This window comes from Serratia sp. EWG9 (assembly GCF_019913725.1).
GTDB classification, from domain to species: Bacteria; Pseudomonadota; Gammaproteobacteria; order Enterobacterales; family Enterobacteriaceae; genus Serratia; species Serratia ureilytica.
Genome location: NZ_JADNRO010000009.1, coordinates 114,227 through 171,897 on the forward strand (window position 1 = coordinate 114,227; position 57,671 = coordinate 171,897).

The 57,671-nt window shown below is 61.3% G+C and carries 47 protein-coding genes and 2 pseudogenes (2 of these 49 running past the window's edge); 29 read left to right on the forward strand and 20 right to left on the reverse strand.

Annotated features, from left to right (window positions below; translation table 11 throughout):
- The 3 genes in view from ITX55_RS18935 to iolD are tightly spaced (at most 41 nt apart) and all read right to left on the reverse strand, a layout consistent with a single transcriptional unit that may run on beyond the window.
- On the reverse strand, window positions 1-647 hold the 5' portion of the coding sequence (locus tag ITX55_RS18935) for a sugar phosphate isomerase/epimerase family protein (protein WP_033651761.1). The gene continues 238 nt to the left of window position 1, outside the view; 647 of the gene's 885 nt are visible here — the first part of the coding sequence; the start codon lies at window positions 645-647; its stop codon lies beyond the left edge, outside the window.
- A 31-nt stretch (window positions 648-678) separates the two neighbouring features.
- Window positions 679-1,701, reverse strand: a complete 1,023-nt coding sequence (locus tag ITX55_RS18940) for a Gfo/Idh/MocA family protein (RefSeq protein ID WP_042785519.1) — start codon at window positions 1,699-1,701, stop codon at window positions 679-681.
- Between the two features lie 41 nt (window positions 1,702-1,742).
- Window positions 1,743-3,683, reverse strand: coding sequence for a 3D-(3,5/4)-trihydroxycyclohexane-1,2-dione acylhydrolase (decyclizing) (gene iolD / locus ITX55_RS18945; RefSeq protein ID WP_033651763.1), 1,941 nt, complete (start codon window positions 3,681-3,683; stop codon window positions 1,743-1,745).
- 546 nt (window positions 3,684-4,229) lie between these two features.
- Here iolD and iolC point away from each other — a divergent pair.
- Both iolC and ITX55_RS18955 read left to right on the forward strand, forming a co-directional pair.
- A complete protein-coding gene (iolC, locus tag ITX55_RS18950; protein WP_108682156.1) occupies window positions 4,230-6,161 on the forward strand; it encodes a 5-dehydro-2-deoxygluconokinase in 1,932 nt (643 codons plus the stop codon).
- A gap of 203 nt (window positions 6,162-6,364) precedes the next feature.
- Window positions 6,365-7,201 (forward strand): MurR/RpiR family transcriptional regulator, encoded by an 837-nt coding sequence (locus ITX55_RS18955; protein ID WP_004930856.1) that lies wholly within the window; start codon window positions 6,365-6,367, stop codon window positions 7,199-7,201.
- 38 nt (window positions 7,202-7,239) lie between these two features.
- Here the strand turns inward: ITX55_RS18955 and iolB are convergent, their stop codons facing one another.
- Window positions 7,240-8,061: a 5-deoxy-glucuronate isomerase gene (iolB, locus tag ITX55_RS18960; protein ID WP_060660156.1), complete on the reverse strand. Its 822-nt coding sequence runs from the start codon at window positions 8,059-8,061 to the stop codon at window positions 7,240-7,242.
- A 77-nt stretch (window positions 8,062-8,138) separates the two neighbouring features.
- Complete coding sequence (locus tag ITX55_RS18965) at window positions 8,139-9,644, reverse strand: CoA-acylating methylmalonate-semialdehyde dehydrogenase (RefSeq protein ID WP_046687940.1); 1,506 nt, start codon at window positions 9,642-9,644, stop codon at window positions 8,139-8,141.
- A 556-nt stretch (window positions 9,645-10,200) separates the two neighbouring features.
- On the opposite strand from ITX55_RS18965, the gene ITX55_RS18970 reads away from it, so the two are divergent.
- Window positions 10,201-11,643: a sugar porter family MFS transporter gene (locus ITX55_RS18970; protein ID WP_108682158.1), complete on the forward strand. Its 1,443-nt coding sequence runs from the start codon at window positions 10,201-10,203 to the stop codon at window positions 11,641-11,643.
- A gap of 31 nt (window positions 11,644-11,674) precedes the next feature.
- The gene (locus tag ITX55_RS18975; RefSeq protein ID WP_108682160.1) at window positions 11,675-12,511 is read left to right on the forward strand and encodes a TIM barrel protein; all 837 of its coding nucleotides are present in this window, start codon (window positions 11,675-11,677) and stop codon (window positions 12,509-12,511) included.
- 36 nt (window positions 12,512-12,547) lie between these two features.
- Here ITX55_RS18975 and fetB read toward each other — a convergent pair whose 3' ends face one another.
- The 5 genes from fetB to ITX55_RS19000 all read right to left on the reverse strand — a co-directional run bounded on the left by fetB (window position 12,548) and on the right by ITX55_RS19000 (window position 16,052).
- Complete coding sequence (gene fetB, locus ITX55_RS18980; protein ID WP_033645324.1) at window positions 12,548-13,321, reverse strand: iron export ABC transporter permease subunit FetB; 774 nt, start codon at window positions 13,319-13,321, stop codon at window positions 12,548-12,550.
- The gene (gene fetA, locus ITX55_RS18985; protein WP_033645325.1) at window positions 13,308-13,985 is read right to left on the reverse strand and encodes an iron ABC transporter ATP-binding protein FetA; all 678 of its coding nucleotides are present in this window, start codon (window positions 13,983-13,985) and stop codon (window positions 13,308-13,310) included. Before fetA ends, fetB begins: the two co-directional genes overlap by 14 nt.
- A gap of 189 nt (window positions 13,986-14,174) precedes the next feature.
- Window positions 14,175-14,462, reverse strand: a complete 288-nt coding sequence (locus ITX55_RS18990) for a FaeA/PapI family transcriptional regulator (RefSeq protein ID WP_033645326.1) — start codon at window positions 14,460-14,462, stop codon at window positions 14,175-14,177.
- Window positions 14,463-14,499: 37 nt separating this feature from the next.
- The gene (locus ITX55_RS18995) at window positions 14,500-15,609 is read right to left on the reverse strand and encodes an FKBP-type peptidyl-prolyl cis-trans isomerase N-terminal domain-containing protein (RefSeq protein WP_223524390.1); all 1,110 of its coding nucleotides are present in this window, start codon (window positions 15,607-15,609) and stop codon (window positions 14,500-14,502) included.
- Between the two features lie 29 nt (window positions 15,610-15,638).
- On the reverse strand, window positions 15,639-16,052 hold the full coding sequence (locus tag ITX55_RS19000) for a hypothetical protein (RefSeq protein WP_033651770.1): 414 nt from the start codon (window positions 16,050-16,052) through the stop codon (window positions 15,639-15,641).
- A gap of 757 nt (window positions 16,053-16,809) precedes the next feature.
- Between ITX55_RS19000 and ITX55_RS19005 the strand changes: the two genes are divergently transcribed.
- From ITX55_RS19005 to ITX55_RS19040, 8 genes are all read left to right on the forward strand, one after another.
- Window positions 16,810-17,340 carry a fimbrial protein gene (locus ITX55_RS19005; RefSeq protein WP_019455211.1) on the forward strand — a complete coding sequence of 177 codons (531 nt, stop codon included), beginning with the start codon at window positions 16,810-16,812 and terminating at the stop codon, window positions 17,338-17,340.
- Window positions 17,341-17,431: 91 nt separating this feature from the next.
- A complete protein-coding gene (locus tag ITX55_RS19010; RefSeq protein WP_033645330.1) occupies window positions 17,432-17,983 on the forward strand; it encodes a fimbrial protein in 552 nt (183 codons plus the stop codon).
- A gap of 71 nt (window positions 17,984-18,054) precedes the next feature.
- Window positions 18,055-20,556 (forward strand): fimbria/pilus outer membrane usher protein, encoded by a 2,502-nt coding sequence (locus ITX55_RS19015; protein ID WP_033645331.1) that lies wholly within the window; start codon window positions 18,055-18,057, stop codon window positions 20,554-20,556.
- Between the two features lie 24 nt (window positions 20,557-20,580).
- Window positions 20,581-21,327 (forward strand): molecular chaperone, encoded by a 747-nt coding sequence (locus ITX55_RS19020; protein ID WP_033645332.1) that lies wholly within the window; start codon window positions 20,581-20,583, stop codon window positions 21,325-21,327.
- Window positions 21,328-21,338: 11 nt separating this feature from the next.
- A complete protein-coding gene (locus tag ITX55_RS19025; protein WP_033645333.1) occupies window positions 21,339-21,950 on the forward strand; it encodes a fimbrial protein in 612 nt (203 codons plus the stop codon).
- A gap of 14 nt (window positions 21,951-21,964) precedes the next feature.
- The gene (locus tag ITX55_RS19030; protein WP_033651772.1) at window positions 21,965-22,969 is read left to right on the forward strand and encodes a fimbrial protein; all 1,005 of its coding nucleotides are present in this window, start codon (window positions 21,965-21,967) and stop codon (window positions 22,967-22,969) included.
- A gap of 18 nt (window positions 22,970-22,987) precedes the next feature.
- Complete coding sequence (locus tag ITX55_RS19035; RefSeq protein ID WP_046687944.1) at window positions 22,988-23,527, forward strand: fimbrial protein; 540 nt, start codon at window positions 22,988-22,990, stop codon at window positions 23,525-23,527.
- 109 nt (window positions 23,528-23,636) lie between these two features.
- Window positions 23,637-24,260: a LuxR C-terminal-related transcriptional regulator gene (locus tag ITX55_RS19040; RefSeq protein WP_033645336.1), complete on the forward strand. Its 624-nt coding sequence runs from the start codon at window positions 23,637-23,639 to the stop codon at window positions 24,258-24,260.
- Window positions 24,261-24,273: 13 nt separating this feature from the next.
- On the opposite strand, the gene ITX55_RS19045 is transcribed toward ITX55_RS19040, so the two are convergent.
- The 5 genes from ITX55_RS19045 to ITX55_RS19065 all read right to left on the reverse strand — a co-directional run bounded on the left by ITX55_RS19045 (window position 24,274) and on the right by ITX55_RS19065 (window position 29,868).
- A complete protein-coding gene (locus tag ITX55_RS19045) occupies window positions 24,274-25,359 on the reverse strand; it encodes a fimbrial protein (RefSeq protein WP_050440144.1) in 1,086 nt (361 codons plus the stop codon).
- A gap of 74 nt (window positions 25,360-25,433) precedes the next feature.
- The gene (locus ITX55_RS19050; RefSeq protein ID WP_223085285.1) at window positions 25,434-28,010 is read right to left on the reverse strand and encodes a fimbria/pilus outer membrane usher protein; all 2,577 of its coding nucleotides are present in this window, start codon (window positions 28,008-28,010) and stop codon (window positions 25,434-25,436) included.
- A 61-nt stretch (window positions 28,011-28,071) separates the two neighbouring features.
- Entirely contained in the window at window positions 28,072-28,776 is a 705-nt protein-coding gene (locus ITX55_RS19055; RefSeq protein ID WP_072626797.1) for a fimbria/pilus periplasmic chaperone, read from the reverse strand.
- A 60-nt stretch (window positions 28,777-28,836) separates the two neighbouring features.
- Window positions 28,837-29,370, reverse strand: a complete 534-nt coding sequence (locus ITX55_RS19060; protein WP_033651775.1) for a fimbrial protein — start codon at window positions 29,368-29,370, stop codon at window positions 28,837-28,839.
- Window positions 29,371-29,481: 111 nt separating this feature from the next.
- Complete coding sequence (locus ITX55_RS19065) at window positions 29,482-29,868, reverse strand: helix-turn-helix domain-containing protein (protein WP_049866713.1); 387 nt, start codon at window positions 29,866-29,868, stop codon at window positions 29,482-29,484.
- A gap of 1,052 nt (window positions 29,869-30,920) precedes the next feature.
- On the opposite strand from ITX55_RS19065, the pseudogene ITX55_RS19070 reads away from it, so the two are divergent.
- Window positions 30,921-32,412 (forward strand): annotated as a pseudogene (locus ITX55_RS19070) (PLP-dependent aminotransferase family protein).
- Here the strand turns inward: ITX55_RS19070 and ITX55_RS19075 are convergent.
- Window positions 32,409-33,323, reverse strand: a complete 915-nt coding sequence (locus ITX55_RS19075) for a DMT family transporter (protein ID WP_042785811.1) — start codon at window positions 33,321-33,323, stop codon at window positions 32,409-32,411. The pseudogene ITX55_RS19070 and the gene ITX55_RS19075 sit on opposite strands and share 4 nt — an antisense overlap.
- Before the next feature lie 298 nt (window positions 33,324-33,621).
- Here ITX55_RS19075 and ITX55_RS19080 point away from each other — a divergent pair.
- The 5 genes and pseudogenes from ITX55_RS19080 to ITX55_RS19100 all read left to right on the forward strand — a co-directional run bounded on the left by ITX55_RS19080 (window position 33,622) and on the right by ITX55_RS19100 (window position 40,748).
- A pseudogene (locus tag ITX55_RS19080) lies at window positions 33,622-34,859 on the forward strand (SrfA family protein).
- Entirely contained in the window at window positions 34,859-37,804 is a 2,946-nt protein-coding gene (locus tag ITX55_RS19085) for a virulence factor SrfB (RefSeq protein ID WP_197756228.1), read from the forward strand. The pseudogene ITX55_RS19080 and the gene ITX55_RS19085 overlap by 1 nt, the downstream one beginning before the upstream one ends.
- Complete coding sequence (locus tag ITX55_RS19090; RefSeq protein WP_108682173.1) at window positions 37,801-39,981, forward strand: virulence factor SrfC family protein; 2,181 nt, start codon at window positions 37,801-37,803, stop codon at window positions 39,979-39,981. Before ITX55_RS19085 ends, ITX55_RS19090 begins: the two co-directional genes overlap by 4 nt.
- Window positions 39,982-40,074: 93 nt before the next feature.
- Window positions 40,075-40,485, forward strand: a complete 411-nt coding sequence (locus ITX55_RS19095; RefSeq protein WP_072626795.1) for a VOC family protein — start codon at window positions 40,075-40,077, stop codon at window positions 40,483-40,485.
- 8 nt (window positions 40,486-40,493) lie between these two features.
- Window positions 40,494-40,748 carry a hypothetical protein gene (locus tag ITX55_RS19100; RefSeq protein ID WP_108682175.1) on the forward strand — a complete coding sequence of 85 codons (255 nt, stop codon included), beginning with the start codon at window positions 40,494-40,496 and terminating at the stop codon, window positions 40,746-40,748.
- Window positions 40,749-40,765: 17 nt separating this feature from the next.
- Here the strand turns inward: ITX55_RS19100 and ITX55_RS19105 are convergent, their stop codons facing one another.
- A complete protein-coding gene (locus ITX55_RS19105; RefSeq protein WP_223085287.1) occupies window positions 40,766-41,965 on the reverse strand; it encodes an NAD(P)/FAD-dependent oxidoreductase in 1,200 nt (399 codons plus the stop codon).
- A 300-nt stretch (window positions 41,966-42,265) separates the two neighbouring features.
- On the opposite strand from ITX55_RS19105, the gene pitA reads away from it, so the two are divergent.
- Complete coding sequence (gene pitA, locus ITX55_RS19110) at window positions 42,266-43,768, forward strand: inorganic phosphate transporter PitA (protein ID WP_033645348.1); 1,503 nt, start codon at window positions 42,266-42,268, stop codon at window positions 43,766-43,768.
- A 73-nt stretch (window positions 43,769-43,841) separates the two neighbouring features.
- Here the strand turns inward: pitA and uspB are convergent, their stop codons facing one another.
- Window positions 43,842-44,177 (reverse strand): universal stress protein UspB, encoded by a 336-nt coding sequence (gene uspB, locus ITX55_RS19115; protein WP_004930978.1) that lies wholly within the window; start codon window positions 44,175-44,177, stop codon window positions 43,842-43,844.
- A 434-nt stretch (window positions 44,178-44,611) separates the two neighbouring features.
- Here uspB and ITX55_RS19120 point away from each other — a divergent pair, with 434 nt between their 5' ends.
- The 10 genes from ITX55_RS19120 (at window position 44,612) to ITX55_RS19165 (ending at window position 55,752) form a co-directional block, all read left to right on the forward strand.
- A complete protein-coding gene (locus ITX55_RS19120) occupies window positions 44,612-45,385 on the forward strand; it encodes an SDR family oxidoreductase (RefSeq protein WP_033645349.1) in 774 nt (257 codons plus the stop codon).
- A 104-nt stretch (window positions 45,386-45,489) separates the two neighbouring features.
- On the forward strand, window positions 45,490-46,398 hold the full coding sequence (locus ITX55_RS19125) for a LysR family transcriptional regulator (RefSeq protein WP_042785536.1): 909 nt from the start codon (window positions 45,490-45,492) through the stop codon (window positions 46,396-46,398).
- Between the two features lie 267 nt (window positions 46,399-46,665).
- Window positions 46,666-47,103, forward strand: a complete 438-nt coding sequence (gene uspA / locus ITX55_RS19130) for a universal stress protein UspA (RefSeq protein WP_004930988.1) — start codon at window positions 46,666-46,668, stop codon at window positions 47,101-47,103.
- 200 nt (window positions 47,104-47,303) lie between these two features.
- Window positions 47,304-48,647, forward strand: a complete 1,344-nt coding sequence (gene gdhA, locus ITX55_RS19135) for an NADP-specific glutamate dehydrogenase (RefSeq protein WP_021505207.1) — start codon at window positions 47,304-47,306, stop codon at window positions 48,645-48,647.
- A gap of 329 nt (window positions 48,648-48,976) precedes the next feature.
- The gene (locus tag ITX55_RS19140) at window positions 48,977-49,963 is read left to right on the forward strand and encodes an autoinducer 2 ABC transporter substrate-binding protein (RefSeq protein ID WP_033636379.1); all 987 of its coding nucleotides are present in this window, start codon (window positions 48,977-48,979) and stop codon (window positions 49,961-49,963) included.
- A gap of 105 nt (window positions 49,964-50,068) precedes the next feature.
- A complete protein-coding gene (locus tag ITX55_RS19145) occupies window positions 50,069-51,568 on the forward strand; it encodes a sugar ABC transporter ATP-binding protein (protein ID WP_123062032.1) in 1,500 nt (499 codons plus the stop codon).
- Window positions 51,561-52,550, forward strand: coding sequence for an ABC transporter permease (locus tag ITX55_RS19150; protein WP_015379367.1), 990 nt, complete (start codon window positions 51,561-51,563; stop codon window positions 52,548-52,550). Before ITX55_RS19145 ends, ITX55_RS19150 begins: the two co-directional genes overlap by 8 nt.
- 1 nt (window position 52,551) lies before the next feature.
- Window positions 52,552-53,505 (forward strand): ABC transporter permease, encoded by a 954-nt coding sequence (locus tag ITX55_RS19155; protein WP_016930441.1) that lies wholly within the window; start codon window positions 52,552-52,554, stop codon window positions 53,503-53,505.
- Window positions 53,506-53,515: 10 nt separating this feature from the next.
- Window positions 53,516-55,153 (forward strand): FGGY-family carbohydrate kinase, encoded by a 1,638-nt coding sequence (locus tag ITX55_RS19160; RefSeq protein ID WP_004931001.1) that lies wholly within the window; start codon window positions 53,516-53,518, stop codon window positions 55,151-55,153.
- The gene (locus ITX55_RS19165) at window positions 55,153-55,752 is read left to right on the forward strand and encodes an SIS domain-containing protein (protein ID WP_069100177.1); all 600 of its coding nucleotides are present in this window, start codon (window positions 55,153-55,155) and stop codon (window positions 55,750-55,752) included. Before ITX55_RS19160 ends, ITX55_RS19165 begins: the two co-directional genes overlap by 1 nt.
- Window positions 55,753-55,780: 28 nt before the next feature.
- Here ITX55_RS19165 and rsmJ read toward each other — a convergent pair whose 3' ends face one another.
- Window positions 55,781-56,527, reverse strand: a complete 747-nt coding sequence (rsmJ, locus tag ITX55_RS19170) for a 16S rRNA (guanine(1516)-N(2))-methyltransferase RsmJ (protein WP_033645355.1) — start codon at window positions 56,525-56,527, stop codon at window positions 55,781-55,783.
- 8 nt (window positions 56,528-56,535) lie between these two features.
- Window positions 56,536-57,671, reverse strand: the 3' portion of a protein-coding gene (prlC, locus tag ITX55_RS19175) for an oligopeptidase A (protein WP_033645356.1). It continues 907 nt past the right edge of the window; the window shows 1,136 of its 2,043 coding nt (coding positions 908-2,043); its start codon lies off the right edge, out of view; the stop codon is at window positions 56,536-56,538.

Sequence of the window (57,671 nt, forward strand, 5' to 3'; positions counted from 1 at the left end):
TAGCGGCAGTGCTTGGTGTGGTTCATGGTGTCGGCGATCAGCACGTGGGAAAGATCGTCCCCGGCGTACTTCAGCATGCCGGCCACGTCGCCCTGACCCTTGTCGTAGTAGAAGGTGTGCGGCACGCTGTAGAGGTATTTGACGTGGTCGCTGCGCAGCGATTTCACCAGATCGGCGGTTTCGTTGCTCAGCTCACAGAAGTCCCACGGATGCGACTGGATCTCCATACGGATGCCCTCACGCTCGACGATCGGCAGCAGCTCCTCCATCGAGCGATACCACAGCTCCTCACAGATCTCCGGCTCGTTGGGGTTGCCGGCCAACTCGGTGTTGATCACCTGCACGCCCATCTCCACCGCGATTTCGATCATCCGTCGCCAGTTTTTGACCGCCGCCTGGCGGCGATCTTCCCCTGGCCCGGACCAGCGATACACCACGATAAATGAGGATATTTCCACGCCGGTCGCTTTCAGGGCGTTTTTATACTCCGCCATGATTTCGCGGCTGGCCTTCGGATGCTTGTAAAACGGGTTGATCTGCGGGTGCGGCGACTGCTCGATGTACTTATAGCCCCAGTCCGCCACCTGCTGAACCATTTTGGTCACGCCCAAATCCCGGATAACGTCGACATCAAAAGCGATCTTCATGGTCACTCCTCTGCAATCGTGGGTACGGGGTTCAAGCCGATGGCTTGTTGTAAAACGCCGGGCGCGCCGGCAGGGTCACCGGTACGATCTCGCCGCTGAGCTGGGCCGCAACGCAGGCGTCGGCGGTCACGGCGGCGGCGTAGCCGTCCCAGGCAGAAGGCCCGGTCAGTTGGCCCGCGGCCACGTCGTTGATGAACCCCTGCAGCTCGACGTCATAGGCGTCGATAAAGCGATCCTTCCAGTCGGTCAGGATTTCGGTCGACAGGCGGGCGCCGCTGCGCAGCTGCACCGAGGACGGCTCCGGCAGTTTGGCGATGCCGGTTTCCCCCACCACTTCACACTGAATGTCGTAGCCGTACTGGCAGTTGACGAAAATCTCGACGTCGATGCGGGTGCCTTTGGCGGTTTCGAACAGCACAATCTGCGGATCTTTCAGATGCGGGAACGCCTTCGGGCTCTTGCGCGGGAACACCACCTGCACCGACACATAGTCGTCGTCGAGCAGCCAGCGCAGCACGTCGATTTCGTGGATCAGGGTGTCGGTGATCGCCATATCGGTGGTGTAAGCCTCGCCGACCGTCGGGTTGCGGTGCGCGCAGTGCAACATCAGCGGTTCGCCGATCTGGCCGCTGGTCAGCACCTGTTTCAGCGCGCGATAGCCCTGGTCATAGGGGCGCATAAAGCCGACCTGCACCAGCCGCTTGCCGTGCTTCGCTTCGGCATCGACGATGTTTTTGCAGCCCTGCGCGGTCACCGCCAGCGGTTTCTCGCAGAACACCGGTTTGCCGGCGGCGATGGCCGCCAGCACGAATTCTTCGTGGCTCGGCCCCCAGGAGGTGACCAGCACCGCCTGCACGTCGGCGGCCTTGATCAGATCGTGGCCGCTGTCATACACCCGCGCATCCAGCTGCAGATCGTTCACCGCCTTGGCGGCGTTGTCGCGATTGATGTCGTTCACCGCCACGACGCGGGCGCCCTGCAAAACTTTGCTGCAGCGACGGATATGATCGCGGCCGATGGCGCCGGTGCCGATAACCCCAATGTTCAAAGTCATTTTCGCTACCCTCTGGAAAGTGTGTTGTGTTCGAAAACGAATCAGTAATCGCGCGCCTTATCGATGTTTTCCTGCAGCTTGCGCGCCACTGCGACGATTTTCTCGCTGTCGGCCACCTGAGCGCCGCCCACGCGCCACCAGCTGAGGTACTTGTGCACCATGGTCTTCGGCAGCACTTTGATGTCGAGCAGCGTGGACACGGTTTGCCTGCGGGCGTCGGCCAGCGCGTCGAGCAGCTGCTGCTCGGTGGTGACGCGATAGGTTTTGCAGCCGTAAGCCGCCGCCAGCATGGCGAAATCGACCGGCACCAGTTTGCCGTCGAGCTTGCCGCCCTCTGGATTACGGAAGCGGAATTCGGTGGTGTAACTGTCCATGCCGTGTTCCATCTGCAGGTTGTTGATGCAGCCGTTGGTCATGTTGTCAAACAGCACCACGTTGATCTTGCAGCCTTCCTGAATCGAAGTGACCAGCTCGGAATGGAGCATCATGAAGGCGCCGTCGCCCACCATCGCGTACACCTCGCGCTGCGGCTCGGCCAGCTTGACCCCCAATGCGGCGTTCACCTCGTACCCCATGCAGGAGTAGCCGTATTCCACGTGGTAACCGTGCTCGCCATGGTTGTGCCACACCCGCTGCAGGTCGCCCGGCAGGCTGCCGGCGGCGGCCACGATCACGCTGTCCGGCGGCAGCTCGCGGTTCAGCACCCCCAGCACCCGGCTTTGCGTCATCGCCGAGTCGGTCTGCGCGATAAATTCGGCGAACACCCGTTCGCGATCGAGGTGATCGTCTATTTCCGGCACAAAGCCTGCGCCGCTGTATTCCACCGCGTAAACCCGCTCGGTCTCTTCACGCTGGGCGCCGCGCGCAGCGGCGATGGCGTCGCCCCAGCCGGCGCGATAATCAGCCTGCGCCAGCAGCGCGCTCAGTTCGCTCAGGCCCTCGCGGGCGTCCGCCAGCACCTGCACGCCGTCGAGCTTGCCGGCGTCAAAGGCGCTGACGTTGATATTGAGGAAGCTGACGTCCGGATGTTGAAACAGCCATTTGGACGAGGTGGTGAAATCGGTGTAACGGGTGCCGACGCCAATCACCAGATCGGCCTGTCGAGCCAGCGTGTTGGCCGCCAGGCAGCCGGTTTCGCCGATGCCGCCGAGGTTGAATTCATGATCGCTCGGCACCGCGCCTTTGCCGGCCTGGGTTTCGGCGAACGGAATGCCGAAGCGCTCGGCGAATTCGCGCAGCGCCCGCCCGGCCTGCGAGTACTTCACGCCGCCGCCGCACACCAGCAGCGGTTTGCGTTTGGCCGTCAGCAGCGCCAAGGCGTCCGCCAACATGCCATCGGTCGCCGGGCGGCGATCGAGCCGGTGCACGCGTTTTTGGAAGAAATAGTCGGGGTAGTCGTAGGCTTCCCCCTGCACGTCCTGCGGCAGACACAGCGTCACCGCGCCGGTTTCCGCCGGATCGGTCAGCACGCGCATCGCGTTGATGCAGGCGCTCATCAGCTGCTCCGGCCGCACGATGCGGTCCCAGTACTTGCTCACCGCGCGGAACGCGTCGTTGGTGCTGATGCTGAGATCGTAAGACTGTTCGATTTGCTGCAGCACCGGGTCCGGCTGGCGGGAAGCGTAAACGTCGCCCGGCAGCAGCAATAAAGGGATGCGGTTGGCGGTGGCGGTAGCCGCGGCGGTGATCATATTGGCGGCACCGGGGCCGACCGAGGAGGTGCAGGCGTAAATCTGCCGGCGCAATTTCTGCTTGGCGAAGCCGATCGCCGCGTGGGCCATCCCCTGTTCGTTACGGCCCTGGTGCACCCGCAGATCGCCACTATCCTGTTCCAGCGCTTGCCCCAACCCCAGTACGTTGCCGTGGCCGAAAATCGCGAAAATGCCCGCGACGAATTTGGTTTCCACCCCGTCGGCCAGCAGATACTGGTTATCGAGAAATCTGACGAGCGCCTGCGCCATGGTTAGCCTGATCTTGCCCATTTACTCACCCTTTAGATTGAGGGCCGCCCCGGAAAGGGCTCGCTCCGAGCCGACAATCCCGTGTTTGTGTTACGCGGCGGCAGCTATTATCTTGAGCAGGCGATGCCCGCTGCTCACGAAGTCGACAACCTGAAACGTGAAGCGATTATAAACAAATATATTTTTCATAAAATCACATTACAGAAGAAACATTTCATTTTGCGATAAAGATCGCATATTAGATGAAAAGCCCGTTTCATCTCGTGGTTTGGCCTTTACCGGCTTAGCGCCGCGCACCGGCCGGGGAACCCCATCAGCACTCAGGGCGACCGTCTTTCATCCTGCCCCGGCGCCTCTTTGCCGCACGCCCTCCGCCACCCTCTCATGGCGACTTAATCCGCTTTTTCCGCTCCTCCGTCGATGTTTTAAACGCATCACATTTTTGGGGTGTAAATTTCATTCCATATTGAAATTGAAATTTTCATTCCCCATACTGTTCCCATGCTTCCTGCAAGGCGCCACGCTCGGGCCGCCGCCGGAGTTTTGCTTAAACAGAAGGAAACGGGTATGGCTACACAAGAAAAACAGCTTGATGTCATTTGTCTCGGGCGCATCGCCGTCGATTTCTATGCTCAGCAGATCGGCGCGCGTCTGGAAGACGCCGGCACATTCGCCAAATACCTCGGCGGCTCTTCCGGCAACGTGGCCTACGGCACCGCCATTCAGGGGTTGAAATCCGGCATGCTGGCCCGCGTCGGCGATGAACACATGGGCCGCTTTCTGCGTGAAGAGCTGCAGCGCGTCGGGGCCGATACCCGCTGTCTGATCACCGACAAACACCGGTTAACTGGCCTGGTGATCCTCGGCATCAAGGATCAGGAAACCTTCCCGCTGATCTTCTACCGCGAAAACTGCGCGGACATGGCGCTGACGCCGGACGACATCGACGAAACCTACATCGCCAGCGCGCGCGCGCTGGCCATCACCGGCACGCACCTGTCGCACCCGAACACCCGCGCCGCCGTGTTGAAGGCGCTGGAATACGCGCGCCGCCACGGTTTGCGCACCGCGCTCGACATCGATTATCGCCCGGTGCTGTGGGGGCTGACGTCGCTGGGCGACGGCGAAACCCGCTTTGTGGAATCGGCACAGGTGACCCGCGAGCTGCAGGAAGTGCTGCACCAATTCGATCTGATCGTCGGCACCGAAGAGGAATTTCATATCGCCGGCGGCAGCACCGATACGCTGACGGCGCTGAAAAACGTGCGCCGGACGACCGCGGCCACGCTGGTGTGCAAGCGCGGCGCGCAGGGCTGCTCGGTGTTCGAAGATGACATCGCCGACGACTGGGCGCAGGTGAAGCTGCACGCCGGCGTGCGGGTGGAGGTGCTGAACGTGCTGGGGGCCGGCGACGCCTTTATGTCCGGTCTGCTGCGCGGCTATCTGAACGATGAGGGTTGGGATCAGTCCTGCCGCTACGCCAACGCCTGCGGCGCATTGGTGGTCTCGCGCCACGGCTGCGCGCCGGCCATGCCGACCAAACGGGAGCTGGACAACTACCTGCAGCGTGAACAACAGGTCACGCGCCCGGACCGCGACGCGCGCCTGAACCACCTGCACCGGGTCACCACCCGCAAGCAACAGTGGCCGGAACTGTGCGTGTTCGCCTTCGATCACCGCAAGCAGCTGGCGGACATGGCGCGCGAAGCCGGCGTCGGCGAGGAACGCATCCCGCGTCTGAAGACCCTGCTGCTCACTGCGGCGCGACAGGCCGCCGCGCAGGCCGGCCTCAACGGCAACAGCGGCATTCTGGCCGACACCACCTACGGGCAGGCGGCGCTGAACGAGATCACCGGCCAGGGATGGTGGATCGGCCGGCCGGTGGAGCTGCCCAGCTCGCGCCCGCTGCGCCTGGAGCACGGCAATATCGGTTCGCAATTGATCGACTGGCCGCAGGAGCACGTGGTGAAGTGCCTGGTGTTTTATCACCCGCACGACGCGGCGGAACTGCGCCGCGAACAGGATGCGCTGATCGCCGACGTCTACCGCGGCTGCTGCAAATCCGGTCACGAACTGCTGCTGGAGGTGATCCTGCCGGACAGCAACGCCGACAAGGACGAGCGCTATTACCTGGAGATGATTGAACACTTCTACCAGTTGGGCATTCAGCCGGACTGGTGGAAACTGCCGCCGCTGAGCGCGGAAAACTGGCAGCGGGTCGGCGCGCTGATCGACGCCTGCGATCCCGACTGCCGCGGCGTGCTGATCCTGGGGCTCGACTCCCCGGAGGCGGTGCTGAAGGCGGGCTTTGCCGCCGCCGCAGATGCGCGCTGGGTGAAAGGTTTCGCCGTCGGCCGCACCATTTTCGGCCAACCTTCGCGCCGCTGGCTACAGGGGGAAATCGACGACGCGGCCCTGATCGAGCAGGTGAAACAAAAATACCTGACGCTGATCGGTTTCTGGCGCCAGTACCGTCCGCAGGCGGGCGGCGCGCACTGACAGCAACAGCAGGTTCACGTCCCCTTAAGGCCATTTCGCCGCTTTAAGGGGATTTTTTTGCCCATTTTCTGTGAAGTCGCGCAATGTGCGATCGAATAAATCGCTTTTTGAGGAAATGAAATTTCCGCTCCGTCTGTTAAAATACCCTGTCAATATTTCAGGCGTCAGGCCAATGCGCCTTCACCCCACTGCGAGCCGAATGGATGAACAACCCAACTCAACTTTCGCTGTTACAGGACGAGATCCGCCACCGTTATGAAACGCTGAGCAAGCGTTTGAAGCAGGTGGCGCGCTACATTTTGGATAACAGTAACAGCATCGCTTTCGATACCGTTGCCTCCATCGCCGCACAGGCCAGCGTGCCGCCCTCCACGCTGATCCGTTTCGCCAACGCCTTCGGCTTCAGCGGCTTCAACGAAATGAAGCAGGTGTTCCGTCAGCATCTGATGGAAGAGACGGTGAACTATACCGAGCGCGCGCGTCTGTTCCGCCAAACCTCCACCGACGACAACGTCGCGCCGGAGAAACCGGCGGAGATTCTCAACGTATTCACCATGGTCAACGCGCAGGCGCTGCAGCAACTGGCGATGCAAATCGCCCCCGAGCAGCTGGATCGCGCCGTTGAGCTGCTCAACAACGCCGAAAACATCTACGTGATCGGCCTGCGCCGCTCGTTCAGCGTCGCTTCCTACCTCACCTATGCGCTGCGCCATCTGGAGCGCCGCGCGTTTCTGATCGACGGCCTGGGCGGAATGTTCACCGAACAGCTGAGCATGGTGAAACCGAAGGACGTAGTGATCGCCATCAGCTATTCGCCGTACGCCCGCGAGGCGGTGGAACTGGTGGAATTGGGCGCCAAGCGCGGCGCGCAGCAGATCGCCATCACCGACAGCCAGGTCAGCCCGCTGGCCGCCTTCAGCGACGTCTGTTTCGTGGTGCGCGAAGCGCAGGTGGACGGGTTCCGCTCGCAGGTGGCTTCGATGTGCCTGGCGCAGACGCTGGCGGTCTCGCTGGCGCTGAATAACGCCCGGGACGAGTAAAGCTGACAAAAAAGCCCGGCAAGCCGGGCCTCAAGCGCCTATTGCGCGGCGGGGTAGCCGTCGCCGTTAATCCAGGCGTGGTCTTTTTCCCAGGTGAACTTCCACTGCCGCACCGGCCCGGCCATCACGTTGAGGTAATAGTTGTCGTAACCCGCCAGGGTCGCCACCGGGTGATAACCGCGCGGCACTTTCACCACGTCGCGATTGTAGACCGGCATGCACTCGTCGAGCGTGCGGTCGTCGGTATAGACGCGCTGCATGCAGAACCCTTGCTCCGGCTGAATGCGGTGATAGTACGTCTCTTCCAGATAGGTTTCGTCCGGCGAGTCTTCTTGATCGTGCTTGTGGCTCGGATAGGAGCTGGTGTTGCCCTCGTCGGTGTAAACCTCCACCACCAGCAGACTGTCGGCCGGCTCGCTGTCCGGCAGAATGTTGTGCACCAGCCGCTGGTTGCGCCCCTTGCCGCGCCGCTCCACGCCGATATCCGCCGGCGTGATCAGCCGTGAAGGCAGGTGGCCGCCGCCGGGCGCGCTGCACACCGCCAGCTCCACATCGGTTTCTGCCCGCACGTCGATGCGATCGTGGTGCGGCACATACACCGCGTAAGGCGGCGTACGTTCGAACGGACTCATGCGTTTGCCGATATGCGGGTATTCGGCGCGCCGCGTGGCGACGGAGGCGATACCGGCCACCAGCACCAGACACAGTTCCTTGTCGCCGCATTCCAGCTGCAGCGACTGCCCGGCAGCCAGGCGGTAAACGTCAAAGCCGACATAGCGCCAACCGGCATTTTCCGGCGTCACGTGCTGGATACGCCCCTCGGCGTTCGGCGTCTGACATTTGGCAAGCAGTGAAGACATTTCGATTCTCCTGTTAACTCGCAGTGCAAAGGCCGTTGCTCCGAAGGAGCAACGGCCTGGCCTGAGTGTGAAAGCGCTTAGCCCAGCGTCGGCATGCTGAATTCGGACACCGTCTGCTGCCCGGCCGGCCAGCGCGCGGTGGCGGTCTTCATGCGCGTGTAGAAGCGCACGCCGTCGGTGCCGTGCACGTTCAACGCGCCGAACACCGAGCGCTTCCAGCCGCCGAAGCTGTGGAACGCCATCGGCACCGGCACCGGCACGTTGACGCCGACCATTCCGGCCTGCACGTCTTGCACGAACTGGCGCGCATAGTGGCCGCTGCCGGTGAAGATGGCGCTGCCGTTGCCGAATTCATGGCCGTTCACCGTGTCGATGGCGGTGCGGTAGTCCGGCACCCGTACGATGCCCAGCACCGGCCCAAAAATCTCTTCGCGGTAGATGCGCATGTTCGGCGTCACATGGTCGAACAGCGTGCCGCCGACGTAGTAGCCTTCAGGATAGCCCGGCACCTGATAGTTGCGGCCGTCGGCCACCAGGGTGGCGCCTTCTTCCACGCCCAAATCGATGTAGCCCAGCACCTTTTTCTGGTGAGCGGACGACACCAGCGGCCCCATTTCATTCTCTTCGCCGCCCTGCTGCAAGCCCGGCCCGACGCGCAGCTGCGCGATCAGCGGCTTCAGTTTGGCGATCAGTTTATCGGCAGTGTCGTCACCAACCACCACGGCGATCGGCAACGCCATGCAGCGCTCGCCGGCAGAGCCGAACGCGCCGCCCATCAGCGCGTTGACCGTGGCGTCCAGATCGGCGTCCGGCATGACGATCGCCTGGTTCTTCGCCGCGCCGAAGGCCTGCACCCGCTTGCCGTGCGCGCTGGCGGTGGTATAGATATGTTCCGCCACGGTGGAGGAGCCGACGAAGCTCACCGCCTGAATGCGCGGATCGGTACACAGCTGCGCCGCATCTTCATTGGCGCAGTGCACCACGTTGAACACGCCGTCCGGCAAACCGGCTTCCTTCAACAGTTCCGCCAGGCGCACCGAGGCCGAAGGCACCAGCGCCGGCGGCTTGAGGACGAAGGTGTTGCCGCAGGCCAGCGCGATGGGGAACATCCACATCGGCACCATCGCCGGGAAGTTGAACGGAGTAATGCCCGCCACCACGCCCAGCGGCTGCATCAGCGAGAAGCTGTCGACGCCGCTGCCGACGTCCGGCGAGTACTCGCCTTTGATCAGATGCGGGATGCCGCAGGCGAATTCGACCACTTCCATGCCGCGCGTCAGTTCGCCCAGCGCATCCGAATACACTTTGCCGTGCTCGCTGACGATAAGCTCGGCCAGCTCGTCGCGGTGCTGTTCCAGCAGCGCCTTGAAATTGAACATGATGCGCGCGCGGCGCAGCGGCGTAGTGCGCGACCAGTCGGCGAACGCCCGGTGGGCCACGTCGATGGCCTGCTTGACTTCGGCGGCGGTGCTCTGCGTGACGCGCCGCTCAACCTGCCCGCTGGCCGGGTTGTGCACGTCGACGGTCTGATTGCTGCTGCTCAGGCACACCTGCCCGTCAATAAAGTTACCCACGGTTTTCATGTCACGCCCTCTTTTCAAGTCCGCTGTCGCCTGGCCACACCCAGGCGGCGCGGCGTTAATCGTCCCGCTCGCCAAACCCCGTCGGCAAGCCGGCTACATCCTGACCGGATGCAGCAAACTCTATTGCATTGAAAAAAAAGTTTCAAATAAATTGTTTTGAAAAATTTATTTTTAGTGCGTGAGGTCGCAATTTTGCGGTGTCGATCGGGTTGGCGCTTTCATTATCGCGCCAATCAAGGCGCGGTTTCGCAGGAGAGTCCATCGCTAATGCACACTGACTTTGCTACAGAAAATCCGCACTGCGCCTGACCTGCGGCCGTTACCGCCTCCCTCCGAGCGCCCAAGGCGCCCGGATCGCTCGCGACGGTTTTTTTTGAACTGGATCTAAAAATCAATATTCCATTATTCACTAATTATGAAATAAATGTTCTTGTTTGTTCCAGCATTTATCAACGACATCGCCTTGATGACAGGCACGGTTCACACCCTTCCGCTCGCCCTCTTCCCGACACCCCAACCGTGCGGACGGAAGCCAGGATAAAAATCGGAGCAACACATGTCATATCAGCGTAAGCACAATACCGGTTACATATTGCGAATTTGCGGCATCGCCGCCCTGGGCGGCATTCTGTTCGGCTACGACACCGCCGTGATCTCCGGCGCGATCGAAGCGTTGAAAACCTATTTCAATCTCAGCCCGGCCGAAACCGGCTGGGCCGTCTCCAACGTGGTGATCGGTTGCGTGATCGGCGCCTTCGCCGCCGGGCCGCTGGCGGCGCGCTGGGGCCGTAAAAAGGCGCTGATGCTGGCGGCGCTGCTGTTCACCGTGTCCGCCGTCGGCGCCGCATTGGCCCCGACCTTCACCTGGTTCGTCATTTACCGCATCATCGGCGGGCTGGCGGTCGGCATCGCCGCCACCGTGTCGCCGATGTACATGTCGGAAGTGTCGCCGAAAGACATGCGCGGGCGGGCGCTCAGCATGCAGCAGTTCGCCATCGTCTTCGGTCAGATCGTGATTTTCTACGTCAACTTCAAAATCGCCAGCCTCGCCAGCGAAGCCTGGCTGGTGGAAATGGGCTGGCGCTGGATGTTCGCCTCAGGCGTGATCCCCTGCATTCTGTTCTGCATCCTGGTGTTCGTCATTCCTGAATCGCCGCGCTGGAACGTGATGATGGGCCGCGACGATCAGGCGCTGGCGATGTTGACCAAAGTCTCCAACGCCGCCCACGCGCAGAATCTGCTGAAAGAAATCAAAGACTCGCTGCAGCAGGATCAACAGCAGCAGCACCGGAAGCTGAACTACGGCGATGTGCGGGTGCGGTTCATCCTGTTCGTTGGCTGTATGATCGCCATGTTGCAGCAGGTCACCGGCGTCAACGTGATGATGTACTACGCGCCGGTGGTGCTGAAAACCGTCACCGAAAACGCGCAGGAAGCGCTGTTCCAGACCATCTGGATCGGCGTGCTGCAGCTGGTCGGTTCGGTCATCGGCGCCATGCTGATGGATCGCATGGGCCGCATTCCGTTGATGCGTTACGGCACGCTGGGCGCCATCGCCGGCCTGCTGCTCACCTCGTACGCGCTCTACACCCAGGCCACCGGCTATTTCGCGCTGTTCGGCATGCTGTTCTTCATGGTGTTTTATGCGCTCTCCTGGGGCGTCGGCGCTTGGGTGCTGGTGTCGGAGATCTTCCCGAACCGCATGCGCGCGCAGGGGATGAGCATCGCCGTCGGCTGCATGTGGGTCGCCAACTTCGCGGTGTCGCAGTCGTTCCCGATGATCAACGATCACCCTTACCTGTTCTCGCATTTCCACGGCGCCTTCCCGATGTGGATCTTCGCCGCCTGCTGTCTGTTCAGCTACTGGTTCATCGGCCGCTATATTCCGGAAACCAAAGGCGTCTCGCTGGAAAAAATGGAGCAGGTGGTGTTGGCCAAACGCCACCGCCAATCCCAGACCGACGGCAAGCCGCTGCCGCTGGAAAACGGCAAATCCTGATCTCTCAACCCTGACCGCTGGAGTCATGCCCATGAACATTGCGCTGGACCGCTTCTGCATTAACCGCAAGATCGCACCGAATCTCGATCTGGACCGTTTTTTCCGCCTGGTGAAACGCTGCGGGCTCAGCAAAGTTGAGCTGCGCAACGACATGCCCAGCGGCAAGGTGACCGACGATCTGAGCGACGCGCAGCTCAACGCGCTCGCCGCGCAATACGGCATCGAGATCGTCACGATCAACGCCCTCGGCAGGTTCAATCTGATGGATGACCCGGCGGTGCTGCAGCAGCGCGCCGAAGCGATGCTGGCGCAGGCGCAGGCCATCCGCAGCCGGGCGTTGGTGCTGTGCCCGCACTGCAGCGCCGACGACACGCGCAGCGAGCAGCAAAAACGGGACGACACCCTCGCGGCGTTGCGGCTGCTGGCGCCGCTGTTTGCCCGCTATGGCGTACAGGGATACGTCGAACCGCTGGGCTTCGGCATCAGCTCGCTGCGATCGTCGCTGCTGACCCAGGCGCTTATCCGCGACTCGGGCGCGCCGTACCGCATCGTGCTCGATACGTTCCACCACTATCTGAGCGATGTGGCGCAGGCCGACTTCGACGCGCAGATCCAGGTGGCGCAGATCGGCCTGGTGCATCTGTCCGGCGTGGAGGACGGGCGGGATAAAAGCGCGCTGAGCGACGAAGAGCGCATCATGCTGAGCGAGGGCGATCGGCTGGAGAGCCGCCGCCAGGTGCAGAACCTGGAACGCCTGGGCTACACCGGCGTCTATGCTTTCGAACCGTTCTCTTCACAGCTGGACCGCTGGAGCGAGGCGGATATCGAACGGGAAATCCGCCAGAGCATCGCCCTGCTGCAAGGGTAAACAAAACGGCCTCCGCGGAGGCCGTTTTTCATGGCGTTACTTCAGGTTGCCGACCACCAGCTGATGGCGCTCATTGTAAAACTTACGGTAGGCCAGATAGCAGGCGATGATGGTCGACAGGCTGGCGGTGGAAAGCAGCATGAAGGTCACCATAATCTGATATTTGATCGCTTTCACCGGATCGATGCCGGCGAAGATCAGCCCGGACATCATGCCCGGCAGGCTGACCAGCCCGACGGTTTTCGCCGAGTCGACGGTCGGGATCAGCGAAGCGCGGATGCTGTCGCGGATCAGCGCCGCCGACGCGAACTTGGGCGTCGCCCCCAGGCTGAGCATCTCCTGAATCTTCTGCTGCTCGCTTTTGAAACGCTGGCCGAGGTTGGTATAGCACAGCCCCACCGCCACCATGGCGTTGCCGGCGATCATCCCGGAGATGGGGATCACCTGCATCGGCGTAAATTCGATGGAGCCGGTCAATACCAGCACCGCCAGCGTCAGCACCGCGCCGGTGGTGATGGCGATAAACGACGTCACGAACGCGTGTTCGACGTACTTGCTGCGTTTCTTGGCGTTGTAGGCCGCGTTAAAGCAGATGAACAGCACCATCAACACGGTGAGAACGGCGTTATCCAGGTCGAAAATATACTTCAGCACGTAGCCGACGATGATCAGCTGCACCACCGCGCGGCAGATGCTCCAGATGATGTCCTTTTCCAGCGCCAGCTTTTCCCGGTGGCTGATCAGGATGGCGACCACCACCAGCACCATCGACAAGCCCAAGGATTCGTTGGTGATATTATGCTGATTCATGCTGTTGCTCCTGTGGCTCGGCGCCGTGCGCGCGCAGGGTGATCACCTCGTCCGCATGCGCTATCTCTTCGGTATCGTGCGTCACCCACAGCACCGCCAGCCGGTGTTCCGCCACCAGCTGATGCACGATTTCGTTGACGTTGCGCTTATTTTCCTCGTCCAACGCGCTGGTGATCTCATCGAGCAACAGCACCCGCGGCATAAACTGCAGGTTGCGGATCAGGGACACGCGCTGCTTCTCCCCGCCGGACAGTTCATTGATGCTTTTCGTCAGCATCGCCTCCGGCAGGCCGAAACGCGCCAGATCGGCCTTCATTTTTCGCTCGGCCGGCGGTTCCTGGCGGATCTGATACGGCAGCGCCAGATTGTCGTAAACCGTATTGCCGAACAGCGCCGGCGTCTGGAAGCAATAAGAGACCTGCTTGCGATACGCCTCCGGCGACATCTCGTCGATCGCCTGGCCGTCGAAATAGAGGCTTCCGCTGGTCGGATTCATTAAGGAAGAGATGATTTTCAGCAGCGTGCTTTTTCCGCAGCCGGAAGGCCCGGTGATCAGTTTGAACTCGCCCTCACCCAACGTGAAAGAGACGGAGTCCAGGATCACCTGGCGGTCTATTTGATAATGAATATCATCCAATCTCAGTATGTCTTTCTTTTCCTTCATTACGATGCCGGCTCCCTACACCTGTTCCCGTCTGAGCGATAAGTATATGGTCGCAAAAAACATCTTAGCAATGCCTGCGCGGAGGGCGGAAAGCGGAGAGGAGGATTGGCGGAGCGAAACGCCCCGCCAAATAATAAGATTAATTAATGTTTAGCTGTAAGATAGTCAAAAGCGACCGTCAGGGTCGAATCACTCTTTTTTTATCGCTGCCTGTTCGTCGCAGCTGTACCAGCGTAGAGAATTGTTGATGCTGCGGTGGGTGCAGCGGACCTTGCCCTCCTTTTCCAGCGCCAGCAGCAGGGTGCGGGTGGTATAAATGTTTTCACCGCATTTATCCGCCAGCTCGCGGGTCTTCGGCCATTGCTCCGGCGGGGGATGATGGCCGCCGGAGCCTTCCACACGATCCCTGCACAATCCTTGCAACACATTCAGCATCAGCGATTTTCTGCTTTCAAACGTTTTCGGCGCCTTGGCCATAGCATTCCTCCTGAGTGGTTACTGCTGAGCTCCCCGCTCACGACTGCACGTCAGCGATGCGCAGGGTATAAATCATGGTGGCGTCCGGAGGGATCGCCGGCGGGCTGCCCTGCTTGCCGTACGCCAGCGCCGGCGGCACCACCAGCGTGATCGAGCCGTGGCGCTGCAGCTTCTCGATAGCCGCGCGAAACAGCGGCGGATAGCGCGTCAATGGCTGCGAGATCACCGTTCCCGCCAGCTCCATGTCTTTGATCACCCGGCCGTCGGTCAGGCTTTCGCGCACCACGATATCCACCCGATCGTCGGCGCCGATCGCACCGCTGCCGGCATAGTCCACCCGGTAGTAGAAACCGAGCGCATCTTGCTTGACTCCCTCCTGGCGGGCGAAATCGGCCAGATAGGCCTTGCCGTCCGGAGGGGGAGCCTGTGTCTGTTGCGTCTGCTGCAAACGTTGCTGCGCCGTGCGCAGCGCGCTGTCGATGGCGGCCTCATCCAGCCGCAAGCGCCCGGCCAGGGTATCGGCGATGCCCGCCAGCAAAAGCCGCCGATCCGCCTCCAGTCCCGCACGCCGGTTCTCCTGTTGCAGATGCAAAATATCGCGCCCCAGCGATACGCCGGCGGCATACGCCTGCTTGTCCGCCTCGCTGGCCAGCACCGGGGCCTCAGCCGCCTGCCGCCGCTCAGCCAGCAAGGCGTCTACCCGCTGCCGTTGCTGTGCCAACTGCGCCGTCAAGCTTGCGCTGCGCTGTTCGGCCCGCGTGAGCGAAGCGGCCAGCGCGGTGACCTCAGGCAACGGCGCAACGGCCTGCCGCAACGCCTTCAGGGCATCGGCCAGCGGCCGAATATCGACATCGGTCCGCGCGCTTTTCGGCGCCGCGGCGGCCTGAGCCGCCGCCAACTGGCGCTCCAGCTGACGGATTTTCTCCGCCTGCTGTTGTACAGAGTGCTTCAGAGAAGTTAAACGAGCGCCGTCTGCCCCCGCGACGGCGGCCGGTTTGGCGGCCGGTGCGGGCGCCGGTTTACGCGCGGTTTCCTCCTTGAGCGCGGCCGGTGGAGCCTGCCGCTGTTCGGCAAACTTCAACAGGGCGGGAATGCCGTCGTCAGCGGCGCAAACGGCACCGCTCAGCGCCAACAGCCAAAGCCCCATCGCCCATCTTTGCGCGCATCGCTTCATGGCTACAGATTCTCGACCCGGTTGGACAGATCGGACATCAGCTCATGTTCAACGTCGGCGCAGAATTTCTCGGTTTTATATTGATAAAGAGCATCAATCGCTTTACGGGTGCTTTCATCCACATTGCCGCGCACGCCGGCATATCCGGAAGCGTTGGAAAGCAGACCGTTAAAATAGGCAATGCGTTTTTGGTAACTCTGCGGATTAATATTTTTTAATGAGTTAACCCGTTGCTGGCAAAGCGCGATACGTTGTTCATCGGATTTATCATTAGGATTGTTCTGTGAAAGTTTTTTCACGGAATTCAGGTTTGTTTTGCTACCGCCCACGCAGCCTGACAGCGACATGACAGACAGTAAAAATATAGCAGAAACTACCGTACGGCGGCCGCCGCAAGCATTAATCATCGTTATCATTCCGTTTATAATCCTTTAATTGTCACTTAGGTCATCATTATGTGGCGAACGGCAACAGCACATGCCTTAATTTGATTAATCAAAATGGGTTAGGCAGTGAAAAATCCCTATACCGCAGTGCGATAGAATAATTCACTACCGATGACATTGTTATTTAATTGTTAATGAATTAGACCTAAACGCGGGCTAAACACGAATAAAAAAGCCAATCCCTTAGGGGAAGAAAACCACGAAACAACAATAAAAACAATAGATTATGTTTTATATTTTGTTTCTAAAGGGAAATTCATCATCTGCTGCCTCAGGGCGATATTAGCAAAACAATATGGCGAATTGTAGGTATCAGCCTATTTCCCCCGATCTAATATCTCGCATATCGTTATTTATATAGTGATTTATACTGGATAATATTTGTATACGATCTATTGGTTTTAAAGCAAATATATTTCTTTTTCCTTTTGGTTTTATATTCTGAATTTGACTTAATTTAATAAAATCTATTTCCAAGCAATACTATTATTTGCAAGAATATTCCCAGCAACACGCCACACGTAAAACTCGTATTTTATTTACCAGAAAATCCATTGTCGATTTTCCCAATCTCGTTATTTCTCATAAATAACGGATGTTGGCGTATTGCCCAGAGCAAAAGGATCTGGCTCCAACCGTACGGCCGGCGACATGACGTTGCCACCGCTGCGGGGGATTTAGATGTGCTGTTCTTTTTATTTAAAAACTCTCTACAGGAACCTGAGAAATGAAACTGAATAAATTAATGCTGGCAACCGTGATTGCTTTCGCTTCTGCATCTGTTGCTCACGCCGCATCTAATCAGGGCAGTGGTAAAGTCACCTTTACCGGCGAAATTATCGATGCGCCATGCAGCGTCGCGCCGGAATCCGTTGACCAAACCGTACCAATGGGCCAAATCAGCAGCCGCATCCTGGCTAACCAGGGTAAATCCAGCATGCAACCTTTCAACATCGAACTGAAAGATTGCTCCATCTCCACCATGAAAAACGTCAAGGTGACCTTTACCGGCACGCCTGATCCGGTCAACAACAAACTGCTGGCCCTGAGCGGCACGGCAACCGGCGCCGGCATCGTGATCTACGACAACCTGCACTCCAAGGAAGTGGAACTGGGCACGGCGACCGACGGTCAGGGCCTGAACGACGGCGACAACTCGCTGAAATTCGCCGCTTACCTGCAGGGCAGCAGCGCCTCCGCCGCCGTGGTGCCGGGCGACTTCACCAGTGTGGCCAACTTCACCCTGGCTTACCTGTAATACCCCACAGGGGATGTCTCAGGGCATCCCCCGCTTGATTGCATGCCGACGAGAGCGGCAAGGGAACAGGGCAAGACAGGGAGACGCCAGCATGACTATCCGCCTTTGCGGCCTGTTGCTCATCGCGCTCAGTGTAGGCAGCGCGGCGGCGGCAGTGAAAAATCAGGGCCACGGCAAAGTCAGCCTGGGCGGCACCATCGTTGAAACGCCGTGCGGCATCGCCAGCGACAGCCTGGATCAAACCGTCGATTTCGGTCTGATCTCCATGACCGATGCCTCGCAGGACGGGCAATCGGTGCTGATCGGCAGCCGCCGTCATTTCACGATCAAACTGGTGAACTGCGAACTGGCCAGCCAGGTGAAGCCTGACTTCATCTATCGCGCAGCCAACGTCACCTTCGACGGCACCGCCGACAGCCGGGATCCTTCCCTGCTGGGCGTTTACGGCGAGGCGCAGGGCGTGGCTATCGAGCTGTTGACCGATGCCGGCACCCCGATCCCGCTCGGCAGCACGACGGCGGATTACCAGATCGTCGCCGGCGACAACACGCTGCGCTTTGGCGCGCAGTTGCGCCTGCATCCCGATAAGGCGCGGGCGGGCGGCTTCAGCTCTCTGGCCAAATTCACCCTGTCTTATCTCTAGCGCCGGCGGGCGCTGCACAGCATTACGTATTCAGGTCGCACGGATGACCTGCTATTGGGCGCGGACTTGCCATGAGTGATTATGCTATGACGTCATTACTGACACGGAAACACCTACCTCTTCTCGTCATTCTATCTTTCCTCTGGGTGCGTCCGGCATTTTCCGCCACGGAATTCAATACCGACGTCCTGGATATCGGCGAGCGCAGCAAAGTGGATCTTTCGCGTTTCTCCGATGCCGACTACGTCATGCCCGGCGCTTATTTGCTGGACATCAAGATCAACCAGAAAACGCTGCCCCAGCGCAGCATTCAGTATTTCCCGTCGCCGGATAACAAGAGCGGCAGCCAGGTGTGCCTGCCGCCTGATCTGGTGGAAAAAATGGCGCTGAAAGAAGAAGCGGCCAAAAAAGTCACCCTGTGGCACGACAACCAGTGCGCCGACATTCGCGGCATCAAAGGCGCGACCGTCTCCGATCGCATCGGCGGCGGCGTGCTGGCGATCACCATCCCGCAGGCGTGGATGAAATACTCCGATCCCGACTGGACACCGCCCGAGCAGTGGGACGACGGCATTCCCGGCCTGCTGCTGGACTACAACCTGAGCGGCCAGTTAGGCAAGCAGAATCACAACAACAACACCGCCCAGAACCTGAGCAGCTACGGCACGCTGGGCGCCAACCTGGGCCCCTGGCGCCTGCGCGCGGACTACCAGGCCAATTACAATCAGCAGGCCGGCGATCGCAGCACCGGCTTCGACTGGAACCAGATCTACGCCTACCGCGCGCTGCCGATGCAGGCCGCCAAGCTGACGCTGGGTGAGATTTATCTCGACTCCGGGGTGTTCGACGCCTATCGCTTCACCGGCCTCAATCTGGCCAGCGACGAGCGCATGCTGCCGCCGAACCTGCAGGGCTACGCGCCGGAAGTGCGCGGCATCGCCAAGAGCAACGCCAAGATCACCGTCTCGCAGGAAGGCCGCACGCTGTACGAAACCACCGTGCCCGCCGGGCCGTTCGCCATTCAGGATCTCAACAGCTCGGTGCGCGGCAAGCTGGACGTCAAGGTGGAAGAGCAGGACGGCACCGTCTCGACCTTCCAGGTGGATACCGCCACCATTCCGTACCTGACCCGCCCGGGCTACGTGCGCTACAACGTGGCGCTCGGCAAAACCTCGGCCTACGACCACCGCACCCAGGGCCCGCTGTTTTCCGCCAGCGACTTCTCCTGGGGGCTGAGCAACGCCTGGTCGCTGTATGGCGGGGCGCTGCTCGGCGGCGACTATAACGCCTGGGCGCTCGGCCTCGGCCGCGATCTGAACGTGTTCGGCGCCATGTCGTTGGACGTCACCCAGTCGATCGCCCGTCTGCCCGGCGAGCCAACCGCCAGCGGCATGTCGTTCAAGCTCAACTACGCCAAACGGTTCGATGAGCTGAACAGCCAGATCACCTTCGCCGGCTACCGCTTCTCGCAGCGCAAGTTCATGAACATGTCGCAGTATTTGCAGGAGCGTTACGGCGATTACGACAAGAATTACAACGGCCGCCAGAAAGAGCTGTACACCATCACCGCCAGCAAAACCTTTATGGCGGAAGACAGCGCCAAGGCGATCACCGCCTACCTGACCTACTCGCACCAGACCTATTGGGATGCGCGAACCCAGGACCGTTACGGGCTGTCGGCCAGCAAGCTGTTCAGCGTCGGCGATATCAGCAACATCACCGCCTCGCTGTCGGCTTACCGCACCTATTACCAGGGCCGCACCGACGACAGCGTGATGCTCAACTTCACCGTGCCGATCGGCGACCGTCGGCGCGTCGGTTATGCGCTGCAAACCAACAACGGCGATGTCACGCAGACCGCGTCGTACAACGACTACAGCGATCCGGACAATACCTGGCAGGTCAGCGGCGGCTTTAATCAGTCCGGCAAATCGCTGGCGCGCGGGTACTACACCCACAACGCCTCGTTCGGCTCGCTGAACGCCAGCGCCTCTTACCAGCAGGACAGCTACTCGTCGATCGGCGGCTCGTTCCGCGGCGGCCTCACCGCCACCCGGCACGGCATCGCGGCGCATCAGAACTCGAGCAACGGCGGCAGCCGCATGATGCTCGACACCGACGGCATCGCCGGCGTGCCGATCAACAACGGCCGCGCCTACAGCAACCGTTTCGGGCTGGCGGTGATTTCCGACATCACCAGCTACTACAACACCGACACCCGCATCGACGTCAACAAGCTGGCGGACGACGTCGAGGCCACTCGCGCCGTGGTGCAAGGCACGCTGACCGAAGGCGCCATCGGTTACCGCCACTTCGAGGTGGTGAAAGGCAGCAAGCTGTTGGCCACCATTCGCCTCGCGGACGGCAGCGAACCGCCGTTCGGCGCCGCGGTGCTGAGCGAGAAAGGCCGCGAGGTCGCGGTGGTCAACGACGGCGGCTCGGTTTACCTGACCGGCGTGCAGCCGGAGGAAAAACTGGACGTCGCCTGGGAAGGCCAACGCCGCTGCCGCATCGTGATCCCGGGCGCCGCCAAGCCGCTGGACCAGCTGCTGCTGCCGTGCGCCACCCTGTAATCCGTAACGCTGAGAAATAATGACATGAACAAACACCCGATAACGCTACTGACCGCCGCCGGCCTGGCCCTGAGCGCCGTACTGCCCACCGCCGACGCGGCGATATCGCTGGATCGCACGCGCGCCGTTTATGTGAGCGACGCCAAATCGATCAGCCTGAATATCGTCAACGAAAACAAAGAGCTGCCCTTCCTGGCGCAATCCTGGCTTGAGAACGAGCAGCACCAGAAAATCACCTCGCCGCTGGTGGTGCTGCCGCCGCTGCAGCGCGTGGAACCAAGCGAGCGCAGCGTGGTGCGCATCACCAAGACGCCGGAGGCGGATCGCCTGCCGCAGGATCGCGAGTCGGTGTTCTACTTCAACCTGCGCGAAATTCCGCCGAAAAGCACCAAAACCAACGTGATGCAGCTGGCGCTGCAAACGCAGATCAAACTGTTCTATCGGCCGAAAGCCATCGTCGCGCCCAAGGGCCAGGTGTGGCAGGAAAAGCTGGTGTTCCGTAAAAGCGGCGGCGCCATCACCGTCGATAACCCGACGCCGTTTTACATCACCCTGACCGGCATGACGCGGCAGACGCAAAAACAGGGCGGCGGCGCGATCGGCGGTTTTCAGCCGCTGATGCTGAAGCCGAAATCCAGCGAAAGCCTCAAGCTGCAAGAGACCGGCATGAATAGCTTCGTCATCACCTACATCAACGACTACGGCGGCCATCCGGAGCTGCGCTTCGTCTGCAATGGCGGCGTTTGCACCGCCGTGCCCGAGAAAAAATAAGGAGGTCCAGCATGGCTGAATTCACCGATCGACTGCGCCCGCTGCTGCTCGGCGCACTGCTGTGCGGCGGCGGCGCGATGGCGGCAACGCCGCTGGGCGTGATCGAAGGCACCACCGGCACCGTCAGCTTTCACGGCGGCCTGCTCAGCTCCCCCTGCAGCCTGACGCCGGACAGCCGGGATCAGTCCGTCGATCTGGGCGACGTCAGCGCACGCGACTTCCGCAACGCCGGCGATCGCAGCGCGCCGGTGCGTTTTCGCCTCTCGTTCCGCAACTGCCTGCTGGGCGCGCGCGCGCTGGCGGATAACCCGGCCGGCCCGCGCAACGGCGACGCCGGCCGCCTCTACCTGCAGGGAGAGCAGGCCGCCACGCTGGTGTTTCTCGGCGAAAGCGATGTCGACAACCCATCGCTGCTGAAGCTGAACGGCGGCGTGCAGGGCATCGGTCTGCGGCTGCAAGACCAACAAGGCCAGGCGCTGGAGCTGAATCAACGCAGCCGCCCTTACATTCTGCAACCCGGTAGCAACACCCTGTGGTTCAGCGCCAGCGTGGAATCCACCCAGCGGGCGGTGATGGCGGCCGGGTTCGCCGCCGTGGCGCACATTCAGGTGATTTACCTGTGAGGCTCGAGAACGCGATGAAAACACAACTGACCAAACTCTGCCTGCCGCTGGCGATCGCGCTGGCGGCCCCCGCCGCCTGGGCCAACGGCTACGTCACGCCGGACGGCGGCCCCAAACAGTTCTATATCGATCTGAATCAAAGCAACATCACCAACCAGGTGGGGTTCACCAAACAGTTTCCCTATTCATTAGGCGGTACCTATACCGGCAAGGCCTACTGCGATACGCCGATCCCCCGAAGCCCGCACTTTTACAAGTCGGATTCGGCGCTGCCCCCCTCTGACTACGGCAACGGCTTCTTGCAGTTGAACGACTTCCTGGATTTAAAAGCCGAAGTGTGGATTGCAGGTAATAAGAAGGCCTATGTCACGGTGCCTTTTTACAACGAATCCAACGAGTATCCCAATCACAGTTGCTCACCGCCCTATGTGCAGGTCAACAACTATGAAAGCGGTTCAAAAGGCCGCATCACCTTCCGGGTGCGCAAAAAGATCATCAACGGCGTCGAGATTAACGATCGGCAGATCATCGAGATGTTCGGCCGCCTCGGCTCAACCGACGGCGGTTTCGGCCCCAATCCGATGGCGCAGGTGTTTATCCAGTCCGCGATCCTTTACGTGCCGGATAAATGCGTAGTGAACGAAGGCCAGCTGATCAACGTGGAGTTCGGCGAAATCGGCGGCAGCGATCTCAACGGCTCGAACTATCCGCAAAGCATTCCGGTGCGCTTCCAGTGCGAGGGCGGCAGCTTCGAGGACGGCACGCTGAACATCAAGCTGGCGGTGTCGGGCACGGCGGCCGCCTTCAGCAACGAGGTGTTCAAAACCGACAAGAACGATCTCGGCATCCGGCTGACGCACAACGGCCAGCTGGTCATTCCGAACGAGTTTTACCCGGTGCCGAACATCGGCAACGGCGGCTCCTGGAACCTGGTGGCGGCGCCGTTCGCCAACGGCGGCGCGGAGATCGGCGAAGGGGAATTCAACGCGTCGGCCACCATCGTGGCGGCATTCCAGTAACCGAGGGAGGAACGGAAAATGCGTCTACGCGCTTTAGCGCTGCTCAGCTGCGCGTCCTGGTGGTTTGCCGCCATGCCGGCGGCGGCGAACACCGAGCTTATCGGCGCGCCGGTGCAGTTCCACGGTACCGTGGTGAGCCGGCCGTGCAATATCGAACCGCAGTCCGCCGATCAGCTGGTGGAGATGGGCACGGTGATCGTCAAAACCCTGTATCGCTACGGCCACACCACACCGGTACCGTTCAGCATCAAGCTGACCGACTGCAAGACCACGGTATTCAAATCCGTCAGCGTAACCTTCAGCGGCACCGAAGACGGTGAGCTGCCGGGCAAGCTGGCGATCAACAACGGCGCGAACGGCGCCGCCATCGCCCTGTTCGATCATCAGGGCGCAGACATCGATTTGAATAAGGCCACCAGCGCCGTCGCGCTGCAAAACGGCCCCAACAGCCTGAACTTCACCGCCTACGTGCAAGGGCGGCCCAGCGCGATTCAAAACCAAAGCATTACCGAAGGCGAATTCACGTCCATCGCCAATTTTGTGCTGGCGTACCAATAAGCCCCGCACCGTCCCAGGGAAATCAGGAAAACGACCGGCGCGCGAACGCCGGCGATGGGCCGTCACCGTTTGCTCCGGCGCGGCGCCACGGCTTTTTAAGGAGTCACCCATGCCAGATATTCGCTTCACGCTGTTCGACAGCGATAACTTCTACCAGCAGGGGCTGCGTCTGCTGCTGCAGGACTATCTGCACTCCCTGAACGAATGCCACCGCCGGTACCCGCAGTTCTCGCCGCTGGCGCTGCAGGCGTTGGATAACATCGAAATCGTGTTCCGCACGCCGGAAGAGCGCTGGGGCTGCGCCTGTTGTTATCAAAGCCCTCACGGCGTTCCGCGCCAGCGGCAGCTGACCCTGCTGATCCTCGACGACGCGACCCAGCAACAGGTGAAAAACCTGCCGCCGCTGTTCAGCATCCATCGGCGCGATTCGGCCTACGCCATTCGCCTCAAGCTGCAGATGGCGTTGGAAAAGTTCATCCTGCATCCGTGGGTGGCGCTGCACGCCGCCGGCCAGTGGAAATGCCAGGCTTGCCGCATCGCCGCGCTCAGCCACTGCGAGAAAAAGGTGCTGGGTTTGATGAGCAGCGGCATGTCCGCCTGCAGCATCGCCGGCCTGCTGCAGCGCAGCCAGAAAACCATCAGCGCCCATAAGCGTTCGGCGATGCGCAAGCTCAACGTGCGTAAAAACAGCGAGCTGAATAAGGTGCTGCTGAATCAGCGCGGGCTGAGTTGACCAGCCCGCCCACTCAATAATAATTGATGTTAAAGGTCACGGTCGCGTCGGCGGCGCCCGGCGTGACGGTAGGCTCGGTTTGAATATAACGCGCCTGCAACGGGATGGTGAAAGACGTAGGCGTGGCGGGGGAAAGCGGCACCTTAATTTCCCGCGAGAACTGCACCGGCCGCGGCGATGACGCACCATAGGCCAACTGGATGCCGACGCCGCTTGCGCTGCCGCTGCCGTCTTTAAGCCCCATAATGCCGTTATCGCCATCGACCACCGCCGTATTGGGCGCTAACGACACCCCTAAACTGTTGGCGGTTGCGCTGACGATGCCGCTGTTGCCGCTATCGGAATAATGGGCTTCGGCCGTACCGTAAAATTTTGGGCAATCCATCAGGCGGATCGAGGCGTCTTTCCATTCGGTTACGCTGCCTTTTCCGGTGAAATCTCGTCCCATATCGTATTTCCCCATGGCGACGAAAACATCGGGCGTGGTGCAACTCTGCGCGACGATATTGATCGAGCCGGTAAAACACAGCCGCATAGCGGTAAACGGCGAGCTTGCCGGCCCAACCTGGGTCACCAAACAGGGCAAATCGGCGCCGGTGATGGTGCCGGGTTGAATATCGCCGGTCTTTATCAGCCGAATGCGGTATTTGAAAAGATTCGACGACCACCCGTACAGGGTATGACTCTCCGTGCTCCGCGACGTGTACGGCAGGGTGAAGGACAAAGCGTGGTTATCGATAAACACGCCAACGCCCGGCACGCCCGTCTGATAAACCTTGCCAAAACCGCCGCTCCACTCCGACAGAGGATGCGGCGGCGGCTCATAACCCATGTCTATCGCGATGAACGGTTGCGCCGTCGAACATTCGACGTACACATTCCTGAAAGTGGGGTTAAAATTTTGCGTATACAGCGTAGCGCCCCGGGCCACTTCTGCCCCCACGGTGATATTGCTGGATACAATGGGCGCAGTGATATTCAGATCGTTTTTAACGTCCGACTTATCGCTGTAATAACAGTCGGCCCACACCGATTGGGCCAGCAACAGCGCCAACAAGGCAATGCCGCGCCAAATACCCTGGCGGTTTTTCTGTGTCATCTCATTCTCTCCCGTGCGCTGAAACGCCGTCGCTGCAGCCGTGCCCGACGGCGTTCCCGAGCAAAAAATAGGTCTCATCGTTCTGCGCCAACGCCGCTGCGACACGGCGCGCTAAAGCGCTGCAATACCGGCCGGCTGCCTTTCTGCTGCGGCATCAGCACGTAATTCAGGGCGCACTGCTCAGCGCGATCCGCCCCCCAGCGAACGCGCAACGCGCCCCTGTCCTGAGCGACGCGCGCATAAACCAGCCCGCCCTGCCCCACGGCGCCAACCACGGCGCCGCCTTCGTCGATCACTTCGGCGCCGAACGGCGCCGGCGCGCCGGCGGCAGCGGTATCGATCAGAATCGGGGAGCCCTGGCGGGCGTTGTATTTCACTTTCACCACCGCGCCGGAATAAGGCGCGACCTTCTGCGTGGTCTCATCCATTTCAAGATCAGGGGCGCTTCCCTTGGGATCCAGACTGATTTCATTCAGCTGATACGGCGTCAAATACGGCACCAGCGCATAGCCTTGCGCATCCACATACACCCCTGGATATGCGGAGACGCTGGCGCCTTCGGCCCCTTTCGCCTCCACCAACGCGAACGTTTCCGAGCCGTAAGAGCTGAACGAGACGCCGCCGGCATGCCCCACGACGGTGCCGCTTAACCCGGCGGAGGCGCTGCGGTAGCCTTTACCGGAACTGTAAGCGCCGCTGAGCAGCGCTGCCTGACTGCGATACTGGCCGTTTACCGAGCCGCTGCCGCCATTGCGATTGGCGTTCATTGCGCTCATGCCGTAACTGAACCGACTGTCGGCCCCCAGGTTGCCGGAGAGGGTGGCCTGCTGGCTCGACAACCCGTCGCTGTCATGCGCCAATCCGAGCCGCAGCTGCGGCGTGCCGGCCTTGTCACGACGCCCTAACGGCAGGCTGAAATTCAGCAGATAGCTGTTTTGCGCCCGGCCATTGCTCGCCTGGCTGCGCGTCATGCTCAACCCGTAGGTGACGGCTTTATAGCTGTTGCTATACCCCAACTGATACTGCTTGTCGCTGCCCTGCCCGTTCCAGTAATCCTGCACAGAGCCGCTGACATACAGCTGTCCCCATCCAGACGCCAACTCCTGCGAAATGGAAAACGTCACCCGATTGCGAGCGCGCGCGATATCGCCCTCTCCGCCGCCTTGCCTCAGCCGGTCGCGCGTTTGCATGGCGGTCATGAAATCCATATAGCCGGAGGTAGAGAATCGGTAAGCGGCCAGCGACAGGCTGCTGCCGATGTCATTCACGGTCTTGCTGTAGCTGAGGCGGTAGCTCTGCCCGCTCTGACGCCGTTCGCGACCCAAACGACTGTCGCTTTGCGTCACATCGAAGCCAAGTGCGCCCAGCGAGGAACCGACGGCCCCGCCCAACTGCACCGCCTGATAATCTCGGGCGGCCTGCAGGCCGCCGTAGGCGGTGAGCGCATTGGATAAACCACGCTGGTAGGTGGCCTGATACAGCCAGGGCTTTTCCCGCAGGCTGTCACTGTCGGCCTTGCCAACGACGACTTCGTACCGATCGGCGCCAGGTCGCAGCAGTTGGGTGACCGCCGCATAAGCCACGGTAAAGACGCTTTGCGCGCCGTCAGCTTCACGCACCGTCACTTCCAGATCGCCGCCGTAACCGGTGGGATACAGATCGTCGATCAGAAATGCCCCCGGCGTTACCGTGGTCTGATAGATGACCTGCCCCCCTTGCCGCACGGTCACCTGCGCGTTGCTTCTGGCGATGCCGCGAATTTCCGGCGCATAGCCGCGCTGCGATTCCGGCAACATGCGCTCATCGCTGGCCAGCTGCACGCCGTTAAACGCCAGCGTATCGAACAGTTGGCCGGTGGTGTTCGCCTGGCCGATCACGCCTCTGCCCTTCAGCGGCGGAATATCGCGCTGCAGGAAGGTGTTAATGCTGTCGTATTGCGAAATGCCGTTTTGCGTCCAGCTATAGGCACCGTTATGGCGCAAATACCAGGCGCCGAAGTTGGCCCCGCCGGACAAACCGGCGTAGACGGAGTTATAGTCCGCTCCGCGTGACGTGCTGGAATACCCGTTCAGGTTGTAATTAAGAAACAACGTCGAGACGCCGCTATCCCACTGCGCGGCGTCAACGCTGCCGCGCGCGGTCTTGCGCATATAAATCTGCGGCACCACGATATCCAGCCGCTGCTCGCCGCTGTCGAAGTTGACCTGCGCATCCGGAATCTGCCGCGGCAGATTAAAACAGGGTTCGCCCTGCGCCAATGGCGCCAGCGCCCCTGCCGGCAGCGCGGCGTCGTTAAAAGCGATGCTATTGACGATAGCCGGCGTCAGACAGGGATACAGACTCTCATCGGCGCGGCTGCGAAAGTCGATCTCTTTATTGCCAAAGGCCTCGTCATTGATAAACAACGCCACCCGATGCGTGCCGGCCAGCCCGGCCGCCCCGCGCGCAAAGCGCGCCAGATCGACGCCGGCGCGATCGCTCAGGTTAAGAAACGACGGGTCGAATTCGACCTTTCCGGCGATGGCCCGCGGCACACGGTCGTCGGCCCACGCCTGAGCGCCGCTTAATGCGCCGAGCACGCACAGCGCCGCCGGCGTTAAGCGCGCAGAGGCCGTGCGAAGGCCATGCGCAACGCTAACATATTCGGTCATGAACTTTTTTCCGCAAGGTTCGGCTGCTGCCGATGAGGCATTAAATGGCGATGTGCTTCGTTTACTTCACCAGCGCATCGAATTTATTGACGGCGCCGTAGTCATTGACGAATTCAATGACGATCTGGGTTCCTGCGGCGGCGCGAATGCCGTTAAACATCAGCGAGGAATACGGCGCGATCATTTGCCCTTCACGTTCCTTACCATTGACGGCCAGGCTCACCAACGAGACGAAATACGGCGTCGGGTTGAACGCCTTCACGCCGCCCGGCGCGGCGGACCACGTCACTTTCTGCGCCGCGTCATTGGCGTCGCCGTTCAAGCCCGCCGGACGGAAAAATAGCTTGATGCGCGAACGGAAAGCCATTTGCAGCAGGCTGGCATCATCTTTGAGCTGTTTTTTGGCCGGGATTTCCAGCACGTTCAACCAGAAAACGCTTTCTTTATCCATCGGCAGCGCCGCCCCGGTATAGCTCAGGCGCAAGGTTTGCCCTTTGCCCGGATCGACGCGATTAATCGGCGGCGTCAAAATAAAAGGCACGCGGATATTTTCCGGCTTCACCGTCATATCACCGTCATCGATCCAGCTTTGAATCAATACCGGCGCTTTACCGACATTGTTCAATTTAACGGTGACATCCTTCGCCTCCGAGGAATAAATAACGCGCGTACCGCTAATCACCACGCTGGCAAATGTCATCGCCGAAAAAAGAGAAATAACTGCAAGCAAGAAAGCCTGCGATAAAATACGAGCCTGTCTGCTCATAATAATCGCCCCAATAAATAGCTGAGAAACAGGGGGGAAAATCCCCCCTTGAAATACGGGTTATTTGTATTGCAGTGAATATACGACGTTGCTTACCACCGAGCCGGCGGTCGCGGCGCCCATGGCGTAATATTCAACCGTATACGGCAAGGTCGCCATGCCATTGGTGATGGTGTAATAGGTAGCGTTCGCTATCTGGTTTTGACTGCCTGCAACGATCGGATTGAACGCCCCAGAGCCTTCACGCAGCTGCAGCACGACGTTTTTCGCCGTGCCCGTGAGGTTGCGCAGGCGCCCGCTCGAATCCACGCCGGGGCCGGCTTCAAAGAACGCCGTCGTGGTTTTCAAGGCGCCCTGGCAATTATTCAACTTCAGCTCAAACGCCGTACGACCTGCAGTCCAGCTCATCACGCTCAGCTGACTCTCGCTTACAACCGGCAAAGCAACATTACCATCGGCTTCCTGCCCATTGACCCGTACATCACAGGTCATCGCAGATACAGTACCGCTAAAATTGATCGTCCCGGTGCTGGCGGCTTGCACCTGACCAACGCAGCCCAGCAAGGCCAATCCTATTACGGAGGTCTTTTTCATATATACTCCTGATGATTTTAATTATAACGCGTTCTATTTCCGTAGGTGATAGCCAGCGGGAACGAGCTCCTTAAGCAATACGTTATTTCTTGCAACGCACGTTCAATAAGCTCACTCGTAGAACAAAGGCGTAACGATAGGATTATTCAGGGTATAACCCGACCCCCTCACATTCACTATGAAGTCGTGCGGCAAACCGATGGCATCGAGCCTTATCCTCAGCTCTTTCATGGTTTGCCAGAGTTTTTGACTGGACGAAGAATAATGATTTTCATCCCAGACTTTTTTCAGTATTTCATTCTTCGAAAGCTGTCGGCCTTTACCATATTGGATCAGCAAAAAAACCAGCAGCCGCACCATGGCATCATTGAGCGTCACGGTACTAAACAACACCAGTTTTTCCGGCGATAAAGAATTAATGCGCACCAGCCGCTTATTAGCGATATCGAGCTGTATATCGTTATCGATGATAAAACCAAAAAGATTGCGTTCCATCATGTCAATTCCCTGGATAAAATAAAAAACAAATAACTCAGAATCATAATATCGCTATGACATTATAATTTCAGAACACTCTGAGACAATCCCTGCTAACTCATCAGCCATAATGACCATAAACGTCTTAAAACAGATTTAATATCCATTAAAAGCCGGCCTCACCTTATTTTTGACCAAGGCAAGAAAGTTATCAGAAAAAAAATATCAACTCCGTCATTCCTTTTGCGGTGAGTCTTTCACTCTGCATTTTCGGATAAACTAGCTGAAAACTTCAAAAACACAAAAAAGCGTTACTTTTTTTAGACTCAACCTCTCATCAGCATTCCGCATTACAACGCAGAGAACTCGTCCTCTGCGCACCAACAGCGCCTCTCGCCTCATTTGAATGACCTGGAGCAATGATACAGAAAAAAACATTTTTGCAGATGTATATGTTGCTTTTTTAATATTATTTAAAATAAAATAACATGGAATGACTAAAAATAGATTTTAATAAACAAAAAATAGATTTAATTAATAGTTTGCAGCATATCTGACTTATACCGTCGATAAATTTTAATATTTTAAATAGCATTAAATTTCATCCAAAACGCCAATTAACAAACATAAACACCAAAAAATTAACATTTACACCATTAATGAACCGCATTTAGGCTCTTACAGTGCAAAGCCCCCCCCTACGTTCACCAATCACCGTCACGCGCCCTATCCGGGAACAATCTCGCAAACTTATTCATTTGCCGCGCCCCTCCTCACATCGTTTATTATCGTGCGCTTTATTCAGCGCCGCTCCTGTTCACTCAGGCAAACCATATTCAACGCCGCTCGCAATATAAATGCTCTACGTCCGCGATGAAAACAGTCGCCACGCTGACAGGCACAAGCAATCAACAACATGCCCCCTCTATATTGATCGTCAGACGTCACTAAATTATGGCGAGGCAGACACAACCGCCATGCCGCGACACCGCGAATTCGGCAACGCATGCATGGCGAGATAAAGTGGTTTACTCTGCCTAAGCAATTTCTTTTTTTAATATGGACCGGAATGCATGCCCAGAACAGCCCAAGTCGTTGACGTCCCCGCCCTCGGCGAGATTGACCGCCAGGCGGGGCAGCTAAGCCACCAACTGGCGCAGGCACTGCGCCGGGCCATCCACAAAGGCGATCTGAAAGCGGGCGATCTGCTGCCTTCGACGCGCCGGCTGTCGGCGGCGCTGAATCTGGCGCGCGGCACGGTATTGGAGGCGTTTGCTCAGCTGACGGCGGAAGGCTTTCTTGAACCGCAGCCCGGCTCCGGCACCCGGGTCGCCCACTATCAGGCGCCGCGCCGCACGCCACACGCAACGGTGCAAACCGCTCCGGCCACAGCCGTGCCGCTTTCTTCACAGGCGCAGCATCTGGCGCGCTTTGCCGCCCAGGCGCGGGCGCTGCCGTCGGTGCCATTCACCGTGTCGGTCCCGATCGGCGATACCGCGCCCGACGATATCTGGCGGCGGCTCGGCAACCGCATCCGGGCGCGCGGCCCCGGCGCCCCGTCCGGCTATGGCGATCCGTTGGGCGCCCTGCCGCTGCGCGAAGCCATCTGCGATTATGTGCGCCGTTCCCGCTCGGTAAACTGCACGCCGCAGCAAATCCTCATCACCGCTGGCACCCAGCAGGGACTGTATCTGGCCGCGCAGATCCTGTTGGACGCCGGCGACAGCGCCTGGGTCGAGGATCCCGCCTACGCCGGCATCACCGCCCTTTTTAACAGCCTGTTTCGCGATCGGCACATGATCAGGGTGCCCGTCGCCGACGACGGCATCGACGTTGCCGCCGGCGTGCGCCTGGCCGCCGACGCCCGCGCCGCTTTTGTCACGCCGTCGCATCAATATCCGCTGGGCATGCCGATGAGCATGGCGAAAAGAAGCGCCCTGCTGGCCTGGGCCAGAGAACGGCAGGCCTGGATCGTGGAAGACGATTACGACAGCGAGATGCGCTACGCCGGCCACCCGTTCCCTTCGCTGCAAGGGTTGGCGCCCGAGCGGACGCTCTATCTCGGCACCTTCAGCAAGGTGCTGTTCCCTTCGCTGCGGTTGGGTTACGCCATCGTGCCGCCGCCGCTGGTCGACGCCTTTTGCGGCGCCCGGATCCTGATGGATCGTCACCCGCCCAGCGCAGATCAACATGTACTGGCCGCCTTTATCGCCGAAGGGTATCTCGACCGGCATATCCGCAAAATGCGCGGCGTCTACGCCGAGAAACGCCGGGTGCTGATCGAGGCGATCAACGCGCGCATCGGCCGAATTGGGGAGGGTGCAGCCCTGCGATCAGGGCATGCACATGGTGCTGTGGCTGAGGAAAGATCTCGACGACGTGCAGGTCGCCCAGCAGGCCAACGAAGCCGGATTGGCGCTGCGGGCGGTATCGCCGATGTATGTGCCCGGCCACGGTGAGCCGGGTCTGGTGCTGGGGTTGGGCGGTTACGATGACCGCCAGGTGCAGCAGGCGGTGGAACGGCTCGGCGAGGTGATCCGCGCCTGCGCCCGCAACGGGGCCTAGCGAGAAAAGCGTTTGGCGCCGAACACGCAAACCACCACGCCGGCCATCACGACGATCATCATCGGCTGGACGGTTTCCTGCAGCAGCCAGCCCGCCAGCGCCAGGCCGAAGAACGGCTGCAGCAGCTGCAATTGCCCGACGGCGGCGATGCCGCCCTGCGCCAGGCCGCGATACCAGAAGATAAAGCCGATCCACATGCTGAACACCGAGACGTAAGCCAGCGACAGCCAGGCGGCGCCGCTGACGACGGGCCAAGCGGCCGGCGCCGCCCACCATGCGGCCGCCAGCGTCAACGGCAACGCCGCCACCAGCGCCCAGGAGATCACCTGCCAGCCGCCGATCCGGCGCGACAGCACCGCGCCTTCGGCATAACCCAAACCGCACAGCAGCACCGCGCCGACCATCAGCATATCTCCCTGCCAGGCGCCGCCGCTCCCCTGGCTCAGCGCGAACGCCCCCACCAGCGCGGCGCCGATGCCCGAAAAAGCCCAAAAAGCGGGCTTGGGGCGCTCACCGCCGCGCAATACGCCAAAACCGGCGGTTGCCAGCGGCAGCAGGCCGATATACACCAGCGAATGCGCCGAGGTGGTGTGCTGCAGCGCCAGCGCCGTCAGCAGCGGAAAACCGATGACCACGCCGAGCGCCACAAACAGCAACGGCGGCAAATCGGCCCGCGTCGGCCGCGCCTGGCGAGTGATCCGCAGCGCGCACAGGGCCAGCAAAGCGGCGATCGCCGCCCTGATCGCCGTCAGAAACAGCGGATCGAGCTCCAGCACCGCCACCCGGGTGGCGGGCAACGAGCCGCTGAAGATAATCATGCCGAGGAAACCGTTCATCCAGCCCTGAGCCGAATGCCCGACGGCGGGATGAGCAGGGGTAACAACAAGCGTTTTTTCAGACTGACTGTCCATCATGCGAATGCTCCGCACGCCTGAGGCATACCGAAATCGGCAACCCGCGAGGCGAGGTCATAGTGAAAGAGAACATCGTTCCCCAGGCGTCGCTTGCCGGGGCTGCGTTCTATTTTTCAGATAAAGCGGTTCACAAACAGGTCCAGATAGCGAGATTTTCACTGTGCCGGTTGCCAAAGTGCGCCGCTAACGCCAAAGAAGGGCGTTTTTCGGGCTGTCCTTGGCCGTTTGGCGGCATCGCCGGCGGGGTACCATGGACTTTTATGCGTTTTTGCAGAACAGGACAAGGTGCGGCGCCGTGGTGAAACCCTTCTTACGCAGTGGCAGTTTGGATGATGTGCTGGCTTTAGGCGAAAACGGGCAACCGATCTACGCCTGCGCGCAGCAGCTGCGGGAAACCCTGCGTCTTCGCCGACAGCAGCAGGCCGCCGACTGTCTGGCGATCCCCCAGCCGAACGAAAGCGGCACGCGCATCGACTGGTATGCGCCCTTTCCGGGCAAGGTGACCTCCTGGCTGGCGGCAAGCGATGCCCAGCGCGCGCAGGCGGTGCGCCACCTGGAACACTGTCTGGCGACCTTCCGCAGCCTGACCGAACAGACCCGGGCGACCGATCACCCCAGCCACCGCCTGTTCGGCGCGCTGCTGGCCAAAGCGATGCACATTCCCGATCCCAACCACGTCTACCTGGTGGACGATCGGCCGGTGCTGACCTTTTGGGGCTTTATCAAACCGCAGGCGCAGAGCCCGGACGATCCGTTAGCCTGCCTGCGCCCGCTCGAATCGGAAGTGGAAAAACCGGCGCCGATCGCCGCCGCGCCGCGCAAACCGGCCGTTGTCGAACCGGTAAAACCGGCCCCGGCCGCCGAGCCTGAACCGGTGCCCGCCCCGACGGCGCCCGCCGAATCCCCCGCCGTTGTTCGCCCGCGTCGACGCACGCGCTGTGGCTGTTGCCGGTACTGCTGCTAGGCAGCGCGGCGCTGGCCGCCTGGCTGCACCGCTCACCGCCGCCGCAACCGGCGATGCCGGCTGAGGTGCGCCATCCGGCACCGCCGGAAAAAACCGCCGCGCCGTTGCCTGAGCTGCGCTTGCCGCTGGCGCACGCCACGCTGATGCCGCCGCCCCCGGCGCCGGTCATCCCGCAGCCGGCGGACAAAAATGCGCTGGTGCTGCCGCCCGAGGCGGTGAAGGCCGGCTCCACCCGTTTCCTTAACGGCAAATGGCGCGCCACGGTGGCGCTGAAAGATCCGATCACCGGCAAGCGCCCCAGCCTGCAATACCGCCTGAACGCGGGCAAAGGCAGCGCCGTCATCGCCTACGGCGACGGCGTCACCTGCCGGGTGGCGGTCGAGGCCGGGCTGATGCAGTCCGGCAATCTGGTGATCAACAGCCGCACCAAAGCGCGCTGCAGCGACGGCAGCCGCTACCAGATCCCGGAAATCGTCTGCCGCCAGGGCGAGACCGGGGCCGCGGAATGCACCGGCCGCTACGATGCGGACACCACCTATCCCATGACGTTCAAGCGCGAGAGTAAATGATGCTGGCACCCCTTACGGACTACAAACACGGCATTACGCTGATTCAGGACAGCGGCATTCAGTTTATGGACTTTGCCCTGACCCCGCGGCTGGACGCCGAGTTTCCCGGCAAATTCGTGCGCAAGACCGCCAGCGGCCCGCTGCTGCGCCTGCAATGGGAGGCCGAGAGCGGCAAATATCAGCTGCCGGCCGAGGGCGGGCAAGCCCCCGAAGTGGTGCGGCCGGAGTTCAGCTACCCGCTGCAGCAGTCGCTGCGCCTGCTGGATAAGCTCTGGCTGCCGTTGCCGTTCTTGCGCTATACCGCCTCGGGGATATTTTTGTCAGGCCCGGATAACTGGGCTCGCCTGCAGGTGGTGCAACTGGATGAACCGGATCAGGACGGCAACCTGCTGCGGGTGGTGCTGGCCTTCGATACCCGCGCCGCCGTGCCCGGCCAGGAAGCGCTGGCGCCGGGCGAGAGCGATCTCGGCGCCGATCTGAGCTTCGCGCTGGCGCACCGCAACCACGAGCTGGGCGAGTTCCTCGATCTGACCTGGGTGGACGGCTGGCTGCGCGAGGCGTTCAGCCAGCGCGCCGCCGAGCAGGAACAGCGCGCCGAGGCGGAGATCAACGCCGGGCTGAAAACCTTCGAGTATCAGGCGCACTACCTCAACCTATTGCACATGCTCGGCCATCAGCTGACGGTGCCGCAGATAAAAATGGCGGCGGCGACGCTGCAACAGCCGGCGATCGACGTCGATCTGGTGCTGGACGTCGGCAATTCTCACACCTGCGGCGTGCTGGTCGAAGACCATCCGGAAGAGAGCAACGGCCTGAAGCAAACCTATGAGCTGCAGCTGCGTTCGCTGTCCGAACCGCATCACGTCTACAACGAACTGTTCGAGAGCCGGGTGGAGTTTTCTCGGGCCGCGTTCGGCAAGCCACATCTGTCCTTCCAGAGCGGACGCGACGACGCCTTCCAATGGCCGTCCATCACCCGCGTCGGCCGTGAAGCCGCGCAATTGGCGCAGCGACGCGAAGGGCATGAAGGCACCACCGGCATCTCCAGCCCGCGCCGCTATCTGTGGGACGAAGAGCGCTATGCGCCCGGCTGGCGCTTCAACGAGCGGCACGAGCCGATGGCCGCCGCCGCGCCGTTGACCACCTTGATCAACGACGAGGGCGTGCCGCTGTCCGCCCTGCCGACGGCCGAACGGCTGCCGGTGTTCGCCGCCCATTACAGCCGCAGCGCGGTGATGAGCCTGATGCTGAGCGAGCTGTTGGCGCAGGCGCTGATGCAGATCAACAGCATCGCCCAGCGCAGCCGCATGCCGAACGCCGCCGCCCCGCGCCGTTTACGCGCCATCATCCTGACGCTGCCGTCGGCGATGCCGAAGCCGGAGCGGGAGATCTTCCGCCGCCGCATGCAGGAAGCGATCGGGCTGGTGTGGAAAGCCCTCGGCTGGCACCCGCAGGATGCGCCGTTCGACGGCGCGCACACTCGCTTCCCGGCGCCGCAGGTGCAGATCGAGTGGGACGAAGCCACCTGCGGCCAGATGGTCTATCTGTACAACGAAACCCAGGTGAACTTCGCCGGCCGCACCGACGCCTTCTTTGCCGCCATGGCTCGGCCCGATCGGCCGCTGGCGCCGGGTGAACAGCCCGGCAAGACGCTGCGCATCGCCTCCATCGACATCGGCGGCGGCACCACCGATCTGGCGATCACGCACTACTCGCTCGATGACGGCGTAGGCAACAACATCAAAATCAACCCGCGCCTGCTGTTCCGCGAGGGCTTTAAGGTCGCCGGCGACGATATCTTGCTGGACATCATCCAGCAGTTTGTCTTGCCCGCCGTGCAACAGGCGTTCGAGGCCGCCGGCGTGAGCGCCGCCGCGGCGCTGATGGACAAACTGTTCGGCAACGAAGGGCGCATGGACGGGCTTTCCACCCTGCGTCAACAGGCCGCGCTGCAGATCTTCATGCCCGCCGGACGCGCGCTGCTCGCCGCCTATGAGCAGTACGATCCGCTGGACAGCCGCGCGGAAATCGCCGCCGGCCTCGGCGATCTGCTGCCGCAGCGGCCGACGCCGCAGGTGCTGGCGTTTATCAACGGCGAAGTGCAGCGCGAAGCCGACAGCGACGCCTTCGATATCCTGCACACCCCGCTGGTGATCCGTCTGGCCGACCTGCACGCCGCTTTCTTGTCCGATCGCATCGGCATCGGCCGCTGTCTGCGCCTGCTGGCCGAAGTGGTGGCGCTGTACACCTGCGACGTGTTGCTGCTGACCGGCCGCCCGGCGCGCTTCCCCGGCGTGCAGGCGCTGCTGCGCCACCTGCAGCCGCTGCCCGCCAGCCGCATTCTGCCGCTCGAGGGCTACCACACCCGCAGCTGGTACCCGTTCAACAAACGCGGCCGCATCGACAACCCGAAATCCACCGCTGCCGTGGGCGCCATGCTGTGCCTGCTGGCGATCGATCTGCGGCTGGAGAGCTTTTACTTCAACGTCGGCGATTTCCAGCCCTACTCCACCATTCGCTATCTGGGCATGCTGGACGGCAACAACATGCTGGCGGACGATAACGTCTATTACCGCGACATCGATCTGGATCGCGCCGATTTCGCGCTCGATCCCGCCAGCAGCTTCCAGCTGCGCGGCCCGCTGCGTCTGGGCTTCCGCCAGCTGGACAACGAACGCTGGCCGGCCTCGCCGCTCTATACGCTGACCATCAATGACGCCCAGTTGGCGCGCAAGCTGGCCGGCGACGCGGTGATCGGCCTGCGGCTGGCCATCACCGCCAGCGCCGAGCAGGGCGCCGAGAGCGTCAAGATCGCCCAGGCGCTGCTGGCCGACGGCAGCCCCGTCCCGGCGCACCACCTGCAACTGAAACTCAATACCCTGGCTGCCAGCGCCTCCGGTGCGACCCACTACTGGATAGACAGCGGGAGCATTTACCCACGATGAACACGCAAACCCTCGCCCCAGCGGCTCCGAATAACGCGCTCAGCGCCGGCATTTTGCAGGCGATCGACTGGGTGGACGCCGCACGCCATCACTCCGCCCGCCTGGAGCGGGAAGCCGATCGGCTAATACAGCGTTTGCGGCGTTGCCATAACCGCGCCGCACTGTTGGAAAACACACGGTCTGCGCAGGTCGCCATCGGTTTATATGGCCACAACGCCGCCGCCAAAGCCCATCTGTTGGCGGCGCTGGCGCCCGGCGCGAAACGCTTCGACGCGGACCTTTCGCTCGCGGTGCGCTACTGCACGGCGGCCGAGGCGGGGCCCGCCGATTATCCGATCGCCCTCGCCTTGCTCGATGAAGCGCAGTGGTTGGCCATGACGATTGACGCCGCCGCGATGAGCGGCTTCCGCACGGACTGGGACGCCCGCGCCATCGCCGACCACCTGCAAGCGCTGACGCGCCACCGACAGGCGATCGCCATCGATGGCCTCGACGGCAATGCCGTACTGGCGCTGTGGGACAGCCTGCGCCGCCACGGCGACAAAGAGCAATCCTCGCTCGACAGGCACTTCTGGCCGCAGGCGGTGACGCTGGCGCCGCAGTTGAGCATCGATGACCGCGCGCGCCTGTTTGCGCCGCTGTGGGGAGAGGAAGCGACGCTGACGGCGCGTTACCGCCAGCTGGCGCACGCGTTGCAGGCGCTCGACGGCAGCAAACGGGTTCATGCCCCGCGCCGCGCGTTGGCGCTGCTGACCGCAAGCGCCGCACCGGAAAACGCCACGATCGCCGTCATGACCGAAAACGGCGATGAACGGGAGATCGCGCTGAGCGATCTGGCCTGGCTGACCGCAGAATTGACCACCCTGCTGCCGCAGACGACGCAGGCAGGCTTGCCCGCCGACGTGGCGCTGATCGATCTGCCCGGCAGCCGCATCTGTCCGCAGGCGGAGCCGGCGCAGCGTCTGCAGCAGGCGAAGCGCGCCCATTTACTGGCCCGTTGCGCCGACGGCCTGCACGCCAGCCTGCTGCTGGTGACCGATGCCGCCGCCACGCCGCAGGACACCGCGCGCGTCGGCCAGGCGCTCGCCGATTGGGTCAACCACACCCAGGGGGAAACCCCGGCGCTGCGCCAGCGCCGCAAGCCCGGTTTAATCTGGGCGATCACGCCGTTCGACCTGCGTCAGGAAGGCAAAGCGCGGCCCGACGATGCCGTCCAGCGTCAGGTCGGCGAGCCCGGCGACAGCTGGGCCACGCTGCTGGCGCTGGATGAGCAGGACTGCCGCCGGATGGTGAACTACCTGGCTGCACAGGCGCGCCCGGCCCACAAACAAGCGCGCTTGCTCGAACAGCGTGAAGAGTTGCAGCGCGAACTGACGGAAAGCCTGCTCGGCAACTGGCTCTCCGTCGCCGATCCGCACGCGGCGCAGCAACGCGCCCAGCAGCTGTTGCGCGCGTTGCAGGCGCAGGCCGGCCGCCACGGCGAACTGCTGGAACGGTTGCTGCCCCAGCGCGATACGCTGCGCCAGCTTTATCAGCAACAGCAGCATACGACGCCGTCCCAGACGACGCCGCCTTCGCCGTTTGGGCTGGATATCGATCTGTTCGGTGCGCAAGACCCTGCGGCGCCCGGCGAGCAGCCCGCATCGCCTTTCGCCGCGCGGATCTTCGCCGACTGGGTCAACCATCTGCGCGCGCTGCCTGACAGCCGCCGGTTGCTGGATCTGCTCGGCGTCGACAGGCCGCACCTCGAACTGCTGGTCGATGCGCTGATCGGCGCCGCCTGCCGCCTGCGGCTCGACGACGAACTGGAGCGCGCGCTGTGCGCCGGGAGCTTGCCGGAACAGGGTGAAGATCGGCAGATCAGCCAGGCGCTGGCGCTACTGGGCGACTTCGTCGCCTGGCTCGGCTTCCAGCGGCGCGACGCGGCCACGCGCCCCGAGAGCCGCGTCAATCCCGGCCAGCCGATCTTTACCCCGCCGCCGCAGCCGGCGGTGGACTGGAGTGGCCAGCAGCGGCTAACCCGGCTGGCGCCGACGCCGACCAAAAATACCGCGTTTTATATCTATGACTGGCTGATCGGCCTGCAAACCCTGCTGGCGGAGAATGCCGCGATGGACAGCGCACTTGGTGAGGCGCAGCGTGCTGAGCTGGAGGAGATCGTGGCCGCTTTGCGATAAATGGCGGCGCTGACGGCAATAGGGGAGAAAACAGGATAAATCGGGCGCGACCGCTTAAGCTAAAGAGTCACGTACCGCTCTTGGGAGAGAACCATGCCCCCTTTCAGCCTGAAGAATATCGATCATGTGGTTCTGCGCGTGCGCGATATGCAGAACAGCCTGCGTTTTTATACCCAGGTCATCGGTTGCGATATCGCCAAACAGCGACCGGATTTGGGACTGGTGCACCTGCGCGCCGGCACCTCCATGATCGATCTGGTGGACGTCAACGGCATGCTCGGAAGAAAAGGCGGCATGCCGCCCTATGCCAGACAGCAGAACGTCGATCACTTTTGCCTGCGCATCGATCCGTTCAACGAAGACGCGTTGCTGACCTACCTGCGATCGCAGGGGATCGACGCTGATCCCGCCGAATCACGCTACGGCGCGGAAGGCGACGGGCCGTCCATCTATTTCAGCGATCCGGACGGCAATCGCGTGGAATTGAAAGGGCCGGCAGGTTGAGAGAGAAAATGGAACCTAATCAGCTGAGAAAACCGATCGCCTCGGTGATTTTTGTCCCGGTATTCGCTGTCTTGCCGAACATCATTCCCTCTCGGCTACTGCTGACACCGGACATGGCGTGGGAAATGGTTCACAAGTCTAATGAATGGGGCCTCGGCGATCCGGAGGCGCTTTCGACCGCCTACCTGCTGATGCTTTATGCAGCTGCAGCAGCGGCGGTCGCTGGGTTGTGTCTGCGTTTTATGCCAAAAAAATCGGCCTAACCCGTCACTGCTGAACGTTACCGCCCCTGCGCCGCCAGCGCCTGGGCGCAGGCCCAGGCCGAGCTCCAGGCCCACTGGAAGTTGTAACCGCCCAGCCACCCGGTCACGTCCACCACTTCGCCGATAAAATAGAGCCCCGGCGCCTTGTGGGCTTCCATCGTCTTGGAAGAAAGTTCGTTGGTGTCGACGCCGCCGAGCGTCACCTCCGCCGTGCGATAACCTTCGGTGCCGTTCGGCTGCACGCGCCAGTTCTGCAACAGATCCACCAGCGCCGCCTGCTGCGGCGCATTCAGCTGCTTCAGCGTCGCCTCCGGCAGTTGTCCCAGGGTCTGCAAGCATTCCACCAGCCGCTTCGGCAAGTGCAGCGCCAGGGTGTTTTTCAGGCTTTGGTTCGGGTGCTGCAGGCGCTGTTCATCAAGGAAGCCCGCCAGATCCAGCTCAGGAAGTAAGTTAATGCTCACATACTCACCCGGTTGCCAGTAGCTGGACAGCTGCAATACCGCCGGGCCGGACAGGCCGCGATGGGTGAACAGGATGCTTTCACGGAAGCTGACGCCGTTCTCGGCGGTGATCACCGCCGGCACCGACACGCCGGACAGCTTCTGCACATGCTCCAGCAGCGGCTTATGCAGGGTAAAAGGCACCAGCCCGGCGCGCGTCGGCAACACTCTGAGGCCGAACTGCTCCGCCAGTTTGTAACCGAACGGCGACGCGCCCAACCCCGGCATGGATAATCCGCCGCTGGCCACCACAAGTGAGCGAGCACTTACTTTTTCGCCATTGAGCGCCAGCTGGTAGCCGCTCTCGGTTTTCTCCACGCCCAACACTTCGCTGCGCAGGCGCATCGTCACCTGGCCCAGCTCGCACTCTTTAACCAGCAGATCCACCACCTGCTGCGCCGAATCGTCGCAGAACAGCTGTCCCAGCGTTTTTTCATGGTAGGCGATGCCGTAGCGGTTGATCAGATCGATGAAGTCCCACTGGGTGTAGCGCGCCAGCGCCGACTTGCAGAAGTGCGGGTTGTTCGACAGATAGGCCGCCGGTTCGGCGTACATGTTGGTAAAGTTGCAGCGCCCGCCGCCGGACATCAGGATCTTGCGGCCCGGTTTTTTGCCGTTGTCGAGCAGCAACACGCGGCAACCGAGTTGCCCCGCCTGCGCGGCGCAAAACATGCCGGCGGCGCCCGCCCCAATCACTACGACATCAAACTGTTCCACCTGAGCCTCACTTATCAAAACCACAATCGCGACAAAAGAGCGCCATATTACGCCGTTTCGCCGCCGGTCACCGCCAAATTCACGGCGGAAGATTGTAAAGCCCCGGCGCCGCCAACGCCACAGTAAGAAAATATTACAGAGGTCAGAGGAGAATAACGCGTTGATATTCAATATTTTTGTTATAGGCGCGTCATCGTTTCGTCATGTCCAAATCAAAAAAACGTCATATTTTCCTTTTCCCCGGCCCCGGTTGTCACTGATAATGCGCGGCGTTCATGTCCACAAACTGGCGTAACGCTTATGCTGCATTTGTTCGCTGGCCTGGATTTCCATACCGGCCTGATGTTAATTCTCGCATTGTTGTTCGTGTTGTTTTATGAAGCCATCAACGGTTTTCATGATACGGCCAATGCGGTCGCTACAGTTATTTATACCCGCGCCATGCGCTCGCAACTTGCGGTCGTGATGGCAGGTTTGTTCAACTTTCTTGGCGTAATGCTCGGCGGTTTGAGTGTTGCTTACGCCATCGTCCACTTGTTGCCTACCGATCTGTTGTTGAACGTCAGTTCAGCACACGGATTAGCCATGGTCTTCTCCATGCTGTTGGCGGCAATCATCTGGAACCTCGGCACCTGGTATTTCGGTCTGCCGGCGTCCAGTTCCCATACGCTGATAGGCGCAATCATCGGTGTCGGTTTAACCAACGCCCTGATGACCCACACTTCGGTGGTGGATGCGCTTAACGTCCCGAAAATGATTGGTATTTTCCTTTCTCTGCTGTTCTCGCCGCTGGTCGGCATGATGGTGGCGGGAGTGATGGTGTTCGCCTTGCGCCGCTATTGGAGTGGCACCAAGAAACGCCAGCGTATCCACATGACCCCTGCGGAACGTGAAAAGGTCGACGGCAAACGCAAGCCGCCGTTCTGGACCCGTATCGCGCTGATCCTGTCGGCGATTGGCGTCAGCTTCTCGCACGGCGCCAACGACGGCCAGAAAGGCATCGGCCTTATCATGCTGGTGCTGATCGGCGTTGCGCCGGCCGGCTTCGTGGTCAATATGAATGCAACCGGTTATGACATCACCCGTACGCGTGACGCCGTGACCCACCTGCAGCAATATTACCAGCAGCACGGCGACGCGCTGTCGCATGCGGTGTCGTTGACGCCGCTGGTGCCAAGCCCGGATGACGAAGCCACGCCTGGCAAACCGGCCGAGTTCCACTGCGACAGTTCGCGCGCCATGCCGGCGATCGAGCTGGCTCAGGGCATGCTGACCAACCTGCAAAGCTACGATCAGTTGACGGTTGAGCAGCGCAGCCATTTGCGCCGCCTGCTGATGTGCGTGACCGACACGGCGGATAAAGTCGCCAAGCTGCCGGAAACCTCATCCGCCGACCAGCGCTTCCTGAAGAACCTGCGTCAGGATCTGCTGCAGACCGTCGAGTACGCGCCGATGTGGATCATCGTCGCCGTCGCGCTGGCGCTGTCGCTCGGCACCATGGTGGGCTGGAAACGCGTAGCCACCACCATCGGCGAGAAGATCGGCAAGAAAGGCATGACCTACGCCCAGGGCGTATCGGCCCAGATGACCGCGGCGCTGTCGATCGGCGTGGCGAGTTATACCGGCATGCCGGTCTCCACCACCCACGTTCTCTCTTCGGCGGTTGCCGGGACGATGATCGTGGACGGCGGCGGCGTGCAGAGCAAAACCGTGAAGAACATCCTGTTGGCCTGGGTGCTCACCCTGCCAATCTCGATTCTGCTTTCCGGTGCGCTGTATTGGGTCGCGTTGAAGCTGATCTAAGCGACAAGCATCATGAGGAAGGCGGCCGCATGGCCGCCTTTTTTTTGCCTGCATCAAGGGAAACAGAAAGGCATTAATACCAAATCATCATCGCTATCAGGCAGATGACCACCAGGCCGCACAGGGCCGAAGTCAGCATAAACTGCCCGCGCACCCGCTCGCAGCGGCGAATAAACTCCGGATCGTGGTGCTCGACATAGCGCTGCGCGAAAATATAACGCACCAGCCTCAGCTGCTTGCTGGGTTGGCCGTGGGCGGTAAAGAAGCCGCCGCCGTCGACATATTGGTACAGCAGCGGGTCACAGCCGCGCAATACCACCAGCAGCGCGCGCAGAGAAGAGTAATACCGCACCATGTTAACCACACACACCACACACAAGGCCCAAAACAGCGCGACGGTACTGATCATGATTGCCCCCTCAAGGCGTTGTTATCCGCGGCCATCCGCCGGGTCCAACCGCCCTACCTCATTACCCGATACTCTGCTGGAGCTTACCGCTCTCATCCCCTTTTTTTGCCTGCACGGGCCACGCCCATAACCCACCGCCTCCGAAGACGTTGCCGCACCGCACGATGAGATTTGCACGGCATGGTTCTACTCAGAGGAGAAATGATGAGGCCCACATCCATCATTGTAGGTTAATGAAACGCAAACTGGCCTGAGCAGTGGATAAAATTTACCGCCCTGTGCCGAAAAGTCACCTGCCGGGGCGTTATAAGCGATAACCGCCCGTTTTCGATTAGGCTGTTTTTATGGATAGTCTATCCCGCGCCACGCCGCTGATCTTTCCCCCCACGCTGGCTAGACTCAGGTTTCCGTTACGCTTATCCAAGGAAACTGTTATGGCAAACCATTCAATCAAGGGAAAAACCGTCCTGATCGCCGGCGGCGCCAAGAACCTCGGCGGGCTGATCGCGCGCGATTTGGCTGAGCAAGGCGCCAAAGCGGTGGTGATCCACTACAACAGCGCCGCCTCCAAAACCGAGGCGGAGAAAACCGTCGCCGCCATTCAGGCCGCCGGGGCGCAAGGCGTCGCGCTGCAGGCCGATCTGACCACCGCAGGCGCGGTCGAGAAGCTGTTCGCCGATGCTGTCGCCGCCGTCGGCAAGCCGGATATCGCCATCAATACCGTCGGCAAGGTGCTGAAAAAGCCGCTGATCGACATCAGCGAAGCCGAGTACGACGAGATGACCGCGGTCAACGCCAAAACCGCGTTCTTCTTCCTGAAAGAAGCGGGTAAGCACCTTAACGACAACGGCAAAATCTGCACGCTGGTCACCTCGCTGCTCGGCGCCTTCACGCCGTTCTACGCCGCTTACGCCGGCACCAAAGCGCCGGTGGAGCACTTCACCCGCGCCGCCGCCAAGGAGTTCGGCGAGCGCGGCATCTCCGTGACGGCGGTCGGCCCCGGCCCGATGGATACCCCGTTCTTCTACCCGGCGGAAGGCGCGGACGCCGTGGCCTACCACAAGACGGCGGCGGCGCTGTCGCCATTCAGCCAAACCGGCCTGACCGATATCGAAGACGTGGTGCCGTTCATCCGTCATCTGGTCAGCGACGGCTGGTGGATAACCGGCCAAACCATCCTGATCAACGGCGGCTACACCACCAAATAAACCCGGCGGGGGCACCTATCGCCCCCGCACCTGCTCGCGCGCAACCGCGCCATGCGGCTACACTCTCTGTCAGAAACGGCGCCAAGGAACAGCAGGTCAACGAGATGGACAGATTCAATCAATACCGCGTATTCGTGCAGGTGGCGGAGATGGGCAGCTTTATCCGGGCGGCCCATGCGCTGGAGGTGCCGCGCGCCTCGGTGTCCGCCGCCGTTCAGCAACTGGAAACGCAGCTGGGCGTGCGCCTGCTGCACCGCACCACACGGCAAGTGCGGCTGACCGCCGACGGCGAACAGCTGCTCGAACGGCTGCGCCCGCTGCTGGCCGAGGTGGAGGATATCGATCAGTCGTTTCAGGCCAGCCAACGGCAGGCCTCCGGGCGGCTCAGCGTCGATGTGCCGAGCCGCATCGCCCGTCGGCTGATCGCGCCGGCGCTGCCCAGCCTGCTGCGGCGCCACCCTCATCTGCAGCTGGTGCTCGGCTCCGCCGATCGCGCCATCGATCTGGTGCAGGAAGGGGTCGACTGCGCGGTGCGCGTCGGCGATCTGCACGACAGCAGCCTGGTGATGCGCCCGCTCGGCCATATCGCGCTGATCAACTGCGCCAGCCCCGCCTACCTGAGCGAATTCGGCCATCCTCTTCATCCCGCCGATCTCGCCGAGGGGCACTGGAGCATCGGCTACGCCTCGCCCAAAACCGGCCGCGAATCCCCCTGGGAATACCTGACCGGCGACGGGCACACCCAGCGGCTCGACTTGCCCAGCCGGGTGGTGGTCAACAACGCCGAAAGCTATATCGCCTGCTGCCGCGCCGGGCTGGGATTGATGCAAATCCCGCGCTACGACGTGCAACACCTGCTCGACGCCGGTGAACTGGTGGAAGTCCTGCCCGGTTACCGCGCCGCCTCCATGCCGATCGCCCTGATCTACCCCCATCGCCGCCAGCGTTCCCGCCGTTTGGCGGTGTTTCACGAGTGGTTTGAAAGCCTGCTGCAACCGCATCTGGAGCGCTGATTGCACATTTAGCGCTATACTTTGTTTAATAACGCTTATAATTCAAGCGGTCAGACCGTTAAAACCCGCATAACCCTTAGGCTTTTTCGCCGCGCGGGTGTACAACGAAAGGTATCGTGCGCAGAGATTTTCGATGCGGCGCAGTGTGATCGCCCCAACATATCATTGCGTTATCCGAATGATACTATGGAACCAAAAGCGCCAGGCGGGTACACGGAACGCCTGCTAACCCTTTTTAATCGGCATGTTTATGGAAGGAGTATTCTTATGGCTTACAAACACATATTGATCGCGGTAGACCTATCCCCGGAAAGCAAGATCCTGGTAGAAAAAGCCGTCTCTATGGCGCGGCCGTATAACGCCAAAGTTTCTCTGATCCACGTCGATGTCAACTATTCCGATCTCTATACTGGCCTTATCGACGTCAATCTCGGCGACATGCAAAAGCGCATCTCTGAAGAAACCCACCAGGCGCTGACCGAGCTGTCGCAAAACGCCGGCTACCCGATCACCGAGACCCTGAGCGGCAGCGGCGATCTGGCGCAGGTGCTGGTGGACGCCATCAAGAAATACGACATGGATCTGGTGCTGTGCGGCCACCACCAGGACTTCTGGAGCAAACTGATGTCTTCCGCTCGCCAGCTGATCAATACCGTGCACATCGATATGCTGATCGTGCCGCTGCGCGACGAAGAAGACGAATAAAGTAAGCGCTTGCTAACTTAACTGCCCAACGCCCGCGCCCTGCGGGCGTTTTTCATGCCGCCACGCCGATTAATCGCTTGATAATCAACCGCCCTCCGATGATATAGTCGCTAAAGACACAACATCCTCCCCCGAGCATCACCTATACCCAAATCTATAAGAAATAGCGGGGGAAAATTTAATGCTAAAAGGAGTTATCCATGGAATATGCCGTATCGGTAGAGTCTTTCCTGTCCTCGTTACAACGCCATAACCCCCACCAGCCGGAATATCTGCAGGCCGTGCGCGAAGTGTTCACCTCGCTGTGGCCATTTATCGAGCGCAACCCGCGCTATCGCGAACAGGCGCTGCTGGAGCGCCTGGTGGAGCCCGAGCGCATCATTCAGTTCCGCGTCAGCTGGGTGGACGATCGCGGCCAGGTGCAGGTCAATCGCGCCTTTCGCGTCCAGTTCAACTCGGCCATCGGCCCCTACAAGGGCGGCATGCGCTTCCACCCGTCGGTAAACCTGTCGATCCTGAAGTTCCTCGGCTTTGAGCAGACCTTCAAGAATGCGCTGACCACCCTGCCGATGGGCGGCGGCAAAGGCGGCTCCGATTTCGATCCGAAAGGCAAAAGCCAGGGCGAGATCATGCGTTTCTGCCAGGCGCTGATGACCGAGCTGTATCGCCACTTGGGCCCGGACACCGACGTGCCGGCCGGCGACATCGGCGTCGGCGGCCGTGAAGTCGGCTTTATGGCCGGCATGATGAAGAAACTGTCCAACAACACCGCCTGCGTGTTTACCGGCAAAGGGCTCTCCTTCGGCGGCAGCCTGATCCGCCCCGAGGCGACCGGCTACGGCCTGGTGTACTTTACCGACGCCATGCTGCAGCGCCACGGCCTGGGCTTTGAGGGGATGCGGGTGGCGGTATCCGGCTCCGGCAACGTGGCGCAGTACACCATCGAGAAAGCGTTGGAGCTGGACGCGCGCGTGATCACCGTGTCGGATTCCGGCGGCACTCTGGTGGACGAAGACGGCTTCACCACCGAGAAGCTGGCGCACCTGGCGGAGATCAAAAACCAGCGCTACGGCCGGGTGGCGGACTACGCCCGCGAACGCGGCCTGACCTACCTGGCGGGCCAGCAGCCGTGGAACGTGCCGGTGGATATCGCCCTGCCGTGCGCCACCCAGAACGAACTGGATCTCGAGGCGGCGCAGACGCTGATCCGCAACGGGGTGAAAGCGGTGGCGGAAGGCGCCAACATGCCGACCACCATCCAGGCCACCGACGCCTTCCTCGACGCCGGGGTGCTGTTCGCGCCCGGCAAGGCGGCCAACGCCGGCGGCGTGGCCACCTCGGGGCTGGAGATGGCGCAAAACGCCGCGCGCATCGGCTGGCGGGCGGAAAAAGTGGATGTACGTTTACAACATATCATGGCGGATATTCACCATGCCTGCGTGGAATACGGCGGCGAGGGCAAGCAAACCCACTATGTACACGGCGCGAATATCGCCGGTTTCGTTAAGGTTGCGGAGGCGATGCTGGCCCAGGGCGTGCTGTAATCGGGCGCAAAGGTGATCTTGTTCACACATCGATTAAATGCTTCAATGCCGGCCTCTGCGCCGGCATTTTTTTCCGCGTCCAAGCCATCAAAATGATGCGCAAGCGTTAATTAAAAGTTAATAAAAAGTTATTTATGGCCGTTTAATTGGTAGTAAATTTACCACCACCAAATAATTAAACATTTATTTAACACTAAATGCGCCAGTATTTTACTTAAATGTGCGCAGATCACATTTCATTAACTTCGGCTACGCCCCCTCTTCCATTCCTTTGTAATCTGCAGCGGTGGAAAAACCGCCACCCCTACAGATAAAAAAAGGTACAGCTAATGAAATTTAACCTCGCATTATTAAATGCATGTGTGGTTTCTGCGTGCATGTTATCGACAACACCTGTGTTCGCCGCTGATAAATATGAGATTGCCGTGGTCGCCAAAGTGACCGGCATTCCGTGGTTCAACCGCATGGAAGTGGGCGTCAACGAAGCGGCGAAAAAACTCGACGTCAACGCTTACCAGACCGGCCCGTCTACGCCGGATCCGGCCGCGCAGGTCAAGGTGATTGAGGATCTGATCGCCAAGAACGTCAACGCCATCATCGTGGTGCCGAACGACGCCAAGGTGCTGGAGCCGGTGCTGAAAAAAGCGCGCGACAAAGGCATCGTGGTGCTGACCCATGAATCCCCGGACCAGCAGATCGGCCAGTGGGACATCGAGACCATCGACAGCGAGAAATACGCGCAGGCCAACGTCGATGAGCTGGCGAAAGACATGGGCGGCAAAGGCGGCTACGCGATCTACGTCGGCTCGCTGACCGTGCCGCTGCACAACGCCTGGGCCGATTCCGCCATCAAATACCAGAAAGAAAAATACCCGGACATGTTTGAAGTCACCTCGCGCTTGCCGGTGGCGGAAAGCATCGACAAATCCTACGCCACCACGCTGGATCTGATGAAAACCTATCCGCAGATGAAGGGCATCATCGGCTTCGGTTCGCTCGGCCCAATCGGCGCCGGCCAGGCGGTGGCCAAGAAACGCGCCAAGGACAAAATCGCGGTGGTGGGCATCGCCATGCCGGCGCAGGCCGCTCCTTACCTGATGCGCGGCGACATCAAGAAAGCGCTGCTGTGGGATCCGAAAGACGCCGGTTATGCGCTGGTGACGGTGGCCGACCAGCTGCTGCAGGGCAAAGAAGTGAATAAGGACCTGTCGATCGAGGGCCTCGGCAAAGCCGACGTCGATATGGAACACAAAGTGATTCGGTTTAATAAGATTTTGGAAGTGACCAAAGACAACGCCCAATCGCTCGGATTCTGATTTTTCGCGTAATTTCGCCACACCGGGAAAGTAGTTAAACCCTCGTAGGGGCGCAGCGTTGCTGCGCCCAGGGCTTCGGCCGCTACGCAAGCACAGGTTAACGTTATGACAGCCTCCCCCGCATTTATCACCCTGGAGAATATCAGCAAGCGATTCCCAGGCGTGCTGGCATTAGACCAGATCAACCTGACGCTGAATAAAGGCGAAGTGCACTGCCTGGCCGGGCAAAACGGCTGCGGCAAAAGCACCATCATTAAAATCATCTCCGGCGTCTATCAGCCGGAAAAAGGCGCCAATATTTCGCTGGAAGGCAAACTCTTCCACGCCCTGACGCCGCAGCTGTCCGGTTATTACGGCATACAGGTGATCTACCAGGACCTGTCGCTGTTCCCTAACCTGACGGTGGCGGAAAACATCGCCATCCACCGTTACCTGCCCGGCGGCCACTTCTGGGTGCGCAAGCGGGTGATGCGCCAGACGGCGCTGGACGCCATGGCGCGGGTCGGCGTACACATCGATCCCGATAAAAAAGTGGAAAAACTGTCGATCGCCGATCGGCAGCTGGTGGCGATTTGTCGCGCCATCGCCGCCGAAGCGCGGTTGGTTATCATGGACGAACCGACCGCCTCGCTGACCCGCCAGGAAGTCGACGGCCTGCTGCGGGTGGTCAACGAACTGAAGGCGGCCGGCATCTGCGTGGTGTTCGTCAGCCACAGATTGGACGAAGTGATGGAAGTCGCCGATCGCATCAGCGTGATGCGCGACGGCAAGCTGGTGGGCACCTGGCCGGCCAGCGAACTGGACAGCCATGAACTGGCGTTCCTGATGACCGGCCAACGCTTCCATTACAGCCCGCTGCCCCCGCTGCCGCCGGCCGAACAGGCGCCGCTGCTCGAGGTGCGCAACCTCAGCCGCGGCGAGAAATACCGCAACGTCAATCTGGCGCTGCGCGGCGGCGAGATCGTCTCGATCGTCGGCCTGCTCGGCGCCGGCCGCACCGAACTGTGCCTCAGCCTGTTCGGCATGACGCGGCCGGACAGCGGCGAGATCCGCATCGAGGGCCGGTCGGTGCAGCTGCACAACAACCGCGAAGCGGTGCGCCACGGCATCGGCTACGTGTCGGAAGATCGTCTGACGCAGGGATTGATCATGGAGCAATCGATCTACGACAACACCATCGTCACCGTCTTCGATCGGCTGCATACCTCGCTCGGGCTGCTGGATCACGCCAAGGCGACCGAGCTGGTCAACCGGCTGATCCGCGATTTGAACATCAAGGTGTCCGACAGCGCATTGCCGGTGAAAACCCTGTCCGGCGGCAACGCCCAGCGCATCGCCATCGCCAAATGGGTCGCGACCCAGCCGAAGATCCTGATCCTCGACTCGCCCACCGTCGGCGTCGACATCGCCAACAAAGAGGGGATCTATCAGATCGCCCGCGATCTGGCGCAGCTGGGCATGGCGGTGCTGATGATCTGCGACGAGATCCCGGAAGCCTATTACAACAGCCATCGGGTGATGGTGATGCGCAAAGGCGAGCTGATCGCCGAATTCGCGCCGCACCAGAGTACCGAACAACAGATCGCCGAGGTGGTGAATGGATAAGTCATTATTGGCCCGCCTGGCCGGGCGGCACGAGTTTTATCTCGGCCTGCTGGTGCTGCTGCTGGCGATCGGCCTGAGCGCCGGCACCGATGAGTTTCTGACGCTCGGCAACCTGACCGACGTCGCCACCAGCTACGCCATTCTCGGCATCCTGGCCTGCGGGCTGTTCGTGGTGCTGATCGCCGGCGGCATCGACATTTCGTTCCCGGCGGTCACCGCCATCGCGCAGTATGTGATGGCCAGTTGGGTGATCCAGCACGGCGGCAGCTTCCCGCTGGCGTTCGCCCTGGCGATTGGCGTCGGCCTGCTGCTCGGGCTGGTGAACGGTTTCCTGGTGTACTGGCTGAAAGTGCCGGCGATCATCATCACCATCGCTACCCTTAACCTGTTCTACGGCCTGCTGGTGTACGCCACCAACGGCACCTGGCTGTACGGCTTCCCGGACTGGTTCATGAACGGCATCAACTGGTTCTCGTTCCAGGGCGCCGACGGTTACGACTACGGCCTGACGCTGCCGCTGCTGTGCCTGCTGGCGACCATCGTCGTCACCGGCGTGCTGATGAACCGCACCCGGCTGGGGCGCCAGATCTACGCCATGGGCGGCAACCGCGACGCGGCGTCGCGCCTGGGGTTGAACCTGCTGCGGCTGCACTTCTGCGTCTACGGCTATATGGGCATTCTGGCCGGCGTCGCGGCGGTGGTGCAGGCGCAGATCACCCAGTCGGTGGCGCCCAACTCGCTGCTCGGCTTCGAGCTGACGGTATTGGCGGCGGTGGTGCTGGGCGGCACCAGCATGAGCGGCGGCCGCGGATCGTTGACCGGCACCCTGCTCGGCGTGGTGCTGCTGGCCTTCCTGCAAAACGGGCTGACGCTGCTCAGCGTCTCGGCCTATTGGCACCAGGTATTCAGCGGCGCGATCATTTTGATCAGCATCAGCACCACCGCCTGGAACGAAAAACGCAAGCTGCTCAAGGAGATCTGACATGACGCAGTTAACTCGGTTGATCCCAAACGATCGGATCATTCGCCTGCAGGGCGCGATCATCATCGCGGTGGCGCTGCTGTTCGCCGGGCTGCTCGGATCGCGCTTCTTCAGCCTCGGCAACTTCCAGTCGATCGCCTCGCAGCTGCCGATCCTCGGCCTGCTGGCGCTCGGCATGGGCATCACCATGCTGACCGGCGGCATCAACCTGTCGATCATCGCCGGCGCCAACGCCTGTTCGCTGGTGATGGCGGCGATCATCGTCAGCCATCCCGACCAGCCGCTGTTCCTGGCGCTGGCGCTGTTGGCCGGCCTGCTGGTGGCGGTGGCGATCGGCGCGCTCAACGGCGCGCTGGTAGCCTGGATAGGCGTCTCGCCCATCCTCGCCTCGCTCGGCACCATGACCCTGATCACCGGCCTGAATATTCTGCTGTCCAACGGCGCGGTGATCTCCGGCTTCCCGGCGGCGATTCAATTTCTCGGCAACGGCGCCGTGCTCGGCGTGCCGGTGGCGCTGATCCTGTTCCTGCTGGTGGCGGTGGGTCTGTGGCTGCTGCTGGAGCACACCACGCTGGGGCGCAGCCTGTACCTGATCGGCTCCAACGAGCAGGCCACCCGCTTCAGCGGCGTGAACACCGCGCGGGTGCAGATCGCGGTGTATATCCTGTCGGCGCTGCTCGGCTGGGGCGCCGCCCTGCTGATGATGGCCAAGTTCAACTCGGCCAAGGCCGGCTACGGCGAATCTTATCTGTTGGTGACCATTCTGGCCTCGGTGCTGGGCGGCATTAACCCGGACGGCGGCTTCGGCCGCATTCTGGGGTTGGTGCTGGCGCTGATCGTGCTGCAAATGTTGGAAAGCGGCCTTAATTTGCTGGGGGTCAGCAGCTACCTGACCATGGCCCTGTGGGGCGGCGTGCTGATCCTGTTTATCGCGTTACAGAATCGAAAAGCCTGAGGAGAAAATAATGGCGAGCTATTTTATTGGCGTAGATGTGGGCACCGGAAGCGCGCGCGCAGGCGTATTCGATCTCAATGGCCGCATGGTCGGCCAGGCCAGCCGGGCCATCGATCTGTACCGGCCGAAGGCGGATTTCGTCGAGCAGTCGTCGGATAACATCTGGCAGGCGGTGTGCAATGCGGTGCGCGACGCGGTCAACCAGGCCGACATCAACCCGATCCAGGTCAAAGGGCTGGGCTTCGACGCCACCTGTTCGCTGGTGGTGCTGGATAAAGAAGGCAAACCGCTGACCGTCAGCCCCTCCGGCCGCACCGAGCAGAACATCATCGTATGGATGGATCACCGGGCGATCGCCCAGGCCGAGCGCATCAACGCCACCAAACACCGGGTGCTGGACTTCGTCGGCGGCATCATTTCGCCGGAGATGCAGACGCCGAAACTGCTGTGGCTGAAGCAACACATGCCCACCACCTGGGCCAACGCCGGTTACCTGTTCGATCTGCCGGACTTCCTCACCTGGCGCGCCACCCAGGACGCCACCCGCTCGCTGTGCTCGACGGTGTGCAAGTGGACCTATCTCGGCCACGAGCAGCGTTGGGACAAGAGCTACTTCCAGCAGATCGGGCTGGAAGACGTGCTGGAACACGACGCGGCCAAGATCGGCAGCGACGTTAAAATGATGGGCGAGCCGCTGGGCCACGGCCTGACTCAGCGCGCCGCCAGCGAGATGGGGCTGATCGCCGGCACGGCGGTGAGCGTGTCAATCATCGACGCCCACGCCGGCACCCTCGGCACGCTGGGCGCCACCGGCGTCTCCGGCGAGGTGGCCGACTTCAACCGCCGCGTCGCGCTGATCGGCGGCACCTCCACCGGCCATATGGCGATGTCGCGCACCGCGCGCTTTATCGGCGGCGTCTGGGGGCCGTATTACTCGGCGATCCTGCCGGAATACTGGTTGAACGAAGGCGGCCAGTCCGCCACCGGCGCGCTGATCGACCACGTCATCCAGTCGCACCCGTGCTATCAGGAGCTGCTGGCGCAGGCGAAAACTCAGGGCCAGACCATCTATGAGGTGCTGAACGCCATTCTGCGCCGCATGGCCGGCGAGCCGGAGAACATCGCCTTCCTGACGCAGGACATTCACATGCTGCCGTACTTCCACGGCAACCGCTCGCCGCGCGCCAACCCGACGCTGACCGGCATCCTGACCGGGCTGAAGCTGTCGCGCACGCCGGAGGACATGGCGCTGCACTACCTGGCCACCATTCAGGCCATCGCGCTCGGCACCCGCCACATCATCGAAACCATGAACCACAGCGGCTACAGCATCGACACCATCATGGCCAGCGGCGGCGGCACCAAGAACCCGATCTTCGTGCAGGAGCACGCCAACGCCACCGGTTGCGCCATGCTGCTGCCGGAGGAGAGCGAAGCGATGCTGCTGGGCGGCGCGATGATGGGCACCGTGGCGGCCGGCGTGTTCGACACCTTGCCGGAGGCGATGAGCGCCATGAGCCGCATCGGCAAGACGGTGACGCCGCAGACCAACCAGATAAAAAGCTACTACGATCGCAAATACCGGGTGTTCCACGAGCTGTACAACGACCACATGAAATACCGCCGGTTGATGCAGGAGGAGGCGTGATGCAGCAAGAGTGGCGGCAGGCCGTGCAGGGCTGGCAAACCTACAGCCAGGAGCTGGCGCAGCTGGGCGAACGCCTCGATGCGCGCACCTGGCAACGGCTGCTGGCGCTGCTGGCCGACTGCCGCGGTAAAATCGCCGTCACCGGCGTCGGCACCTCGGGGATTGCGGCGCGCAAGATAGCCCATATGCTGGCCTGCGTGGAGCGGCCGGCGGTCTATCTCGACGCCACCGGCGCGGCGCACGGCGATCTGGGCTTCCTGCGCGCCGACGATCTGCTGATCCTGATCTCGCGCGGCGGCAATTCCGACGAGCTGACCCGCCTGCTGCCGACGCTGCAGGCCAAGGGAGTGACGCTGATCGCGGTGACGGAAAACCCGCACTCCGCCATCGCGCAGGCGGCGCAGCTGACGATCGCCACCGGGGTGCAAAAGGAGATAGATCCGCTGAACATGCTGGCCACCACCTCGATTGTGCTGGTGTTGGCGATCTTCGACGCCGCCTGCGCCTGCCTGATGACGCGCAGCGGCTATGACAAGGCCGCCTTGCTGGCGGTGCATCCGGGCGGCGGCGTGGGGAAAAGTTTGCGGGAGGAAAACTGAGGGCCCGACAAGGCGGGCCCGGCTGACATTACAGCGGCATGTAGATATCGAAACGGTGGCTTTTGGTCAGCGTGGCGGCGTGCGCCGGCACGTCGGCCAGCGGCGGCGCGTAGTCCGGGCGTTTCACCACCACGCGCTTGGTCGCCAAACGGCGCGCCGGTTCCAGCAGGCCGTCGGCGTCATCGTCGCTGCCCACCAGCGATTGGAACACCCGCATCTCTTTCTTCACCAGCGCGCTTTTCTGCTTGTGCGGGAACATCGGATCGAGATACACCACCTCCGGGCGCGGGCTGAGATCCGCCAACGCCGTCAGGCTGGAGGCGTGCAGCAGCGTCAGACGATCGCGCAGCCACGGGCCGATTTCCGCATCCTGATAGCCGCGCTGCAGGCCATCGTCCAGCAACGCCGCCACCACCGGATTGCGCTCCAGCATCCGCACCCGGCAGCCCAGCGCCGCCAGCACGAAGGCGTCGCGCCCCAGCCCGGCGGTGGCGTCCACCACGTCCGGCAGGTAGCTGCCCTTGATGCCGACCGCCTTGGCCACCGCCTCGCCGCGGCCGCCGCCGAAACGGCGCCGGTGCGCCATGGCGCCGGAGACGAAATCGACGTAGATCCCGCCGAGCTTCGGCTCGTCGCGCTTGCGCAGCTCCAGCCGCTGCGGGGTCAGTACCAGCGCCATCGGCGCATCGTCGTCGGACGTCAGCCGCCAGCGCTGCGCCAAAACAGACAAGGCGCCGGGATCGGCGCCTGCTTCACACAATAAACACACGCTCACGTGTCGGGTTATCCTTTAATGCCGTAATGACGCAGCATAGCATCCAGCTGCGGCTCGCGGCCACGGAAGCGTTTGAACAGCGCCATCGGCTCTTCCGAACCGCCGCGCGACAGGATGTTGTCGAGGAAGGATTTGCCGGTCTCGGCGTTGAAAATCCCCTCTTCTTCGAAGCGCGAGTAGGCGTCGGCCGACAGCACTTCCGCCCACAGGTAGCTGTAGTAACCCGCCGCGTAGCCGCCGGCGAAGATGTGGCTGAAGGCGTGCGGGAAGCGGCCCCAGCTCGGCGAAGGCACCACCGCCACCATTTTCTTCACTTCCGCCAGCGTCGGCAGGATCTGCGCCCCTTTCTCCGGGCTGTATTCGAAGTGCATGCGGAAATCGAACAGACCGAACTCCAGCTGGCGCAGAATGAACAGCGCCGCCTGGTAATTCTTGGCCGCCAGCAGCTTGTCGAGCATGGCCTTCGGCAGCGGCTCGCCGCTCTGGTAGTGGCCGGAGATAAACGCCAGCGCTTCCGGCTCCCAGCACCAGTTTTCCATAAACTGGCTCGGCAGCTCGACCGCATCCCACGGCACCCCGTTGATGCCGGAGACGCCGGCGGTATCGATCTGCGTCAGCATGTGGTGCAGACCGTGGCCGAACTCGTGGAACAGCGTAGTCACTTCGTTATGGGTGAACAGCGCCGGCTGGTCGCCCAGCGGGCGGTTGAAGTTGCAGGTCAGGTAAGCGACCGGTTTTTGCAGCGTGCCGTCGGCCTTGCGCAGGCTGCCGACGCAGTCGTCCATCCAGGCGCCGCCGCGTTTGTTTTCGCGGGCGTACAGATCGAGGTAGAAGCTGCCGCGCAGCTCGCCGTCGGCGTCGAACAGATCGAAGAAGCGCACGTCCGGATGCCAGGTATCCACGTCTTTACGCTCTTTGGCGGTGATGCCGTAAATGCGTTTCACCACTTCGAACAGCCCTTCCACCACACGCTGTTCCGGGAAGTACGGGCGCAGCTGCTCGTCGCTGATGGAGAACAGGTGCTGCTTCTGTTTTTCGCCGTAATAGGTGATGTCCCAGGCGTCGAGCTCGTCCACGCCATAGTGCTGTTTGGCGAAGGCGCGCAGCTGTGCCAGCTCCTGCTCGGCCTGCGGGCGGGCGCGTT

Coding starts and splice junctions, on each gene's coding strand:
- ITX55_RS19150 (WP_015379367.1), top strand. CDS start 51,561: ATGGATAAGTCATTATTGGCCCGCCTGGCCGGGCGGCACGAGTTTTAT.
- ITX55_RS19030 (WP_033651772.1), top strand. CDS start 21,965: ATGAAAACACAACTGACCAAACTCTGCCTGCCGCTGGCGATCGCGCTG.
- ITX55_RS19060 (WP_033651775.1), bottom strand. CDS start 29,370: ATGAAAAAGACCTCCGTAATAGGATTGGCCTTGCTGGGCTGCGTTGGT.
- ITX55_RS19125 (WP_042785536.1), top strand. CDS start 45,490: ATGGACAGATTCAATCAATACCGCGTATTCGTGCAGGTGGCGGAGATG.
- ITX55_RS19140 (WP_033636379.1), top strand. CDS start 48,977: ATGAAATTTAACCTCGCATTATTAAATGCATGTGTGGTTTCTGCGTGC.
- ITX55_RS19020 (WP_033645332.1), top strand. CDS start 20,581: ATGAACAAACACCCGATAACGCTACTGACCGCCGCCGGCCTGGCCCTG.
- fetA (WP_033645325.1), bottom strand. CDS start 13,985: ATGAAGGAAAAGAAAGACATACTGAGATTGGATGATATTCATTATCAA.
- uspA (WP_004930988.1), top strand. CDS start 46,666: ATGGCTTACAAACACATATTGATCGCGGTAGACCTATCCCCGGAAAGC.
- ITX55_RS18990 (WP_033645326.1), bottom strand. CDS start 14,462: ATGGCCAAGGCGCCGAAAACGTTTGAAAGCAGAAAATCGCTGATGCTG.
- ITX55_RS19155 (WP_016930441.1), top strand. CDS start 52,552: ATGACGCAGTTAACTCGGTTGATCCCAAACGATCGGATCATTCGCCTG.
- ITX55_RS18975 (WP_108682160.1), top strand. CDS start 11,675: ATGAACATTGCGCTGGACCGCTTCTGCATTAACCGCAAGATCGCACCG.
- fetB (WP_033645324.1), bottom strand. CDS start 13,321: ATGAATCAGCATAATATCACCAACGAATCCTTGGGCTTGTCGATGGTG.
- iolB (WP_060660156.1), bottom strand. CDS start 8,061: ATGTCTTCACTGCTTGCCAAATGTCAGACGCCGAACGCCGAGGGGCGT.
- uspB (WP_004930978.1), bottom strand. CDS start 44,177: ATGATCAGTACCGTCGCGCTGTTTTGGGCCTTGTGTGTGGTGTGTGTG.
- ITX55_RS19025 (WP_033645333.1), top strand. CDS start 21,339: ATGGCTGAATTCACCGATCGACTGCGCCCGCTGCTGCTCGGCGCACTG.
- ITX55_RS19165 (WP_069100177.1), top strand. CDS start 55,153: ATGCAGCAAGAGTGGCGGCAGGCCGTGCAGGGCTGGCAAACCTACAGC.
- ITX55_RS19050 (WP_223085285.1), bottom strand. CDS start 28,010: ATGACCGAATATGTTAGCGTTGCGCATGGCCTTCGCACGGCCTCTGCG.
- ITX55_RS19015 (WP_033645331.1), top strand. CDS start 18,055: ATGAGTGATTATGCTATGACGTCATTACTGACACGGAAACACCTACCT.
- ITX55_RS19000 (WP_033651770.1), bottom strand. CDS start 16,052: ATGATAACGATGATTAATGCTTGCGGCGGCCGCCGTACGGTAGTTTCT.
- ITX55_RS19035 (WP_046687944.1), top strand. CDS start 22,988: ATGCGTCTACGCGCTTTAGCGCTGCTCAGCTGCGCGTCCTGGTGGTTT.
- iolC (WP_108682156.1), top strand. CDS start 4,230: ATGGCTACACAAGAAAAACAGCTTGATGTCATTTGTCTCGGGCGCATC.
- ITX55_RS19090 (WP_108682173.1), top strand. CDS start 37,801: ATGAACACGCAAACCCTCGCCCCAGCGGCTCCGAATAACGCGCTCAGC.
- ITX55_RS19055 (WP_072626797.1), bottom strand. CDS start 28,776: ATGAGCAGACAGGCTCGTATTTTATCGCAGGCTTTCTTGCTTGCAGTT.
- iolD (WP_033651763.1), bottom strand. CDS start 3,683: ATGGGCAAGATCAGGCTAACCATGGCGCAGGCGCTCGTCAGATTTCTC.
- ITX55_RS18995 (WP_223524390.1), bottom strand. CDS start 15,609: ATGGGGCTTTGGCTGTTGGCGCTGAGCGGTGCCGTTTGCGCCGCTGAC.
- ITX55_RS19095 (WP_072626795.1), top strand. CDS start 40,075: ATGCCCCCTTTCAGCCTGAAGAATATCGATCATGTGGTTCTGCGCGTG.
- ITX55_RS19045 (WP_050440144.1), bottom strand. CDS start 25,359: ATGACACAGAAAAACCGCCAGGGTATTTGGCGCGGCATTGCCTTGTTG.
- ITX55_RS19075 (WP_042785811.1), bottom strand. CDS start 33,323: ATGGACAGTCAGTCTGAAAAAACGCTTGTTGTTACCCCTGCTCATCCC.
- ITX55_RS19120 (WP_033645349.1), top strand. CDS start 44,612: ATGGCAAACCATTCAATCAAGGGAAAAACCGTCCTGATCGCCGGCGGC.
- ITX55_RS18970 (WP_108682158.1), top strand. CDS start 10,201: ATGTCATATCAGCGTAAGCACAATACCGGTTACATATTGCGAATTTGC.
- pitA (WP_033645348.1), top strand. CDS start 42,266: ATGCTGCATTTGTTCGCTGGCCTGGATTTCCATACCGGCCTGATGTTA.
- ITX55_RS19065 (WP_049866713.1), bottom strand. CDS start 29,868: ATGATGGAACGCAATCTTTTTGGTTTTATCATCGATAACGATATACAG.
- ITX55_RS19100 (WP_108682175.1), top strand. CDS start 40,494: ATGGAACCTAATCAGCTGAGAAAACCGATCGCCTCGGTGATTTTTGTC.
- ITX55_RS18965 (WP_046687940.1), bottom strand. CDS start 9,644: ATGAAAACCGTGGGTAACTTTATTGACGGGCAGGTGTGCCTGAGCAGC.
- ITX55_RS19160 (WP_004931001.1), top strand. CDS start 53,516: ATGGCGAGCTATTTTATTGGCGTAGATGTGGGCACCGGAAGCGCGCGC.
- ITX55_RS19085 (WP_197756228.1), top strand. CDS start 34,859: ATGCTGGCACCCCTTACGGACTACAAACACGGCATTACGCTGATTCAG.
- gdhA (WP_021505207.1), top strand. CDS start 47,304: ATGGAATATGCCGTATCGGTAGAGTCTTTCCTGTCCTCGTTACAACGC.
- ITX55_RS18940 (WP_042785519.1), bottom strand. CDS start 1,701: ATGACTTTGAACATTGGGGTTATCGGCACCGGCGCCATCGGCCGCGAT.
- ITX55_RS19040 (WP_033645336.1), top strand. CDS start 23,637: ATGCCAGATATTCGCTTCACGCTGTTCGACAGCGATAACTTCTACCAG.
- ITX55_RS18955 (WP_004930856.1), top strand. CDS start 6,365: ATGAACAACCCAACTCAACTTTCGCTGTTACAGGACGAGATCCGCCAC.
- ITX55_RS19145 (WP_123062032.1), top strand. CDS start 50,069: ATGACAGCCTCCCCCGCATTTATCACCCTGGAGAATATCAGCAAGCGA.
- ITX55_RS19010 (WP_033645330.1), top strand. CDS start 17,432: ATGACTATCCGCCTTTGCGGCCTGTTGCTCATCGCGCTCAGTGTAGGC.
- ITX55_RS19005 (WP_019455211.1), top strand. CDS start 16,810: ATGAAACTGAATAAATTAATGCTGGCAACCGTGATTGCTTTCGCTTCT.